This window comes from Winogradskyella sp. UBA3174, from assembly GCF_002364335.1.
Taxonomy (GTDB): domain Bacteria; phylum Bacteroidota; class Bacteroidia; order Flavobacteriales; family Flavobacteriaceae; genus Winogradskyella.
In genome coordinates this window covers 1-57,280 of record NZ_DEXW01000064.1, presented here as the reverse complement: position 1 = coordinate 57,280, position 57,280 = coordinate 1, and the positions used below count along the sequence as shown (strand labels likewise).

General features: G+C 32.9%; 66 protein-coding genes (1 of these 66 cut by a window edge). 43 read left to right on the top strand and 23 right to left on the bottom strand.

The annotated features are described in order from the left end of the window. The 27 genes from rplB to eno form a co-directional block, all read left to right on the top strand. Window positions 1–452: the 3' portion of a 50S ribosomal protein L2 gene (gene rplB / locus B2U95_RS12790; protein WP_296316925.1), read on the top strand. 376 nt of this gene lie to the left of the window's left edge; only the last 452 of its 828 coding nucleotides appear in the window; the start codon falls outside the window, past its left edge; it ends in the stop codon at window positions 450–452. Window positions 453–462: 10 nt separating this feature from the next. Then, a complete protein-coding gene (gene rpsS / locus B2U95_RS12785; protein ID WP_248027961.1) occupies window positions 463–741 on the top strand; it encodes a 30S ribosomal protein S19 in 279 nt (92 codons plus the stop codon). Between the two features lie 5 nt (window positions 742–746). Continuing rightward, window positions 747–1,154 (top strand): 50S ribosomal protein L22, encoded by a 408-nt coding sequence (gene rplV, locus B2U95_RS12780; RefSeq protein WP_296316924.1) that lies wholly within the window; start codon window positions 747–749, stop codon window positions 1,152–1,154. 2 nt (window positions 1,155–1,156) lie between these two features. Next, the gene (gene rpsC / locus B2U95_RS12775) at window positions 1,157–1,873 is read left to right on the top strand and encodes a 30S ribosomal protein S3 (protein ID WP_296316923.1); all 717 of its coding nucleotides are present in this window, start codon (window positions 1,157–1,159) and stop codon (window positions 1,871–1,873) included. A 20-nt stretch (window positions 1,874–1,893) separates the two neighbouring features. Next, the gene (gene rplP / locus B2U95_RS12770; RefSeq protein WP_296316922.1) at window positions 1,894–2,313 is read left to right on the top strand and encodes a 50S ribosomal protein L16; all 420 of its coding nucleotides are present in this window, start codon (window positions 1,894–1,896) and stop codon (window positions 2,311–2,313) included. A gap of 12 nt (window positions 2,314–2,325) precedes the next feature. Next, window positions 2,326–2,517, top strand: coding sequence for a 50S ribosomal protein L29 (gene rpmC, locus B2U95_RS12765; protein WP_296316921.1), 192 nt, complete (start codon window positions 2,326–2,328; stop codon window positions 2,515–2,517). A gap of 17 nt (window positions 2,518–2,534) precedes the next feature. Next, window positions 2,535–2,792, top strand: a complete 258-nt coding sequence (gene rpsQ, locus B2U95_RS12760) for a 30S ribosomal protein S17 (protein WP_296316920.1) — start codon at window positions 2,535–2,537, stop codon at window positions 2,790–2,792. Between the two features lie 2 nt (window positions 2,793–2,794). Next, window positions 2,795–3,163, top strand: a complete 369-nt coding sequence (rplN, locus tag B2U95_RS12755; RefSeq protein WP_296316919.1) for a 50S ribosomal protein L14 — start codon at window positions 2,795–2,797, stop codon at window positions 3,161–3,163. Window positions 3,164–3,175: 12 nt separating this feature from the next. After that, a complete protein-coding gene (gene rplX / locus B2U95_RS12750) occupies window positions 3,176–3,487 on the top strand; it encodes a 50S ribosomal protein L24 (RefSeq protein WP_296316918.1) in 312 nt (103 codons plus the stop codon). A 2-nt stretch (window positions 3,488–3,489) separates the two neighbouring features. After that, on the top strand, window positions 3,490–4,041 hold the full coding sequence (gene rplE, locus B2U95_RS12745) for a 50S ribosomal protein L5 (protein WP_296316917.1): 552 nt from the start codon (window positions 3,490–3,492) through the stop codon (window positions 4,039–4,041). A 2-nt stretch (window positions 4,042–4,043) separates the two neighbouring features. Next, on the top strand, window positions 4,044–4,313 hold the full coding sequence (rpsN, locus tag B2U95_RS12740) for a 30S ribosomal protein S14 (RefSeq protein WP_296316916.1): 270 nt from the start codon (window positions 4,044–4,046) through the stop codon (window positions 4,311–4,313). Between the two features lie 90 nt (window positions 4,314–4,403). After that, window positions 4,404–4,802: a 30S ribosomal protein S8 gene (rpsH, locus tag B2U95_RS12735; RefSeq protein ID WP_296316915.1), complete on the top strand. Its 399-nt coding sequence runs from the start codon at window positions 4,404–4,406 to the stop codon at window positions 4,800–4,802. A 12-nt stretch (window positions 4,803–4,814) separates the two neighbouring features. Beyond that, window positions 4,815–5,357 carry a 50S ribosomal protein L6 gene (gene rplF / locus B2U95_RS12730; protein ID WP_296316914.1) on the top strand — a complete coding sequence of 181 codons (543 nt, stop codon included), beginning with the start codon at window positions 4,815–4,817 and terminating at the stop codon, window positions 5,355–5,357. A 10-nt stretch (window positions 5,358–5,367) separates the two neighbouring features. Continuing rightward, on the top strand, window positions 5,368–5,724 hold the full coding sequence (gene rplR, locus B2U95_RS12725; RefSeq protein WP_296316913.1) for a 50S ribosomal protein L18: 357 nt from the start codon (window positions 5,368–5,370) through the stop codon (window positions 5,722–5,724). A 6-nt stretch (window positions 5,725–5,730) separates the two neighbouring features. Continuing rightward, window positions 5,731–6,255, top strand: coding sequence for a 30S ribosomal protein S5 (rpsE, locus tag B2U95_RS12720; protein WP_296316912.1), 525 nt, complete (start codon window positions 5,731–5,733; stop codon window positions 6,253–6,255). Window positions 6,256–6,268: 13 nt separating this feature from the next. Next, window positions 6,269–6,451 (top strand): 50S ribosomal protein L30, encoded by a 183-nt coding sequence (gene rpmD / locus B2U95_RS12715; protein WP_296316911.1) that lies wholly within the window; start codon window positions 6,269–6,271, stop codon window positions 6,449–6,451. 14 nt (window positions 6,452–6,465) lie between these two features. Next, window positions 6,466–6,918, top strand: coding sequence for a 50S ribosomal protein L15 (gene rplO / locus B2U95_RS12710; protein ID WP_296316910.1), 453 nt, complete (start codon window positions 6,466–6,468; stop codon window positions 6,916–6,918). A 10-nt stretch (window positions 6,919–6,928) separates the two neighbouring features. After that, window positions 6,929–8,290, top strand: a complete 1,362-nt coding sequence (gene secY, locus B2U95_RS12705; RefSeq protein WP_296316909.1) for a preprotein translocase subunit SecY — start codon at window positions 6,929–6,931, stop codon at window positions 8,288–8,290. Between the two features lie 8 nt (window positions 8,291–8,298). After that, window positions 8,299–8,514 (top strand): translation initiation factor IF-1, encoded by a 216-nt coding sequence (gene infA, locus B2U95_RS12700; RefSeq protein WP_007094967.1) that lies wholly within the window; start codon window positions 8,299–8,301, stop codon window positions 8,512–8,514. Window positions 8,515–8,520: 6 nt separating this feature from the next. Beyond that, a complete protein-coding gene (gene ykgO / locus B2U95_RS12695) occupies window positions 8,521–8,637 on the top strand; it encodes a type B 50S ribosomal protein L36 (RefSeq protein ID WP_008269159.1) in 117 nt (38 codons plus the stop codon). Between the two features lie 2 nt (window positions 8,638–8,639). Beyond that, window positions 8,640–9,014 (top strand): 30S ribosomal protein S13, encoded by a 375-nt coding sequence (rpsM, locus tag B2U95_RS12690; RefSeq protein ID WP_296316908.1) that lies wholly within the window; start codon window positions 8,640–8,642, stop codon window positions 9,012–9,014. 106 nt (window positions 9,015–9,120) lie between these two features. Beyond that, on the top strand, window positions 9,121–9,504 hold the full coding sequence (rpsK, locus tag B2U95_RS12685) for a 30S ribosomal protein S11 (protein WP_296316907.1): 384 nt from the start codon (window positions 9,121–9,123) through the stop codon (window positions 9,502–9,504). A 211-nt stretch (window positions 9,505–9,715) separates the two neighbouring features. Then, window positions 9,716–10,321, top strand: coding sequence for a 30S ribosomal protein S4 (gene rpsD, locus B2U95_RS12680; protein WP_296316906.1), 606 nt, complete (start codon window positions 9,716–9,718; stop codon window positions 10,319–10,321). Window positions 10,322–10,416: 95 nt separating this feature from the next. Further along, entirely contained in the window at window positions 10,417–11,409 is a 993-nt protein-coding gene (locus B2U95_RS12675) for a DNA-directed RNA polymerase subunit alpha (protein ID WP_296316905.1), read from the top strand. 61 nt (window positions 11,410–11,470) lie between these two features. Further along, window positions 11,471–11,944, top strand: a complete 474-nt coding sequence (gene rplQ, locus B2U95_RS12670) for a 50S ribosomal protein L17 (protein WP_296316904.1) — start codon at window positions 11,471–11,473, stop codon at window positions 11,942–11,944. 114 nt (window positions 11,945–12,058) lie between these two features. Continuing rightward, entirely contained in the window at window positions 12,059–13,162 is a 1,104-nt protein-coding gene (carA, locus tag B2U95_RS12665) for a glutamine-hydrolyzing carbamoyl-phosphate synthase small subunit (RefSeq protein WP_296316903.1), read from the top strand. A gap of 157 nt (window positions 13,163–13,319) precedes the next feature. After that, the gene (gene eno, locus B2U95_RS12660) at window positions 13,320–14,615 is read left to right on the top strand and encodes a phosphopyruvate hydratase (RefSeq protein ID WP_296316902.1); all 1,296 of its coding nucleotides are present in this window, start codon (window positions 13,320–13,322) and stop codon (window positions 14,613–14,615) included. A 54-nt stretch (window positions 14,616–14,669) separates the two neighbouring features. Here the strand turns inward: eno and B2U95_RS12655 are convergent, their stop codons facing one another. Then, window positions 14,670–15,428 (bottom strand): DUF481 domain-containing protein, encoded by a 759-nt coding sequence (locus tag B2U95_RS12655; RefSeq protein WP_296316901.1) that lies wholly within the window; start codon window positions 15,426–15,428, stop codon window positions 14,670–14,672. Window positions 15,429–15,604: 176 nt separating this feature from the next. On the opposite strand from B2U95_RS12655, the gene B2U95_RS12650 reads away from it, so the two are divergent. Both B2U95_RS12650 and B2U95_RS12645 read left to right on the top strand, forming a co-directional pair. Further along, entirely contained in the window at window positions 15,605–16,891 is a 1,287-nt protein-coding gene (locus B2U95_RS12650; protein ID WP_296316900.1) for a citrate synthase, read from the top strand. Window positions 16,892–16,947: 56 nt separating this feature from the next. Beyond that, window positions 16,948–17,862: a dimethylarginine dimethylaminohydrolase family protein gene (locus B2U95_RS12645; RefSeq protein WP_296316978.1), complete on the top strand. Its 915-nt coding sequence runs from the start codon at window positions 16,948–16,950 to the stop codon at window positions 17,860–17,862. A gap of 5 nt (window positions 17,863–17,867) precedes the next feature. Here the strand turns inward: B2U95_RS12645 and B2U95_RS12640 are convergent, their stop codons facing one another. The 6 genes from B2U95_RS12640 to rsfS all read right to left on the bottom strand — a co-directional run bounded on the left by B2U95_RS12640 (window position 17,868) and on the right by rsfS (window position 22,656). Beyond that, complete coding sequence (locus B2U95_RS12640) at window positions 17,868–18,134, bottom strand: acyl-CoA-binding protein (RefSeq protein ID WP_296316899.1); 267 nt, start codon at window positions 18,132–18,134, stop codon at window positions 17,868–17,870. Next, window positions 18,131–18,784, bottom strand: coding sequence for a phosphatidylserine decarboxylase family protein (locus B2U95_RS12635; protein WP_296316898.1), 654 nt, complete (start codon window positions 18,782–18,784; stop codon window positions 18,131–18,133). The genes B2U95_RS12640 and B2U95_RS12635 overlap by 4 nt, the downstream gene beginning before the upstream one ends. After that, entirely contained in the window at window positions 18,774–19,595 is an 822-nt protein-coding gene (locus B2U95_RS12630; RefSeq protein WP_296316897.1) for a phosphatidate cytidylyltransferase, read from the bottom strand. The genes B2U95_RS12635 and B2U95_RS12630 overlap by 11 nt, the downstream gene beginning before the upstream one ends. Further along, window positions 19,595–20,203: an LUD domain-containing protein gene (locus B2U95_RS12625; RefSeq protein WP_296316896.1), complete on the bottom strand. Its 609-nt coding sequence runs from the start codon at window positions 20,201–20,203 to the stop codon at window positions 19,595–19,597. The genes B2U95_RS12630 and B2U95_RS12625 overlap by 1 nt, the downstream gene beginning before the upstream one ends. A 107-nt stretch (window positions 20,204–20,310) precedes the next feature. Beyond that, window positions 20,311–22,266, bottom strand: a complete 1,956-nt coding sequence (ftsH, locus tag B2U95_RS12620; protein ID WP_296316895.1) for an ATP-dependent zinc metalloprotease FtsH — start codon at window positions 22,264–22,266, stop codon at window positions 20,311–20,313. An 18-nt stretch (window positions 22,267–22,284) separates the two neighbouring features. Continuing rightward, window positions 22,285–22,656 carry a ribosome silencing factor gene (gene rsfS / locus B2U95_RS12615; protein WP_296316894.1) on the bottom strand — a complete coding sequence of 124 codons (372 nt, stop codon included), beginning with the start codon at window positions 22,654–22,656 and terminating at the stop codon, window positions 22,285–22,287. Window positions 22,657–22,749: 93 nt separating this feature from the next. On the opposite strand from rsfS, the gene B2U95_RS12610 reads away from it, so the two are divergent. Next, window positions 22,750–23,478, top strand: coding sequence for a biotin--[acetyl-CoA-carboxylase] ligase (locus B2U95_RS12610; RefSeq protein ID WP_296316893.1), 729 nt, complete (start codon window positions 22,750–22,752; stop codon window positions 23,476–23,478). Here the strand turns inward: B2U95_RS12610 and B2U95_RS12605 are convergent. Both B2U95_RS12605 and pyrE read right to left on the bottom strand, forming a co-directional pair. Next, on the bottom strand, window positions 23,475–23,870 hold the full coding sequence (locus B2U95_RS12605; protein ID WP_296316892.1) for an SRPBCC family protein: 396 nt from the start codon (window positions 23,868–23,870) through the stop codon (window positions 23,475–23,477). The two genes, B2U95_RS12610 and B2U95_RS12605, sit on opposite strands and share 4 nt — an antisense overlap. Before the next feature lie 26 nt (window positions 23,871–23,896). Next, a complete protein-coding gene (gene pyrE / locus B2U95_RS12600; protein WP_296316891.1) occupies window positions 23,897–24,541 on the bottom strand; it encodes an orotate phosphoribosyltransferase in 645 nt (214 codons plus the stop codon). Window positions 24,542–24,663: 122 nt separating this feature from the next. Here pyrE and B2U95_RS12595 point away from each other — a divergent pair, with 122 nt between their 5' ends. Beyond that, entirely contained in the window at window positions 24,664–25,245 is a 582-nt protein-coding gene (locus tag B2U95_RS12595; protein WP_296316890.1) for an NUDIX hydrolase, read from the top strand. Between the two features lie 73 nt (window positions 25,246–25,318). Here the strand turns inward: B2U95_RS12595 and B2U95_RS12590 are convergent, their stop codons facing one another. Together B2U95_RS12590 and B2U95_RS12585 are read right to left on the bottom strand one after the other, a co-directional pair. Further along, window positions 25,319–25,951 carry an intradiol ring-cleavage dioxygenase gene (locus B2U95_RS12590; protein ID WP_296316889.1) on the bottom strand — a complete coding sequence of 211 codons (633 nt, stop codon included), beginning with the start codon at window positions 25,949–25,951 and terminating at the stop codon, window positions 25,319–25,321. A gap of 419 nt (window positions 25,952–26,370) precedes the next feature. Beyond that, window positions 26,371–28,122, bottom strand: coding sequence for a M14 family metallopeptidase (locus B2U95_RS12585; protein WP_296316888.1), 1,752 nt, complete (start codon window positions 28,120–28,122; stop codon window positions 26,371–26,373). A gap of 110 nt (window positions 28,123–28,232) precedes the next feature. On the opposite strand from B2U95_RS12585, the gene ctlX reads away from it, so the two are divergent. Next, complete coding sequence (ctlX, locus tag B2U95_RS12580; RefSeq protein WP_296316887.1) at window positions 28,233–29,165, top strand: citrulline utilization hydrolase CtlX; 933 nt, start codon at window positions 28,233–28,235, stop codon at window positions 29,163–29,165. On the opposite strand, the gene B2U95_RS12575 is transcribed toward ctlX, so the two are convergent. Next, complete coding sequence (locus B2U95_RS12575) at window positions 29,166–31,214, bottom strand: tetratricopeptide repeat-containing sensor histidine kinase (protein WP_296316886.1); 2,049 nt, start codon at window positions 31,212–31,214, stop codon at window positions 29,166–29,168. It lies immediately after the preceding gene. 552 nt (window positions 31,215–31,766) lie between these two features. On the opposite strand from B2U95_RS12575, the gene argS reads away from it, so the two are divergent. Beyond that, window positions 31,767–33,548 (top strand): arginine--tRNA ligase, encoded by a 1,782-nt coding sequence (gene argS, locus B2U95_RS12570; protein ID WP_296316885.1) that lies wholly within the window; start codon window positions 31,767–31,769, stop codon window positions 33,546–33,548. Between the two features lie 113 nt (window positions 33,549–33,661). Then, window positions 33,662–34,966 (top strand): carboxypeptidase-like regulatory domain-containing protein, encoded by a 1,305-nt coding sequence (locus B2U95_RS12565; protein ID WP_296316884.1) that lies wholly within the window; start codon window positions 33,662–33,664, stop codon window positions 34,964–34,966. A gap of 79 nt (window positions 34,967–35,045) precedes the next feature. Here the strand turns inward: B2U95_RS12565 and B2U95_RS12560 are convergent, their stop codons facing one another. From B2U95_RS12560 to B2U95_RS12540, 5 genes are all read right to left on the bottom strand, one after another. After that, window positions 35,046–35,468, bottom strand: a complete 423-nt coding sequence (locus tag B2U95_RS12560) for a hypothetical protein (RefSeq protein WP_296316883.1) — start codon at window positions 35,466–35,468, stop codon at window positions 35,046–35,048. 42 nt (window positions 35,469–35,510) lie between these two features. After that, window positions 35,511–36,143: an acyloxyacyl hydrolase gene (locus B2U95_RS12555; protein ID WP_296316977.1), complete on the bottom strand. Its 633-nt coding sequence runs from the start codon at window positions 36,141–36,143 to the stop codon at window positions 35,511–35,513. A gap of 216 nt (window positions 36,144–36,359) precedes the next feature. Continuing rightward, on the bottom strand, window positions 36,360–38,669 hold the full coding sequence (locus tag B2U95_RS12550) for a TonB-dependent receptor domain-containing protein (protein WP_296316882.1): 2,310 nt from the start codon (window positions 38,667–38,669) through the stop codon (window positions 36,360–36,362). After that, window positions 38,662–39,558: a FecR family protein gene (locus tag B2U95_RS12545; protein WP_296316881.1), complete on the bottom strand. Its 897-nt coding sequence runs from the start codon at window positions 39,556–39,558 to the stop codon at window positions 38,662–38,664. Before B2U95_RS12545 ends, B2U95_RS12550 begins: the two co-directional genes overlap by 8 nt. 66 nt (window positions 39,559–39,624) lie before the next feature. Next, window positions 39,625–40,140 (bottom strand): RNA polymerase sigma factor, encoded by a 516-nt coding sequence (locus B2U95_RS12540; protein WP_296316880.1) that lies wholly within the window; start codon window positions 40,138–40,140, stop codon window positions 39,625–39,627. Between the two features lie 104 nt (window positions 40,141–40,244). Between B2U95_RS12540 and B2U95_RS12535 the strand changes: the two genes are divergently transcribed. From B2U95_RS12535 to B2U95_RS12525, 3 genes are all read left to right on the top strand, one after another. Further along, entirely contained in the window at window positions 40,245–42,518 is a 2,274-nt protein-coding gene (locus B2U95_RS12535; RefSeq protein WP_296316879.1) for a hypothetical protein, read from the top strand. 186 nt (window positions 42,519–42,704) lie between these two features. Further along, window positions 42,705–44,036 carry a signal recognition particle protein gene (gene ffh, locus B2U95_RS12530; RefSeq protein ID WP_296316878.1) on the top strand — a complete coding sequence of 444 codons (1,332 nt, stop codon included), beginning with the start codon at window positions 42,705–42,707 and terminating at the stop codon, window positions 44,034–44,036. 100 nt (window positions 44,037–44,136) lie between these two features. Beyond that, entirely contained in the window at window positions 44,137–45,018 is an 882-nt protein-coding gene (locus B2U95_RS12525) for a bifunctional 5,10-methylenetetrahydrofolate dehydrogenase/5,10-methenyltetrahydrofolate cyclohydrolase (RefSeq protein ID WP_296316877.1), read from the top strand. A 1-nt stretch (window position 45,019) separates the two neighbouring features. Here the strand turns inward: B2U95_RS12525 and B2U95_RS12520 are convergent, their stop codons facing one another. Genes B2U95_RS12520 through B2U95_RS12495 form a run of 6 tightly spaced genes read right to left on the bottom strand, consistent with a single transcriptional unit; the run spans window position 45,020 to window position 49,588 of the window. Then, window positions 45,020–45,439 carry a VOC family protein gene (locus B2U95_RS12520; protein ID WP_414727678.1) on the bottom strand — a complete coding sequence of 140 codons (420 nt, stop codon included), beginning with the start codon at window positions 45,437–45,439 and terminating at the stop codon, window positions 45,020–45,022. A 2-nt stretch (window positions 45,440–45,441) separates the two neighbouring features. Then, window positions 45,442–46,209 (bottom strand): pseudouridine synthase, encoded by a 768-nt coding sequence (locus tag B2U95_RS12515; RefSeq protein ID WP_296316876.1) that lies wholly within the window; start codon window positions 46,207–46,209, stop codon window positions 45,442–45,444. Between the two features lie 21 nt (window positions 46,210–46,230). Next, on the bottom strand, window positions 46,231–47,058 hold the full coding sequence (locus B2U95_RS12510) for an alpha/beta fold hydrolase (protein ID WP_296316875.1): 828 nt from the start codon (window positions 47,056–47,058) through the stop codon (window positions 46,231–46,233). A gap of 5 nt (window positions 47,059–47,063) precedes the next feature. Next, entirely contained in the window at window positions 47,064–47,435 is a 372-nt protein-coding gene (locus B2U95_RS12505) for a cupin domain-containing protein (RefSeq protein ID WP_296316874.1), read from the bottom strand. A 41-nt stretch (window positions 47,436–47,476) separates the two neighbouring features. Next, the gene (locus B2U95_RS12500) at window positions 47,477–48,034 is read right to left on the bottom strand and encodes a hypothetical protein (protein ID WP_296316873.1); all 558 of its coding nucleotides are present in this window, start codon (window positions 48,032–48,034) and stop codon (window positions 47,477–47,479) included. An 18-nt stretch (window positions 48,035–48,052) separates the two neighbouring features. After that, the gene (locus tag B2U95_RS12495; RefSeq protein WP_296316872.1) at window positions 48,053–49,588 is read right to left on the bottom strand and encodes a helicase HerA-like domain-containing protein; all 1,536 of its coding nucleotides are present in this window, start codon (window positions 49,586–49,588) and stop codon (window positions 48,053–48,055) included. 61 nt (window positions 49,589–49,649) lie between these two features. Here B2U95_RS12495 and B2U95_RS12490 point away from each other — a divergent pair, with 61 nt between their 5' ends. The 6 genes from B2U95_RS12490 to B2U95_RS12465 all read left to right on the top strand — a co-directional run. Next, on the top strand, window positions 49,650–50,096 hold the full coding sequence (locus B2U95_RS12490; protein ID WP_296316871.1) for a RidA family protein: 447 nt from the start codon (window positions 49,650–49,652) through the stop codon (window positions 50,094–50,096). A gap of 38 nt (window positions 50,097–50,134) precedes the next feature. After that, on the top strand, window positions 50,135–50,767 hold the full coding sequence (locus B2U95_RS12485; RefSeq protein ID WP_296316870.1) for a 7-carboxy-7-deazaguanine synthase QueE: 633 nt from the start codon (window positions 50,135–50,137) through the stop codon (window positions 50,765–50,767). 102 nt (window positions 50,768–50,869) lie between these two features. After that, the gene (locus B2U95_RS12480; protein WP_296316869.1) at window positions 50,870–52,915 is read left to right on the top strand and encodes a sensor histidine kinase; all 2,046 of its coding nucleotides are present in this window, start codon (window positions 50,870–50,872) and stop codon (window positions 52,913–52,915) included. Window positions 52,916–53,336: 421 nt separating this feature from the next. Continuing rightward, entirely contained in the window at window positions 53,337–53,540 is a 204-nt protein-coding gene (locus B2U95_RS12475; protein ID WP_296316868.1) for a LuxR C-terminal-related transcriptional regulator, read from the top strand. Between the two features lie 302 nt (window positions 53,541–53,842). Continuing rightward, window positions 53,843–55,537, top strand: coding sequence for an ice-binding family protein (locus tag B2U95_RS12470; protein ID WP_296316867.1), 1,695 nt, complete (start codon window positions 53,843–53,845; stop codon window positions 55,535–55,537). 493 nt (window positions 55,538–56,030) lie between these two features. Continuing rightward, the coding region (locus B2U95_RS12465) for a lamin tail domain-containing protein (protein ID WP_296316866.1) at window positions 56,031–57,280 on the top strand (1,250 nt) is incomplete at its 3' end.

Below are 57,280 nucleotides of genomic sequence, written 5' to 3'. Positions count from 1 at the left end.
AAATTGGAAACGCAATGCCTTTGAGTGAAATACCTTTGGGTACGATTGTCTCATGTATTGAGTTACGTCCTGGTCAGGGTGCTGTTATGGCGCGTAGTGCTGGCTCATTTGCTCAATTAATGGCAAGAGGTGATAAGTTTGCTACTGTAAAATTACCTTCTGGTGAAACTAGAATGATTTTAGTAACATGTATGGCAACTATTGGTGTTGTTTCTAACTCGGATCATCAATTGCTTGTATCTGGTAAAGCAGGTAGAAGTAGATGGTTAGGAAGACGTCCAAGAGTAAGACCAGTAGTGATGAACCCAGTCGATCACCCAATGGGTGGTGGTGAAGGTAAATCTTCAGGTGGTCATCCAAGATCTAGAAACGGTATTCCTGCTAAAGGTTATAGAACACGTTCTAAGACGAAAGCGAGTAATAAGTATATTGTAGAACGTAGAAAGAAATAATTAAAATAGTATGGCACGTTCATTAAAAAAAGGACCTTATATCCACTATAAATTAGATAAGAAAGTTGCAGAAAATGTAGCTTCAAACAAAAAGACGGTTATCAAAACTTGGTCAAGAGCATCAATGATTTCTCCAGATTTCGTTGGACAGACTATAGCAGTTCATAATGGTCGTCAATTTGTTCCGGTTTATGTTACTGAAAATATGGTAGGTCACAAATTAGGAGAATTTTCACCAACACGATCTTTTAGAGGTCATGCAGGTGCTAAGAATAAAGGTAAAAAATAAGAATCATGGGAAGTCGTAAAAAACAAATGGCGGAAGCTATTAAGGCTGAGAAAAAGCAAGTTGCTTTTGCAAAGCTGAATAACTGTCCTACATCACCAAGAAAAATGCGTTTAGTTGCGGATTTAGTAAGAGGTGAGAAGGCAGAGAAAGCTCTTCAGATTCTTAGATTTAGTCCAAAAGAGGCATCTCGTCGTTTAGAGAAGCTTGTAATGTCTGCGATAGCAAACTGGCAAGCTAAAAATGAAGATGCTGATGTTGAAGAAGCTAAATTATTTATCAAAGAGATAAGAGTAGACGGTGGATCTATGTTAAAAAGATTACGTCCTGCACCTCAAGGTAGAGCACATAGAATTAGAAAGAGATCTAATCACGTAACAGTGGTTGTAGATGCAACAAATAAAACACAAAGCTAGATATGGGACAAAAGACAAATCCAATCGGAAATCGCTTAGGGATTATCAGAGGATGGGAATCTAACTGGTATGGAGGAAACGACTATGGTGATAAACTTGCCGAAGACCATAAGATTAGAGAATACGTACATGCACGTTTATCTAAAGCTAGTGTAAGTAGGGTAATTATTGAGCGCACACTTAAACTTGTAACCGTTACTATCACTACTGCTAGACCTGGTATAATTATTGGGAAAGGTGGCCAAGAGGTAGACAAGTTAAAAGAAGAGCTTAAGAAAATTACTGGTAAAGAGGTTCAGTTGAACATCTTTGAAATTAAAAGACCTGAACTAGATGCACATTTAGTCGGAGCAAGTGTCGCACGTCAAATAGAAAGTAGAATTTCTTATAGACGAGCTATAAAAATGGCTATTGCTGCTGCTATTCGTATGAATGCAGAAGGGATTAAGATTCAGATTAGTGGTCGTTTGAATGGTGCTGAAATGGCACGTTCTGAACACTATAAAGAAGGACGTATCCCATTATCTACTTTTAGAGCAGATATAGATTATGCTTTAGTTGAAGCACATACTACCTATGGTAGATTGGGCATTAAGGTTTGGATTATGAAAGGCGAAGTATATGGAAAAAGAGAATTATCTCCATTAGTCGGTCTATCCAAGCAAAAAGGTAAAGGTGGACGTGGTCCAAGTAAGAACCAACCTCGTCGTAGAAAGTAATTCTTTAAAGAAAAGAAAAAATGTTACAGCCTAAAAGAACAAAATTTCGTAAGCAGCAAAAAGGTCGTATGAAAGGTAATGCTGGAAGAGGTCATTTGTTATCAAATGGTACCTTCGGTATTAAATCATTAGACTCGTCTTTTATAACTGCACGTCAAATAGAAGCAGCGCGTATTGCCGCTACTCGTTTTATGAAAAGAGAAGGATCGTTATGGATTAAGATATTTCCAGATAAGCCTATCACTAAGAAACCTCTTGAAGTACGTATGGGTAAAGGTAAAGGTGCCGTTGAATATTGGGCAGCTGTTGTAAAACCAGGACGTATGTTATTTGAAATAAGTGGTGTGCCATTGGACGTAGCTCAAGAAGCTTTACGTTTAGCAGCACAAAAGCTTCCTGTGAAAACTAAGTTTATCATAGCTAGAGATTACGAAGCTTAATAAAAAGATATTATGAAGCAATCAGACATTAAACAGCTTTCAATAGCTGAGTTACAAGAGAAACTTAGTGAGACTAAAAAGAGTTATATAGACCTAAAAATGGCTCATACTATTTCTCCTTTAGAAAACCCAATTCAGTTACGCGTTGCACGTCGCACAGTAGCTAGAGTGGCAACAGAACTAACTAAAAGAGACGTACAATAATTGTATTCTGCTGAAAGATGGAAAAAAGAAACTTAAGAAAAGAACGTATAGGGATAGTAACTAGTAACAAAATGGAGAAATCTATAGTTGTTGCAGAAGTTAAAAAAGTAAAACACCCTATGTATGGAAAGTTCGTGTTAAAGACAAAGAAATATGTCGCACACGATGAAACAAACGACTGCAAAGAAGGAGATACTGTAAAGATCATGGAAACACGACCTATGAGTAAATCTAAGTGTTGGAGATTGGTAGAAATAATTGAAAGAGCTAAGTAATTATGGTACAACAAGAATCAAGATTAAAAGTAGCTGATAACACTGGTGCAAAGGAAGTTTTAACTATCCGTGTATTAGGTGGAACAAAAAGAAGATATGCTTCAGTTGGAGATAAGATTGTAGTATCTGTTAAAGATGCTACCCCAAATGGTAGTATTAAAAAAGGTGCAGTATCTACTGCAGTTGTAGTACGTACAGCTAAAGAGGTAAGGCGTCCTGACGGATCTTATATAAGATTTGATGATAATGCATGTGTGCTTTTAAATCCTCAAGGGGAAATGAGAGGAACTCGTGTTTTTGGTCCTGTAGCTAGAGAACTTCGTGATAGACAATTTATGAAAATTGTATCATTAGCACCAGAGGTGCTTTAATTGATAAGTAAGATGAAAAAGTTTAAAATAAAATCGGGAGATACTATAAAAGTTATTGCTGGAGATCATAAAGGATCAGAAGGTAAGGTGCTTAAAGTATTAAAAGATAAGAATAAAGCCATTGTTGAAGGTGTAAATATGGTTAAGAAACATACTAAGCCAAGTGCACAAAATCCTCAAGGTGGAATTGTAGAAAAAGAAGCATCACTTCATATGTCAAATTTATCGTTGCTAACTTCGAATGGAGAAGAGACAAGAATTGGATATAGAATGGATGGCGACAATAAAGTAAGATTTTCAAAAAAATCTAATGAAGTAATTTAATTATGGCTCACGTTGCAAGATTAAAACAAGAGTATAAGGATAAAGTTATACCTGCTCTTACAGAAGAATTTGGATATAAGAATATAATGCAAGTACCAAAACTTGAAAAGATAGTAATATCCAAGGGTGTTGGTGCCGCTGTTGCGGATAAGAAATTAATTGATCACGCAATAGAAGAGCTTACAAAAATATCTGGACAGAAGGCTATTCATACAATGTCTAAGAAAGATGTTGCTTCATTTAAGTTACGTAAAGGCATGCCAATTGGTGCTAAAGTAACTTTAAGAGGTGAACAAATGTATGAGTTTTTAGATCGTTTAGTGACTTCGGCTTTACCACGTGTTAGAGATTTCAACGGAATTAAAGCTACTGGTTTTGATGGTCGCGGAAATTATAACTTAGGTGTTGTAGAACAGATTATCTTTCCAGAAATTGATATTGATAAAATTAATAAAATATCTGGTATGGATATCACATTTGTGACTTCTGCTGATACAGATAAGGAAGCAAAGTCTTTATTAACAGAACTAGGATTACCTTTTAAAAAGAATTAATTATGGCTAAAGAATCAATGAAAGCTCGTGAGGTAAAGCGTGCTAAAGTAGTAGCTAAATATGCTGAGAAAAGAAAGGCTTTAAAAGAAGCTGGTGATTATGATGCATTACAAAAATTACCTAAAAATGCATCACCAGTGCGTATGCACAACCGATGTAAGCTTACTGGAAGACCAAAAGGTTATATGAGACAATTTGGAGTTTCTCGTGTAATGTTTAGGGAAATGGCTAACCAAGGTTTAATTCCTGGTGTTAGAAAAGCATCTTGGTAAGCATTCACATATTATTGTGAATAAAAAAGATTATAAATTGGTTTCAGGTTTGACGATAGTGTCGAAAACCGCTACCACAAATTAATAAGTATGTATACAGATCCAATAGCGGATTATTTAACGCGAGTTAGAAACGCAGTCATGGCAAACCACAGAGTGGTTGAGATTCCTGCATCTAACCTAAAAAAAGAGATAACTAAGATCTTGTTTCAACAAGGATATATCTTAAGTTATAAATTTGATGACTCAACTGTTCAAGGAACTATTAAAATAGCTTTGAAATACAGTAAGGAAACTAAAGAAGGAGTTATCAAACAAATTCAAAGAATTAGTAAACCAGGTTTACGTAAATATGCAAATTCTACCGAAATGCCAAGAATCTTAAATGGTCTTGGAATTGCAATTGTATCTACCTCTCACGGAGTAATGACAGGGAAGCAAGCGCAAAGAGAAAATGTTGGTGGAGAATTATTGTGTTACGTATACTAAAAACAGGAAATTATGTCAAGAATAGGTAAAAACCCAATAACAGTTCCTGAAGGTGTAACAGTTGAGATTAAGGACAACATGATTACTGCAAAAGGTAAGCTTGGTGAATTAACTCAAGAGTATTCAGAAATTACTATTAAATTAGAAGACGGTACTATTACATTAGAGCGTTCATCTGATAAGAAGGATTTAAGAGCAAAACATGGTCTTTATAGAGCATTGATTGCAAATATGATTGAAGGTGTTTCTAAAGGCTGGACCAAAGAACTAGAAATGGTTGGTGTAGGTTATAGAGCAGTAAATCAAGGACAAAAATTAGATTTAGCCGTAGGTTTCTCTCACAACATTGTTTTAAACATTGCTCCAGAAGTAATAGTTGAAACGATATCAGAGAAAGGTAAAAATCCAAGAATAAAATTAACATCTTTTGACAAACAGCTTGTTGGTCAGGTTGCTGCTAAAATACGTGGCTTTAGAAGACCAGAACCTTACAAAGGAAAAGGTATCAAATTTGTTGGTGAAGAAATCAGAAGAAAAGCAGGTAAATCAGCTTAATAATTAAGTTATGGCATTGACAAAAAACGAAAGAAGAATAAGAATTAAAAGCAGAATCCGTAAGGTTGTATCAGGTACTCAAACGAGACCTAGATTAGCTGTTTTTAGAAGTAATAAAGAGATTTATGCTCAAGTCGTAGACGATGTAACTGGTAAAACTTTAGCTGCTGCATCTTCAAGAGACAAGGACATTACAAAGTCTAAAGGAAACAAAACAGAATTAGCTACTTTAGTAGGTAAATCCGTTGGTGAAAAAGCGATTAAAGCTGGTTTTAGCACTATTGCTTTTGATAGAGGTGGTTATTTATATCACGGTAGAGTAAAATCATTAGCAGAAGGTGCTAGAGAAGCAGGACTTAAATTTTAAGACATTATGTATCAAAAATATAAAAACGCAGAATTAGTTAAACCAGGTGGTTTAGATTTAAAAGATCGCTTAGTTGGCGTACAGCGTGTAACTAAAGTAACTAAAGGTGGTAGAGCATTTGGTTTTTCTGCAATTGTTGTTGTAGGAGACGAAGCTGGTGTCGTAGGTCATGGTTTAGGTAAATCTAAAGATGTTGCTACTGCTATTGCTAAAGCTATAGAAGATGCTAAGAAAAACTTAGTAAGAATTCCTATCATAAAAGGAACTTTGCCACACGAACAGAAAGGTAAGTTTGGTGGTGCTAGAGTAAACATTATACCAGCAGCAGCAGGTACAGGTGTTATAGCTGGTGGTGCTGTTAGAACAGTTCTTGAAGCAGTAGGTGTACATGATGTATTATCTAAGTCTCAAGGGTCATCTAATCCTCATAATGTAGTTAAAGCAACCTTTGATGCTTTATTACAATTAAGAGATGCTAAGTCTGTAGCTAAAGAGCGTGGTATTTCACTTGAAAAAGTATTTAACGGATAATCGATAGGACAAGATGGCAAAGATTAAAGTAAAGAAAGTAAAAAGTGCAATTAACCGAACTAAAAGGCAGAAGCTTACATTATTAGCTTTAGGTTTAAAAAAGATTGGACAAGTTGTAGAGCACGATGCCACACCAAATATCCTTGGTATGGTTAGAAAAGTTGAACATTTGGTTTCTGTAGAAGAATCAAAATAATATAACACTTAAAAATGGATTTAAGTAATTTAAAACCTGCAGAAGGTTCAGTAAAAAATCAAGGAAAACGTATAGGACGTGGTCAGGGATCTGGTAAAGGTGGTACTGCGACAAGAGGACATAAAGGTGCTAAGTCGCGTTCTGGATATTCTAAGAAGTTAGGATTTGAAGGTGGGCAAATGCCTTTACAAAGACGTGTACCTAAGTTTGGATTTACAAACATTAACCGCATAGAGCATCAAGGTGTAAACTTAGATACTTTACAAAAGTTAGTTGACGAGAAAAAAATAAAAGGCAGTGTTGATTTTGATATGCTTGTAACAATGGGATTAGCTGGTAAAAATGAGCTAGTAAAAATCTTAGGTAGAGGTGAGTTAAAAACAAAATTAACTGTAACTGCTCATAAATTTACTGCTACGGCAAAAGCTGCTATTGAAGCTGCAGGTGGTGAGGCTGTAACTTTATAAGAAGATAAGGATGAAAATAATAGACACATTAAAAAACGTTTGGAAAATTACTGAGCTTAAGGATAGAATTATTCTAACCTTAGGGCTGTTATTAGTATATCGTTTTGGTGCTCAGGTTGTATTACCTGGTATTAATATTGATTCCCTTGGAGCATTACAAGCTGGTACATCTGAAGGTTTGTTAGGCTTACTAAATGCTTTTACTGGTGGTGCATTTGCAAATGCATCTGTATTTGCTTTAGGTATTATGCCTTACATATCTGCTTCTATTGTAGTTCAGTTAATGGGTATTGCGATACCTTATTTGCAAAAATTACAAAAAGAAGGTGCTAGTGGTCAAAAGAAGATTACACAAATTACACGTTGGTTAACTATTGGTATTTGTTTAGTACAAGCACCTGGTTATTTAGCTAGTATACCTGCTCTGTCTGGAGCATCATCTATGGGTGCAATGTTATTGCCTGGTTTTTCAGTAAATATTTTTTACTTTTCATCAATAGTGATATTGGTAACAGGTTGTGTATTTGCAATGTGGTTGGGTGAAAAGATTACGGATAAAGGTATTGGTAATGGTATATCATTATTAATAATGGTTGGTATTATTGCTAATTTACCGTTATCATTCTCTCAAAACCTTACATCTAGATTAAGTGGTAATGGAGGGTTTATGATGATATTGATAGAATTGGTTATTTGGTTCTTAATAATATTAGCATCTGTATTCCTAGTAATGGCAGTAAGAAAAATAGCTGTTCAATATGCTAGAAGAACTGCATCTGGAGGCTATGAGAAAAATGTATTTGGATCCCGTCAGTTTTTACCTTTAAAATTGAATGCTTCTGGTGTAATGCCAATTATCTTTGCTCAAGCAATTATGTTTGTTCCCGCATTAATAGGCGGTTCTTCATTAATGAAAGAATCTGCAGCTGGTCAATGGATGCAAACTAACTTTTCAGATATATTTGGTTTTTGGTATAATTTTGTTTTTGCTTTATTAATTATAATATTCACGTATTTCTATACTGCAATCACAGTACCTACAAATAAAATGGCTGATGATCTTAAACGTAGTGGTGGATTTATCCCAGGTATACGTCCAGGTTCTGAAACGTCAGAATATTTGGATAAAATAATGTCGCAAATAACTTTACCTGGATCTATATTTTTAGCTTTAATAGCAATTTTTCCTGCTTTTATTGTTAAACTGATGGGTGTTCAACAAGGTTGGGCATTGTTCTTTGGTGGAACATCACTTTTAATTATGGTTGGTGTTGCAATCGATACTATTCAACAGATTAATTCTTATTTGTTAAATAAACATTACGATGGTTTGATGAAGACAGGTAAAAACAGAAAAGCGGTTTCGCAATAATATATACTATGGCAAAACAAGCAGCAATAGAGCAAGACGGTACAATTATAGAAGCATTATCTAATGCTATGTTCCGTGTGGAATTAGAAAATGGTCATATAGTGACTGCACATATCTCAGGTAAGATGCGTATGCATTACATTAAACTATTACCAGGTGATAAAGTGAAATTAGAAATGAGTCCTTACGATTTAACTAAGGCTCGCATAACTTATAGATACTAATACGCGATGAAAGTAAGAGCATCAGTAAAGAAAAGAAGCGCAGACTGTAAATTAGTCCGCAGAAAGGGCAGACTTTACGTCATTAACAAAAAGAATCCTAGATTCAAACAAAGACAAGGGTAATTATGGCAAGAATTGCAGGTGTAGACATACCAAAACAGAAAAGAGGAATAATCTCTTTAACTTATATCTATGGAATAGGTAGAAGTAGATCAAAAGAAATTTTAGCAGAAGCTAAAGTAGACGAAAGTACTAAAGTACAAGATTGGACTGACGACGAGATAGGAGCAATCCGTGAAGCTGTTGGAACTTTTAAAATCGAAGGTGAATTACGTTCTGAAACTCAATTAAACATTAAGCGTTTAATGGATATTGGATGTTACAGAGGTATCCGTCATAGAGTAGGTCTTCCTTTAAGAGGGCAGCGTACTAAGAACAATTCTCGTACAAGAAAAGGTAGAAGAAAAACGGTTGCTAATAAGAAAAAAGTAACTAAATAATAATTAAGACATTAGTCATTAGTAATGAGACGTTAGATGAATCTGTCTGAAATGTAAAAGTCTAGGATTCTAACAACTAAATGCTAACAACTAGAAACTAAAAAACATGGCAAAGTCAAGTACTAAAAAACGTAAAGTAATTGTTGACGCGGTAGGTGAAGTACATATCACTGCATCTTTTAACAACATAATTATTTCGTTAACAAATAAAAAAGGTGACGTTATTTCTTGGTCATCAGCGGGTAAAATGGGATTCAGAGGTTCTAAAAAGAATACTCCCTATGCTGCGCAATTAGCTGCTGAAGATGCTGCAGCTGTTGCTAAGGAAGCTGGACTAAAGAAAGTGAAAGCATACGTAAAGGGTCCAGGTAACGGTAGAGAATCTGCTATCAGATCTATACACAATGCAGGTATTGAAGTATCAGAAATTATTGATGTTACTCCATTACCACACAATGGATGTCGTCCACCAAAAAGACGTAGAGTTTAATCTGTATTTCTTTCAGACTCTAATTTAAATCTAATTAGAAGAGCTTACTTAATTTTTAATAAACTAATATCTTCTTTAAAGTATTGATATTAGTTTATTTTGAATTAAATTTGCAAACTGAAAAATAACAAGTATCAACCGAGAGGTTAACGATTATAGAAGGATAAGATTAAGACCTTAATTCTGTAGTCACTCTCAAAACAAATTTAAAATGGCAAGATATACTGGTCCTAAAACTAAAATAGCTCGTAAATTCGGACAAGCTATCTTCGGAGACGATAAAGCCTTCGAAAAAAGAAATTATCCACCTGGTCAGCACGGCGCTAACAAGAGAAGAGGTAAAAAATCTGAATATGCTATCCAATTAATGGAGAAGCAAAAAGCTAAGTATACTTATGGTGTATTAGAAAAGCAATTTAGAAACATGTTTAAAAAAGCAACTGCTGCACAAGGTATTACTGGTGAAGTATTATTGCAGTTATGTGAATCTCGTTTAGATAACGTTGTTTTTAGAATGGGTGTAGCTCCAACTAGAAGTGGTGCAAGACAACTTGTTTCCCACAGGCATATTACAGTAAATGGTCAAAAGGTAAATGTACCTTCTTACCAATTAAAAGCTGGTGATGTTGTTGGTGTTAGAGAGAAATCTAAATCATTAGAAGCTATTCAAAATTCATTAGCTAATTCTAGCAGTGTATATGAATGGATTACTTGGAATACAGGATCAATGGAAGGTACTTATGTTGCTGTTCCTGCGAGAATTCAAATTCCAGAACAAATCAACGAGCAATTTATCGTTGAACTTTACTCTAAATAATAAATTAATCTTATTGGTATTTAGCCAAAGGATTTATAGGATTTCTTCATACTTATATATCGCGCAACTAAATAACAATTAAAACGAAGAACACTATGGCAATATTAAATTTTCAGAAGCCCGACAAAGTAATCATGATTGATTCAACGGATTTCGAAGGTAAATTTGAATTTAGACCTTTGGAACCAGGATACGGATTAACAGTCGGAAATGCTTTGAGACGTGTTTTGTTATCTTCTTTAGAAGGTTTTGCAATCACTTCAGTTAGAGTAGAAGGTGTAGATCATGAATTTTCTACAATTTCTGGTGTCGTTGAAGATGTTACAGAAATGATTTTAAACTTAAAGCAAGTTAACTTTAAGCGTCAAATTGATGAAATTGACAACGAAACTGTTACAATTTCTATTTCAGGTCAAGAACAAATTACTGCAGGAGATTTTCAGAAATTTATTTCTGGTTTTCAAGTGTTAAATACAGATTTAGTTATTTGTAATCTAGATCCTAAAGTAAATATTAACATGGAACTTACTATCGAAAAAGGTAGAGGATATGTTCCTGCTGAAGAAAATAAAAAAGCATCTGCACCAATCGGTACTATATTCACAGATTCTATTTACACTCCTATAAAGAATGTGAAATATGCAATCGAAAACTTTCGAGTTGAACAAAAAACTGATTATGAAAAATTAGTTTTCGAAATTAGAACAGATGGATCAATCAATCCAAAAGATGCTTTAACTGAAGCTGCTAAAATATTAATTCACCACTTCATGTTATTCTCTGATGAGCGTATCACTTTAGAAGCTGATGAAATTGCACAGACTGAGACTTATGATGAAGAATCACTTCACATGAGACAATTATTGAAAACTAAATTAGTTGATATGGATCTTTCTGTACGTGCACTTAATTGTTTAAAAGCTGCAGAAGTAGATACTTTAGGAGATTTAGTATCATTCAACAAAAATGATTTAATGAAATTCAGAAACTTCGGTAAGAAGTCTTTAACTGAGCTAGAAGAACTTGTAAATGTAAAAGGCTTAAACTTCGGAATGGACTTAAGTAAATATAAATTAGATAAAGATTAATACGTCATATTTTGCTCCTCAATATCGAGTTGCAGCAAGATGATGATTAAAGCAAAATGTCATGAGACACGGTAAAAAATTCAATCATTTAGGAAGACAAACAGCGCATAGAAAGGCAATGTTAGCTAATATGGCTTGTTCTTTAATAGAGCACAAACGTATTAACACAACAGTAGCTAAGGCTAAAGCTTTAAAGCAGTTTGTAGAGCCAATGATTACAAAATCAAAAACAGATACAACACATAACAGACGTATTGTTATGGCTAAGCTAAGACAAAAAGATGTTGTTGCAGAATTGTTTAGAGATGTAGCACCTAAGATTGGTGATCGTCCAGGTGGATATACAAGAATCATCAAGTTAGGAAACAGATTAGGTGATAATGCTGATATGGCAATGATAGAGTTAGTTGATTATAACGAACTTTATAACGCTGGTAAAGCAGAGAAGAAAACAACACGTAGAAGTAGAAGAGGTGGTAGTAAACCAGCTGTAACTCCACCAGTGGAGACTGAAGCTTCAAACGAAGAAGAATAAATGTTAATAAGCATTAATAAATATCAAGGATAAACTGTTTCAGTTTATCCTTTTTTTTTGGAATTTTGTAAAACCAGTTTTTTACACATAAAAGAACCGAATTAAATACTAGACATGAAATACAAACAAAGAAAAAAAGCATTGATTCTATTAGCTGACGGAACAATTTTCCATGGTAAATCTATAGGAAAAGAAGGTTCAGCGTTTGGTGAAGTGTGTTTTAATACAGGGACAACAGGTTATCAAGAAATATTTACAGACCCTTCTTATTACGGTCAGTTAATGGTAACAACCAATGCACATATTGGAAATTATGGAACTAAAGAAGATGAAGTAGAATCTGATAGTGTTAAAATATCGGGTTTAATTTGCAAAAATTTTAGTTTCAACTATTCAAGACCTGCTGCAGATGCATCGTTAGAAGAGTTCTTTGAAAAGTATAATACATTAGCCATCGCAGATGTAGATACAAGAGCATTAGTGAGCTATATTAGAGATAATGGCGCAATGAATGCTGTGATTTCTACAGAGGTAGATAATGTTGAAGGTTTAAAGAAGCAACTAGCAGCAGTACCATCAATGAAAGGTTTAGAACTAGCTTCTCAAGTGTCAACTAAAGAACCTTATTATTATGGTGATGAAAATTCAACCTATAAAATAGCTGCTTTAGATCTAGGTATTAAAAAGAATATACTCAGAAATTTAGCTAAACGAGATACTTACATTAAAGTATTTCCATACAATTCTAAATTCGAAGACTTAGAGGCCTTTAATCCAGATGGTTACTTCATATCTAATGGTCCTGGTGATCCAGAGCCACTAATAGAAGCTCAAGCTGTTGCTAAAGAAATCATTACCAAGAACAAACCACTATTTGGTATTTGTTTAGGTCATCAGGTTATTGCATTATCAAGCGGAATTTCTACCTATAAAATGCATAATGGACATAGAGGTATTAATCATCCTGTGAAAAACCTAGTTACAGGTAAAGGTGAAATAACATCTCAAAATCATGGATTTGCTATAAATAGAGAAGAAACAGAAGCTAATAGTAATGTAGAAATCACACATGTGCATTTAAATGATCACACGGTTGCCGGAATTAAAATAAAAGATAAAAACTGTTTTTCTGTTCAATATCATCCAGAAGCAAGTCCTGGACCAAATGATTCTGTCTATCTATTTGATCAATTTATAGAGAATATAAAAAATAACTAATAGTGAATTGGCAATGATTTTTAAATTTTATTGCCAATTCTATTTTACGAAATCATTATAGTTGACATATAATACAATTCTATTGGTGTCTATATTATTTAGCCTAACTATTTTGTAAATTTGAATAGTAATTCATATATAACTTAAACGAAACATAATGAGTATTATAATTAACGTACACGCAAGACAAATTTTAGATTCAAGAGGAAATCCGACTGTAGAAGTAGATGTTGTAACTGAAAATGGATTTATGGGAAGAGCAGCAGTACCCTCTGGTGCTTCAACTGGTGAGCATGAAGCTGTAGAGTTGAGAGATGGTGGTGATACATATATGGGTAAAGGTGTTTTAAAGGCTGTAGATAATGTAAACTCAATAATAGCTCAAGAACTTTTGGGTGTTTCTGTTTTTGAACAAAACATGATAGATACCCTTATGATAGAATTAGATGGCACAAAAAATAAATCTAAACTAGGAGCTAATGCTATACTAGGTGTTTCTCTTGCTGTTGCAAAGGCTGCAGCTAATGAGTTAGGTATGCCATTATATAGATACGTTGGAGGTGTTTCTGCGAATACACTGCCAGTACCAATGATGAATATCATAAACGGTGGTTCTCATAGTGATGCGCCAATTGCGTTTCAAGAATTTATGGTAATGCCTGTAAAAGCTAAAAACTTTACACATGCAATGCAAATGGGAACTGAAATTTTTCATCATTTAAAGAAAGTATTACACGATAGAGGCTTAAGTACAGCAGTTGGTGATGAAGGTGGTTTTGCACCAACATTAGAAGGCGGAACAGAAGATGCTTTAGATACCATTAAAATAGCAGTTGATAACGCAGGTTATATATTAGGTGATGACGTTATGATAGCCTTAGATTGTGCAGCAGCAGAATTTTATGTAGATGGTAATTATGACTATTCTAAGTTTGAAGGAGATTCTGGTGTGGTAAGAACAAGTAAAGAACAAGCAGACTACTTAGCTGAATTATCTCGTAATTATCCAATTATTTCTATTGAGGATGGTATGGATGAAAACGATTGGGAAGGTTGGAAATACTTAACTGAGCAAATAGGAGACAAAGTACAATTAGTAGGCGATGATTTATTTGTGACCAATGTAGAGCGTTTATCTCGTGGAATTGAAAACGGTATTGCGAATTCTATTTTAATTAAGGTAAACCAAATAGGTACCTTAACAGAAACTATTGCAGCAGTTAATATGGCGCATAATGCAGGTTATACATCTGTAATGTCTCACAGATCTGGTGAAACAGAAGATAATACAATAGCCGATTTAGCTGTAGCATTAAATTGTGGACAGATTAAAACAGGTTCTGCATCGCGAAGTGACCGTATGGCTAAGTACAATCAGCTATTACGTATTGAAGAAGAATTAGGTGAGGTAGCTTACTTTCCTCAGCAGAATGCATTTAAAGTGAAAGCTTAATTGAACCAAAATATATTTAGAGCCTTTCAATTTTTGAAAGGCTTTTTTATGGAATTAATCGAAAGAATAAATAAGTCCATTAGTCAGTTCATATTGGGTCTTCGGAATGTTAACTATTGGGTTTGTATCAAAGTTATAAATGAATGTTGTTTTAAAAGCTAAATTCTCTAGTATCCTAAACGCAATAGAGGTTTCATTAGAAATTCTAAAATCAGAAAATTGTTTCAATAAAGGCTGATAATAGGTTGTACTCACAATCGAAAGGTTTTCCAAGGGATATAAACTACAAGAAAAATAGGTACTTCCTCTAACATCCTTCAATATGTCTATTGCACTTTCTGAAGCTTCTTCATGCTCGTACATTAAAAGAGTTCCTAAATAATATCTAAATTTTTTGTTTTTAGAAAGTTTAAATCGAGGTCCAATACCTAATAAACCTCTAAATTTTATATCAGATATAGCGTCATACTGACTTTGAGCAAAAGCTTCAAGGTTTATCCGTTTTTTTAGTTTTCTATTATATCTAAGATGTTGAATACCTCTATTTACAAAAGAACTGGTTTCAATCTTTTGTAAATTGATATCATTAATAAAAAGGAATAGATTGTTTTCTGTATTGTATTGCACTCTAATTCGATTCGTGATTCTAAATATAGAGTTCGTGTTTTTAATTAGACCTAAATCTAAAGCTGTAGATCCAGTCCATTTTGAGGAATCTGAGGCACGTCTTAAAGATTCTACATTAACAATTTGAGAATTACAAATTTGAAAAGCCGAGTAAAGCAAAACTAGCTTGAGAATTAAGAGTTTCATAAAATATTAAAGTCAAATAATTTCACAAAAATAGGGTCAATTTTTTAATACTAAATTTAAAACAACTAATAATTGTTAGTTAGCTCAAAGAAGTGTTAAAATGGTCGTAAACCTACTACCGAAATCGATTGATATTTCGTAAATTTACATTCCTTAAAACAAATAAAAATAAGAAAATGTCAAATAAAGCTACCCTAGAGATTGATGGTAAAAAGTATGAATTTCCACTAATAGTTGGCACAGAAAATGAAGTTGCTATTGATGTAAAAAGTTTAAGAAGTGCCACTGGTGGTGTTATTACTATAGATCCTGGTTATAAAAATACTGGTAGCTGTGAAAGTGCAATTACTTTTTTAGACGGTGAAAAGGGTATTCTTAGATATAGAGGGTATTCTATAGAGGAGTTAGCAGAGAAAGCTGATTTTTTAGAAGTAGCTTATTTATTAATTTTTGGGGAGTTACCAACACAAGATGAATTAGATAAATTTCATTCAGATATAAAATCTCATTCTGTAGTAGATGATGATATAAAAAAGATATTAGAAGCATTCCCTAAGTCTGCTCATCCAATGGGCGTTTTATCTTCTTTAACAAGCGCACTTACTGCTTTTAATCCTACATCAGTAGACGTAGATTCTGAAGAAGAGATGTACAACGCTATTGTTAGGATATTAGGTAAATTTCCTGTTCTCGTAGCATGGACTATGCGCAAAAAACACGGTATGCCATTAGAATATGGTGATGATAGTTTAGGATATGTGGAAAATGTCTTAAAAATGATGTTTAAGAGTCCAAATGGAGATTATGAACAAAATCCAATATTAGTTAATGCTTTAGATAAGCTATTAATTCTACATGCAGATCATGAGCAGAATTGTTCTACATCTACAGTGCGTATAGCTGGTTCATCACACGCAGGTTTATTTGTATCTTTGGCCTCTGGTATATCTGCACTTTGGGGACCATTGCATGGAGGAGCTAACCAAGCCGTTTTAGAAATGTTAGAAGCCATTAAAGAAGATGATGGTGATACTAAGAAATATATGGCTAAGGCTAAAGATAAAGAAGATCCTTTCCGTTTAATGGGCTTTGGGCACAGAGTATATAAAAACTTTGACCCAAGAGCAAAAATCATTAAAGTAGCTGCTGACGAAGTATTATCTCAGTTAGGTGTAGAAGATCCTATTTTAGATATTGCAAAAGGCTTAGAAAAAGAAGCTTTAGAAGATTCTTATTTTGTAGACAGAAAGTTATATCCTAATGTAGATTTTTATTCAGGTATTATTTACAGAGCTATGGGAATTCCTGTAGAAATGTTTACAGTGATGTTCGCTTTAGGACGTTTACCAGGTTGGATAGCACAATGGAAAGAAATGCGCACAAAAAAAGAACCAATAGGCAGACCACGTCAATTATATATTGGTGAAACTTACAGAGAATTTAAAACGATAAAAAATCGTTAGATATAATTACAAATTAATAAAGCTTCATAAAATTTATGAAGCTTTTTTATGCTTTAATAATGAAGTTAAATATACAAAACGAAACATCGCGTCTTAGATCTGTGATTTTAGGTATTGCTAAAGGTAATGGACCTATTCCTAAGGTTGAAGACGCGTATGACCCTAAATCTATACAGCACATAAAAGCAGGCACCTATCCTTTAGAGGAAGATATGATTAAAGAAATGGATGCTGTTGCAAAAGTTTTTGATAAGTATAACGTTACTGTTTATAGACCTCAAACCATAGACGATTATAATCAGATATTTTCTAGAGATATTGCCTTTGTAATTGAAGATAAACTTATTAAAGCAAATATTCTACCAGATAGAGAACGTGAGTATGAAGCCATCCAACACGTTTTGGGGCAAATTGATAGTAAAGATATTATAGTATTACCAGAAGAATGCCACGTAGAAGGGGGTGATGTAATGCCATGGAATGACTATGTCTTTATTGGTACATATTCAGGTGAGGATTACGCAGATTATATAACAGCCAGAACAAATATGGATGCAGTAATAGCCATCCAAGAACTTTTTCCAGATAAAACGGTTAAAGCCTTTGAGCTTAGAAAATCTAATACAGATCCAAAAGACAATGCGTTACATTTAGATTGTTGTTTTCAACCTATTGGCACCGATAAAGCAATTCTCCACAAAAATGGATTTTTAGTTGAAAGTGAATACGAATGGTTGGTGAACTTTTTTGGAAAAGAAAATATATTTGAAATTAACAAGGAAGAAATGTATAACATGAATAGTAATGTGTTTTCCATATCAGAAGACGTTATCATTTCAGAACAAAACTTTACAAGGTTAAATACTTGGCTTCGCAATAATGACTTCACAGTAGAGGAAGTGCTTTATTCAGAGATTGCTAAGCAAGAAGGTTTGTTGCGTTGTTCTACTATGCCTTTGATTAGAGATTAAGAACTTTACTTACGATATAAAAAGTAATTATTCACAAGATCTATATATTCTTGTTTCGCTTCATCTTCGGTAATATCTTTAATTTGAAATAGTGCGTTGGTCTTAAATGCATTTATAATTTGCTTTTTACTACTAGGTCTTCCGTAGTTATTTGTAGCTTTTTTATAGTAAGCATAAAGACGCAATAAAAAGTCAGCAGGAAAAGGTTCCGTGTGATCATTTACCCTGGCAACAGATGTTCTAAATTCTATATCTAATTCTTCCGAACTCATTTCATTTCTGCGATAATACTTTCACCGCCACGTACTTTTTGATTTAATTCTACTTTAATATCTGCATCTAAAGGTAGAAATAAATCTACTCGTGAACCAAATTTTATAAAGCCAGAATCTGTTCCTTGGTTAGCTTTAGTATTTACAGCTGCGTAATTAACAATACGCCTAGCTAATGCTCCTGCAATTTGTCTGTAAAGTACTTTCCCGAAACCTTCATTTTCTAGAACAACTGTAGTGCGCTCGTTTTCTTCACTTGCCTTTGGGTGCCAAGCTACTAAATATTTCCCTGGATGGTATTTACTGTAACTAATATTACCACTAATAGGGTAGCGGGTTACATGCACGTTAATTGGCGACATAAATACAGAAACCTGAATACGTTTGTCTTTAAAAACTTCGTTTTCTAAAACCTCTTCTATAACAACAACTTTCCCATCAACAGGCGATAAGGCTTGTTTACCATTAGCATGAGTATTACGTTTAGGATTTCTAAAAAATTGCAAGATTAGAATAAAGAATGCAAGAATTGCTATCATTATTCCTTTTCTCAGCCATTCAATGGTTACAAACTCATCAACTAAAAAAAATGAACCAACAACGAATACGAGTGTTATAAATATAATTTTGTGACCTTCTTTATGAAACATAACTTACTATTCTTAAAAATAAATATATAAATGGTGCTGTAAAGATAATACTATCTAAACGATCTAATAGCCCTCCATGACCAGGCATAATAACTCCACTGTCTTTAACACCTGCTTGGCGCTTAAATTTAGACTCAATTAGATCACCTATAGTGCCTAAAACACTTACTATAGTAGCAAGAATTAGCCAGCTAGTAAAATCTAATGTTTCTGTAAACTCTGCAATAAAATAACTAGAAATGCAAGCAAAAAAAAGACCACCAAGAAAACCTTCTATAGTTTTCTTTGGCGAGATGCTCGGAAATAATTTTTGTCTACCTAAATTTTTACCCACAATGTATGCAGCACTATCATTTATCCAAACCAAAATAAAACTACCTAAAAGTAGTAGTGGGCTAAAGGAGTTTTCATAGTTGGTAATAAGTAGTAGAAACACAAAACCACTAGACAAATAAAAAGTAGTTGCTATAAAAGGCTTAGATTCAAATAATGGAATTTTCTTTTCTGTGAATAAATCTTTTATTAAAATAAGATTAACAAAAATTGTAATTACAAGTAATACCTGTATAGTTTCATCTTTACCAGTAAATGGACTTTCTCTTAAACACAAGTACCAAAAGCCACCATATAATAAAACAAAAATAACGTATTGCAAGTGTGATTTTAGCTTTATGAGGTTGCTAAATTCAGCCAAGCTTAATATGCCAAAAACGGCTAGTAATATAGAGACTGTTTCTTGGTAGTATAGAGAGCCTATAAGTAATAAAACATAGATAGTGCCAGAAATAGCTCTTATAGATAGTTCTTTCATTATAAATCTTCTAGTAGAAGTAGGTATAAATTTTTAGCACTACTGCCATAGGTTAGAAAATCTTTATCTTCAGCTGTTTTAAAATGCTTTATTGTGGTGATATTTGTAGGTATTTTTGCTTTACTTTTTTCTTTTATTCCTTTTAAGCCTTCTCCAATACTTTCAACAAACTGACTTGTTGTAGCATAAATAATAAAGTGATCTGGTAACTCTCTTAGTTTTTTTTCTGCTATTTGATTTGAAGATATTAATAAAGAGCCATCGTCTGAAATTAAGTATTCGCAAGTCGATAAAAAATAAGAACTTTCGGAAACTCTTTTAGTACACTTAAGATTAAAGTCTTTAAATAATTCAGAAAGACGATCATCAATTAGAAAAGTTTTATCATTGTGCCATTTGTTTTCATTAAGAATAGAATTAAAACTATCCTTAACTTCTTCCATGTTTTCACAGTATAAAAACTTACCTCCGTTGGCTTTAAAGTTTATGGTGAATCGCTCATCAGCAGGTAGCTTTACTTCTGGCATATATTTGCCTCTATCTTGATTTGGTATACTCTGCTCTGACTGATCAGATTTTTTGCCGAAGAGTTTACGAAATAAGCTCATTTAATAGTTGCTATTTGTACTAATTAAAGTGATTTTCTCAAATATAAAAAAACTTAAATTAACATTTAGTCAATTTAAGTTTTTTTATATGGTGTATAATTGTATAACTATTCTTCTTCGTCAGTGATGATTTTAGAAATTGTTTCAGGCTTGTCATAAGGACGTTTTCCAAAAACCTTCTCAAGATTATCCTTAAAAATAACTTCTTTATCTAGTAATATTTCAGCTAACTCAGTAAGCTTGTCTTTATGACTTTCTAAAAGCTTAATAGCACGGTCATATTGCTTTTCTATAATATCAGAAATCTCTTTGTCAATTAACTCTGCAGTTCGTTCACTATATGGCTTAGTGAAACCATATTCAGATTGACCAGAAGAGTCATAATAAGTTAAGTTACCTACCTTTTCGCTAAGACCATAAATGGTAACCATAGCTCTAGCTTGTTTAGTAACCTTTTCTAAATCACTTAAAGCACCTGTAGAAATTTTATCAAAAATCACCTTCTCTGCAGCTCTACCTCCTAAGGCGGCACACATCTCATCTAACATTTGTTCCGGTCTAACAATTAGACGTTCTTCTGGTAAATACCAAGCCGCTCCTAAAGATTGCCCTCTAGGTACTATTGTTACTTTTACTAATGGTGCAGCATGTTCTAACATCCAACTAACGGTTGCATGACCTGCTTCGTGGAATGCAACAGCTCTCTTTTCATCTGGAGTAATAATCTTGTTCTTCTTCTCTAAACCACCTACAATTCTATCAACAGCATCTAAGAAATCTTGTTTATTTACTGCTTTCTTTCCTTTTCTAGCTGCTATTAATGCAGCTTCATTACAAACATTTGCAATATCTGCACCAGAAAACCCTGGAGTCTGTTTTGCTAAGAAATCTATATCTAGTGTTTCTTCTTTTTTAAGTGGACGCAAGTGTACTTCAAAAATTTCTTTTCGTTCTCTTACATCTGGAAGGTCAACATATATTTGTCTATCAAAACGACCAGCACGCATTAAAGCTTTATCTAAAATATCAGCTCTGTTAGTTGCAGCTAATACAATGACGTTTGAGTTAGTCCCAAACCCATCCATTTCAGTTAATAACTGATTTAGTGTGTTTTCACGTTCATCATTAGAACCTGACATGGCGTTTTTCCCTCTAGCGCGACCAATGGCATCAATTTCATCAATAAAAATGATAGCAGGTGATTTCTCTTTAGCTTGTTTAAATAAGTCTCTAACACGAGATGCACCAACACCAACAAACATTTCAACAAAATCAGAACCCGATAATGAGAAGAAAGGTACTTTGGCCTCACCAGCAACCGCTTTAGCTAATAATGTTTTTCCAGTTCCTGGAGGTCCTACAAGTAAAGCACCTTTAGGTATTTTACCACCAAGGGCTGTGTATTTTTCAGGAAACTTTAGAAAGTCTACAATCTCTTGTACTTCTTCTTTTGCACCTTCTAGACCTGCAACATCTTTAAAAGATGTTTTTACATCTGCTTTTTCATCAAAGAGTTTTGCTTTAGATTTTCCAATATTAAATATTTGTCCTCCAGCACCACCACCACCACCAGATGACATGCGACGCATTATGAATATCCAAACACCAATGATTAGAACGAATGGTAGTAATGTTAGAAGGAAATCTCCCCAAACATTTTGTTCGGTATCAAATGCTAAATTAATATCGATATTCTGTTTTGCTTCAATTTCAGCAATTTCTTCTTGGAAAAGCTTTAAGTCACCAAACTCAAATTTATAATTTGGCACTGGTGCCATAGATGGGATTAAAGATTTGGGCTTAGATTTTTTATGAATTTCTAAAGCCTGTGCTTCTTTAGTTAAATAAACTCTTGCTTCTCTGTTGTTAATAATTACAACTTTATCTACTTCACCTTTACGTACATAGTCAAAAAACTCTGAAGGTGTAGTTTTACTTCCGGTTGAATCACCAAAACCTCCTGAGAATATTTGTATAGATAAAAAAACCACTATTATTATTCCGTAAATCCAATAAGGACTTATTTTAGGTTTTTTACTTGAATTTTTATTATCGTTTGCCATTAGTAGCGTTTTCTCTTTTTAGTAACTAGTTTCTATTATTGTCGTTTTAGCGTCTCCCCATAGACTTTCAATATCGTAATATTCTCTAATATGTTTTTGAAACACATGTACTACGACATTAACATAATCCATTAAGACCCATTCAGCATTATCACTACCTTCAACATGCCAAGGCTTATCTCTTAGGGTTTTGCTAACTGTTTTTTGTACAGAACTGACGATTGCGTTAACCTGCGTATTAGAAGTACCTTCACAAACAATAAAATAATCGCAAACCGTGTTTTCGATTTCTCTTAAATCTAAGATTATAATTTCTTTACCTTTAACCTCTTCTATACCTCCAATAATAGTTGTAATGAGTTGGTCAGCATTGGTTTTATCTTTCGTCATTAATTTATATTAAATTTGTGCAAAGTTATTATTTTTTTAGTTCTTGTAGGGTGTTATTGTCATAAGAAAACTATAAAATAAAACACTCTATTTATGTATATAATCAAACTTGATGCCATTGACTCTACAAATACCTATCTAAAAGATATGGTTTCTGGTATTTTGCCAAAGGATTATACCGTTGTATTGGCAGATAAACAGACAGGTGGGAGAGGGCAAATGGGCACAAAATGGCAAGCTGAAACTTCTAAAAACCTTACTGCTAGTGTGTTTAAGCTATTGCCAAACCTTAAAATTGAAGATCAATTCTTTATAAGTATGGTAGTTTCTGTTGCAATTTATAAGGCATTGCGCGTATTTAAAATTGCTCAATTATCTATAAAATGGCCTAACGACATTTTGTCAGCAGACAAAAAGCTATGCGGTATTTTAATAGAAAATGTCATTAAAAGTAACAAGTTACAGGGTTCTATAATTGGTTTTGGATTAAATATAAATCAAAAATACTTTGAAAATTTGCCTAAAGCGTCATCTATGAGTTTAGTAACAGGTCGTTTATTTAATAAAGGCGAAGTGCTTTCAGAAATCTTGAAGCAGCTAGAGATTTATTTAAGTCTTTTAGAAGTAGAGAAATTTACGGATATAAAACTTCAATATGAAGCATTGCTTTTTAGAAAAGATAAGCCTTCAACATTTAAAACAGATAATGAAACATTTTCTGGCATTATTAAAGGTGTTACAAACACAGGCCAATTAAAGGTTTGGACGGAAGATGCTATTATAAAAACTTTCGATTTAAAAGAAGTAACTCTGTTGTACTAGATTGCAGTCTTCATATTAGTAGCTAAAGTCTCAATAAATTTTGTGATTGGACCTTTAATCATCATTGCCATCATAGCATTAAATTCGCCATCAAAACTTAACTGAACTTCACTTTTAGTTGGTTTAACTTCTGTAATATTTGCTGTTAATGAGAAATCTAATTTTCCACCAGCCGCACCTAAAACGATTTTACTGTTTGGTGTTACTTCTTTTTTCTTCAAGATAATTTCTGGCATCCCTTTTAGTGCAAAAAGAAATTTATCATTTTCTAAAACTTCAAACTTACTTGTGTTTTCAGGCATTAAGTTTTCAAAATTTTTAACGTTAGATAAAAAGTTGAATGTTTCTTCTGCAGATTTATCTAAAGTTACTTTTGGTGATTCTAAATTCATAATTGTAGTTGTTTGAGATATGTATATCAATTAGCGTTCCATTCACTGGGGTTGGCATTCCATTGTGCTAAAATATCTTGTTGTTTTTCTGTTATATAATTAGTATCGAGAGCTTGCTCTAAAAGATTTTCGTAGTTACTAAGTGTTTGCAATTCTACATTAGCAGCATCAAAATTGTTTGCTGCAACCTCAAAACCATAAGAGAAAATAGCAACCATCCCTTTTACGATAACTTCGGCTTCATTTAAAGCGATAACAGCATTAAGACTGCTCTTGCCAGTACTTATTAAGTCTTCTACAACTACTACAGTTTGTCCTTTTTCTATGTAACCTTCAACCTGGTTTTGGCGACCATGCTTCTTTGCTTCAGGCCTTACATAAACAAAAGGTAGGTTTAAATACTCAGCGACAAGTGCTCCAATACCAATGGCACCTGTAGCTACACCAGCAATAACATCTGGTTTACCATAGTGAGCTTCTATGTGTTTAGCCATCGTTTCTCTAATGTAATTTCTTGCAAGAGGGTAGGATAGTACAATTCTATTATCACAGTAAATGGGTGATTTCCAACCAGAGGCCCATGCAAATGGTTCTGTTGGCTGAAGTTTTATAGCATTAATTTGTAACAAAACTTCTGCGGTTTTTTTAGCTGTATCTTTATTAAAAATCATATCGCAAAATTAATCAATTTTAGAAGTTATTTATTTTTAATGATAAATTAATTTTCATTCTAAATTTTGTGTCATAAAAAATAATATTTTTACGTTAGCTTAGTTTTAATCAACCCTAATCTATGTACACAATATATGTAGGCGATAAGCCTATAATTTTAACTAATTTAGTTAGTAAAGAAACGGATTTTAAATCGTTTTTACTCAAGTCTGTTGATATTGATAAAGTGATTAAAACACTTAACTCTACAGAATTAAAAGCAGTACATCTTGTTGGTAAAAAATCCAATAAATTATTAAAACGCTTTTTAAAACTATTACCAAACGTAATTGCTGGTGGCGGGAAGGTTCGTAATGCTAATAATGAAGTGCTATTTATATATAGAAATGATAAATGGGATTTGCCTAAAGGTAAAACAGAAGGAAAAGAATCTATTGAAGAAACAGCAATAAGAGAAGTCGAAGAAGAGACAGGTGTTTCAGGTCTGAAAATTTCGAAACCATTACCAACAACTTATCATATTTTTAAGCGCCAAGGTAAGTATAGAATTAAGATAACTTATTGGTTTGAAATGACCACCAAATTTGATGGAAAGCTTTTTCCACAACAAGACGAGGGTATTACTAAAGTAGAATGGTTAGATGCTAAATCATCTGAGAAAGCTTTAGAAAACAGCTATGCTAATATTAGGATTTTAATATAGGTTTGTTTAACCTTTGGTATATGGTTTGTTGCGTGTTTAGCAATTAATTTCACACGGTTTTGTGCAACATTTTTCATTCATAATCAGGTATGTTCAATCCTAAAATCAAATCTCTGTTTGCTGTCAAGATTCCATCTTTCATTTTGAGTTCGATAATTCCGGAACCACCTCTATTTTTTTTAGATTCTTTAATTTTTTCCGTGAGAGTTGGGTCACTTTCAAAGAGATAGCTATCAATGTAATAGGGTGTTGTATTTGGCTCTTTTACATAAATATGAATGTGTTCAGGTTCTTGAACTTCTGGATAAGGTGCTGGTCGGAATGTATAAAAAGTAAATTTTCCATCATTACCAGTTTTTAGCCACCCTCGATATTGTCCGTGCCTTTTTTCCCATCCAACCGGTTCATTACTTGGCTGATAAATTCCGTTTCTGTCAACGTGATAAACATAAAGTAAAACATTTTTCGCTGGTGTCTTTCCGTTTTTTTGGAATACTGTTCCAGTTATTTTAATTTTAGGTTCGGTATCACTAAAACCAGTCAGAGTATCAGTAGCTTTTGGCGTTATGTTTAGCATTTTATAATCCAAAGTAGCTTCGCAATCCTGACAAGGACCACCAACAGTTTTTAAATTCTTCATATTGGTTTGACCCTTACACGAAAAAGTTAATAGAACAAATAATAATATTCCGAAGTGTTTTTTCATTATCCTGTTTTTTTAATGTTGTACAACGTCTTCTGTTTATGGCGAGTGAGGCGTGACTCATAGGAAGCCATAATAGTGTCTTATTAGCTATACATGCTGTTGTGTTTAGTTTCGTTCGGAGTTCTCGTAGACTTGATTAAATATACAATAAATTGATCTGTTATTTTATATTCCGAATAATTACCATCTTTATGGGATATATACCAAGTACCAAGTACCAAGTACCAAGTACCAAGTACCAAGTACCAATAGCGATATGGTTATCAATAGTTTTTTTTGCAACTAGTAAGAAGAAAAAGAACAATTATGATTTTAAGGTATTTCATTTCTCAAATGTTTGTCAACAATTGAATATAGACTATATCCGCCTTATATGTGTTATTAAATAAAGTTACCTTATTTTTTTACAAAATCAAGTTTCAGTTTATGCGATAAACGGGATACTGCAAATGGGCTTTTTCGTAATTACCACTTTGTTTATGTAACCAATCTAATTGTGCATACCAGTTATTAGCAAAATCTTCTTCGTAGCTTACTTTAATATTATATTCTATTTGAAGTTTAGGGTTAGCTCTTAGAAGTTGCTGTGCTTTATCTTCCCAAACGTAAGGTGAGAAGCCTTCTTTTTGTTGCAAAATAGTATCGAAGAAATTCCAGTTAAAGAATGAATCTGGTGCAGTTGGTTCTAAAGTTTCTAATAAATAACGCATAGCTTTTTGATTGGTCATAATAATGTAATCACCTGTTCTAAACCTTAGTTTTATCTTCGAGACTTTTACTTTAGTATCGTAATGCGAATAATGACCTTCGTAAGCAGAAGTTCTAGTTTTATAATCCTCAATTTTATAAGATTGAACAGTTAATGTGGTGTCATTTTCAACTTGTGTAAATTCTACGTTATTCAACTTTAATAAATCTATAACATTATGCCAGCCTTGAGGAATTATATATGCTTTTGGAATGGTAACTTCTGTAGTTGGTGAAAAATAATTTTGATAATTTACGTCTTTTGTGAAAGGTTTTGATACGTCATATTTAAGGCGTTTTACACCTGTTAATTCACTCGGAATCATTTCTCCTTCGTAGCCTTTAAACTTTAATATAGAAGATTTAGTTGTATCAATAGCCCAAGCTAAAGGATACGTGTTTCCTGCTGACCATGTTTTTGCTTGTTCATTCCTTAATTCTGTAATTCTATCACCTTGTTCTTCGGTAATTTCGAGCATGCTTTTCATTAATTCATAAGTGCCTTCTACACGTTGCTTATAAGGTTTTAGCATGTGTGTTTCCACCATCATGCCTAGCGTATTAAACAAGGTTGTGTAGCCTGTAGAATAACGAGGTGAATCCATAAACTGCGAAAAACCAGATTCTGGAGTACGATTAAACACATTAACATAAGGAGTAATATCCCAAGATTTTGCTTCTAGTTTTTGCTTTAGTTGAGGCATCATTTGCGTATGTAGATAAGCTCCAAGTTTACCACCTAATTTATTGTGTTGTGTAAAGAGATGTGTTAGAGTATATTGGTAATCTGCGCCATTGCTTACATGGTTGTCAATAAAAACATCTGGCTGTACTAAATGAAATATCTGTGCAAAGGCTCTTGCATTCTTAGTGTCAGATTTTATAAAATCTCTATTTAAATCGTAGTTACGTGCATTACCTCTAAAACCATATTCTTTTGGGCCATTTTGATTAGTACGTGTTCCGGAATTTCTATTTAAGCTTCCTCCAATATTATAAATAGGAATAGTGACTAAAACCGTGCGTTTTGGAGCTTCAATTTTGCCTTGTACAATATCTCTGTATAATAGCATTGTTGCATCGATACCGTCAGATTCGCCAGGATGAATACCATTGTTTATTAATAGAATTCTGTTGTATTTTCTAATAGTTTTAAAATCATCATTAGAACCAGTCATGTTTAATGTCACAATATGCAGCGGTTTCCCTGAGTCGGTTTCGCCTATAGCTTCAATTGAAACCTCAGAATAGCTGTCTGCTAAATCCCTGTAATATTTAATAGTTTGCTTATAAGTAGCAGTTTCTAAACCCTTGCTTTTTTCAAAAGCAGTTGTGAAATCAATATCTGTTTTTGCATCATATTTTTGCTCTGTTTTATCTGTACAGGATGTAATAATTAATAAAAGAATTATGAGTTTTTTCATGTTCTATTAGATTATACTTCAAACTTAACAATTTTAAATAAATAAAGATGCTCAGCTTAAATTTGAAATTGTAAAAAGACTAATTTAGCGTCGTTTTAAAAAATATACAAATGCAACAAACAACAGATACTATTTTAATGATTCGACCTGTAAGTTTCAGGATGAATGAACAAACTGCCGTAAATAATTATTTTCAGGAAGATTTAGATATAAAAAATGCTGAAATTAATAAGAAAGCGCAACAAGAGTTTGATGCGTTAGTAGAAAAATTAAGAGCTGTTGGTATTAATGTTATTGTTGAGAATGATGATAAACTTATGGATACACCAGATTCTATATTTCCTAATAATTGGGTTAGTTTTCATAGTAATGGCGATGTAGCTAAATACCCAATGTTTGCTGAAAATAGAAGACGAGAGCGCAGAGATGAAGTATTTGTTAGACTAGAAGCCGAAGGTTTTAAAATTAAAAATATTATAGACTACTCATCTGCAGAACTCGAAGGTTATTTTTTAGAAGGTACAGGAAGCATTTTAATGGATCGTGTAAATAGAAAAGCGTATTGCACACTATCGCCAAGAGCTGATGAAGATTTGTTTATAGAATTCTGCGAAGATTTTGAATATACACCTATTATTTTTACAGCTAACCAAACTGTAGATAATGAACGTTTAGCTATTTACCATACTAATGTTATGATGTGTTTGGCAGAAAACTTTGCTGTGATTTGTTTAGATACAATTGATGATAAAAAAGAGCGTAAAAATGTAGTAAAACATTTAAAGCAAGATGGTAAAGAAGTGATTTCTATAACAGAAGCACAGATGCATCAATTTGCGGGTAATATGCTACAATTACGAGGCAATAATAATCAGCGTTATTTAATAATGAGTGAAGCGGCTCACAAAAGCTTAACTCAAAATCAGATTAAAAGTATTGAAAATCATTGTCCTATAATTTCAAGTTCTTTAGAGTCTATAGAGACATGTGGAGGTGGTAGTGCACGTTGTATGATGGCAGAGGTGTTTTTACCAAGAGTTTAATTAAGCTTGTGACGCTGCTTTTGGTAGTTCAATAAAGAATTTGCTACCAACATTTTGTGTGCTTTCAACCCAAATCTTGCCTTCATTTAGTTCTACTAAATCTTTAGCAATTGTAAGACCAAGACCAGTCCCTTTTTCGTTTTTAGTACCAACAGTAGTAAAGTTTTTGTTAGCATTAAAAAGCTTGTCAATATTTTCTCGAGATATACCAACACCTGTATCTTCTATACAGATTAATGCTTTTCCATCAACATCTTGGTTAGAAACTGTAATAACATCGCCAGTTCTACTAAATTTAACAGCGTTGGTTATTAAATTCTGAATCACAATCTCTACCATACTCTTGTCTGCGTAAACAAAATCGCGTTGCGACTCATCAATAAATACAATACGTTTATCTTCTACTTTCTGCTCTACCAATGCCATTTTAGTATGAAACACATCTTGGATATTAAACAACACTGGTTTTGGCTCTAAATTTTGCATTTGAGATTTAGACCAGTTTAATAAATTGAATAAAAGTGAAGATGCATTATTTGCGTTTTCACTTAACTCAGGTATTAATTCATCAAATTCTTCTTTAGAAATACTGTCTTCTTTTAATAAATCTAAAAAGGCTTTTATTGAGGAAATAGAATCCTTCAAATCGTGAGAAACAATTGAGAATAACTTATCCTTTACTTGGTTAACTTCTTCAAGATAATGTGTCTGTTCTAGTATAGCTTCATTTCTAACTTGTTCTTGCTCTAGTTTTTCTACTTGTTTGGCAATAGTAATTTTTTGCTTTTTACTTTTTAGAAAATTAAGTAACAGTAAGGTGGATAAAAATAGAATTGCAATGATAAGACCGTAAATAAGTATTGGATTATTTAACCAAGATACGTTTGCAGGTTTGTTGTTTTCAATATTTAAAAAAATCGCATTCTCTTCATTATTAGTCAAGTCTAATGACTTAATATCTGTTGGAAATTTTGGTTGATCTGTTTTAGATAGTTCTTCTTTAAGATCGTAATATTTATTCTGCCAAAAGAATGCATTTTGATAATAACCACGTGTTGAGTCTAAAGCAACATGAAGTTTATAGTTTTCTAAAAGTTCAGTTTTATTATCAATTTTTTGAGCAATATCATAAGCTTCATTTAATTGAAGCTCTGCTAATTTTACTTTCTTCTTTTGAAGATTTAAGTTTCCAATAGCATTTAATGCTCTTAAAAGGCCTTCTTTATTATCTTGTTTTCGATTGTATTTTAAACCTTCTACTAAATACATAGAGGCTTTTTCATATTCATTAAATCTTAAATATTCACTTCCAAGTTTTGGTAAAATTTCACCACGTAAATCTTGATCAGTTTCAGGATTTAAAATTTCGAGTACATTTTCGTAGTACTCAATAGCTTTGCGGTGTTCTTTTCTTATCGAATATAAGTCGGCTATATTTTTAGTAGATAATTTAATTCCACTTCTATCACTAGTTTGTTTGCGAATTTCTAAAGCCTTAAAATTAAAATCTATGGCTTTATCTATTTGATTAGTCTTATAATAAGCTTCTGCTAAATTATTATAAGCAGTGCTTAATTCACTCTTTAAATTGCGTTTTTCAAAAATGGCTATAGCTGATAGTGAATTTTTAAGGCCTTTAGCGTAGTTGCCACGTTTAATCTCTAAGAGCCCTATACTGTTGCTTACTTTAGCAACACCAAGTGTGTCCCTAATCTGTAAGTAATAGTTTCTAGATTTATTATAGTTATCTATAGCATTATAATAATCGTTTTGGTTGGCAAAGATTAATGCTCTAAAGTAGTTGCTACCCGCTAGTCCTTTAGTATAGTTTATTTGTTTTGAAAGTTTTGAAGTTTGGTTTACAAATAGCGTCGCTTTTTTATAATCTTCGGCTTTGTAAAGTTCTTTAATGAGCATTAGCGACGTATCAACCTTAGAAGAATCTTGGTTTTGATAAGCTAATTGTATCGTAAGACTATCTATTCTCTCGTTTTGCGAAAAAACGGATAGTGATACAAGAAGTACAACTAATGTCATTAATTGCTTCATCCTCTTATACGAATAAGACGAAGTGCGATGTTTTGGTGTATGTGACTTTTATGGAGGGATATCAAAAGTAAGTCAACACTAAACAATAACAACGTTATTAATGTTTGATAATTAAGCCTCATTAATGTTTTGGGACATTGATTAATAGCAAACCAAAAATCGCACTATACCTTCAAATACACTAATAATCAGGATTTAATACCAATAAATTAGATAAAGCGTCCAATGAAAATTTAAAAAGAAAAGCCATATCGACCAACGGTAGAAATCATAGGAAAACTACCTAATCATCGATGAAATGCACTATTTATCTATTGTGTTGATTATCAGATTTTTATGCTTAAATTGGTTTAAAACACGTTATGCTTTATGAAGAAAATGAATTAGATTTCGGTGCGATTAAAGTCGTGTAATTGTACCTGTTTTTCCTTCATAATAGATATTTAATTAACTTGCTTTAGAGTCAATAAATTAAGAATGTTCAAAATCTCAATAGAATAATAAAACTTCTATCTTTGCAAGCGTTTTATAACGCCAAAATACAAGACGATAATGAATCTTCAACAGACTTTAAAATTACATGTAAAAGCAGCCATAAAAGTGTTGTTTCAATCAGAATTAGAATCGGTAGAGTTTCAGGCAACTCGCAAAGAATTTGCTGGTGATATTACTATTGTTGTGTTTCCGATGTTACGCGTGGTAAAAGGGAATCCTGTCGTTATAGGTGAACAAGTAGGTCAGTATTTACTAGATAATGTAGATTTAGTACTAGGGTTTAATGTCGTTAAAGGTTTTTTAAATATAGAAATTAGTGATAGTTACTATTTAGATTTTTTTCAGTCTATAAAAGGTGAAACTAATTATGGTTTCTCTGAAGTAAATGATGAAAAGGCAGTAATGGTTGAGTATTCTTCACCGAATACCAATAAACCTTTGCATTTAGGACATGTAAGAAATGTATTGTTAGGTTACAGCGTTGCAGAAATTATAAAAGCTTCTGGTAAAAAAGTTTACAAAACACAAATTATAAACGACAGAGGAATTCATATTTGTAAAAGTATGCTGGCTTGGCAACGTTTTGGAAATGGTGAAACTCCTGAATCTACAGGATTGAAAGGCGATAAGTTGGTTGGTAATTATTATGTGAAGTTTGATCAAGTTTATAAAGTTGAAATTTCAGAATTAGTTGCTCAAGGACAGTCTGAAGATGTAGCAAAAAAGAATGCTCCAATTTTACTTGAAGCTCAAGAAATGCTACGAAAATGGGAAGCTGGTGATAACGAAGTTGTTTCACTTTGGAAAAAAATGAACCAATGGGTTTATGATGGTTTTGATGTAACATATAAAAATATTGGTGTAGATTTTGATACTTATTATTATGAAAGCGATACGTATTTATTAGGAAAAGAATTTGTTGCTGAAGGTCTTAAAACAAAAGTTTTTGAAGAAGATACTGACGGTTCGGTTTGGTGTGATTTAACAGAAGATGGTTTAGATAGAAAAATCGTTTTACGTAGCGATGGAACCGCGGTTTATATGACCCAAGATATTGGAACTGCGATTCAGCGTATAAAAGATTATCCAGATGTTGGTGGTATGGTTTATACTGTTGGTAATGAGCAAGATTATCATTTTAAGGTCTTATTCTTAATCTTAAAGAAGCTTGGTTTTGATTGGGCAAAAAACTTATTCCATTTAAGCTATGGTATGGTAGATTTGCCAAGTGGAAAAATGAAGAGTAGAGAAGGAACTGTAGTAGATGCAGATGATTTAATTAAAGAAATGGCAGATACTGCTGAAGAGATATCTAAAGAACTCGGTAAGCTTGAAGATTATTCAGAAGCTGAAAAGAAAGAACTTTATAAAACCATTGGTTTAGGTGCTTTAAAATATTACATCTTAAAAGTAGATCCTAAAAAACGAATTTTGTTTGATCCTAAAGAATCTATTGATTTTCAAGGAAACACAGGACCGTTTATACAATATACGTATGCGAGAATTCAATCTATTTTAAGAAAGGCTGATGTAAAAGAATATATTGCACTAAACGTAGTTGAGATGCAATTTCACGATAAAGAGAAACAATTAATAAAGCAATTAGAAAACTTCCCAGAGGTAATTCAGAGTGCTGCAGACCAACATAGTCCTGCGCTAATCGCAAACTACACTTACGATTTAGTGAAGGATTTTAATTCATTTTACCAAAATGTATCCATTCTTGGTGCAGATTCAGACTTAGAAAAAGGTTTCAGAGTAGCGTTGTCTCAAACTGTTGGGCAAACTATAAAGAATGCATTTAAAATCTTAGGGATTGAGGTTCCTGAGCGTATGTAAAGTCTTTAGAATTAGAGATAATAAAATATAGGTCAACTATTTAACATTTTGGTTAATAAAGTGTATATGGTTTAGTCGTATCTTAGTAAAGCTATGATTTAAATTTTATTGCTATGAGACCTTCTATTTTTAATAAAAAACGCTATTTATTATTTCTATTTGTAACGACTGTATTCAGTTTTTTGACAAACGCACAAACGAGTTTTACCGAATATAAAGGCAATGTGTTAGATGCTAAATCTAATAGAGTTTTAGAGTCGGTTAGTCTTAATATTTTGGAAACTAATATTGCCATAATAACAAACTCTGAAGGAGAATTTTTACTTAAGGTGCCAAACAAGTATTCAAATTCTAAAGTTGTTATTTCCTTATTGGGTTATAGTACAAAAATCTTACCACTATCTGAGTTCTCTAAAGAAACTAATATTAAACTTAGTCAAGCAGTAACAGCGCTTTCCACAGTGAGTATTAATGCATATAAAAACGCAGAGAACTTAGTTTTGAAAGTTTTTGAAGACAAAAATAAAAACTCACAAAATCAGTCGGTTTTTATGACCGCCTTTTACAGAGAAACTATAAAACGTCGTAATAGAAATGTTTCTTTAACAGAGGCTGTTGTTAGTATACTTAAGCAACCACACACATCGTCTCAACGAGACGCTATAAAACTGAATAAAGCAAGGAAAAACACTGATTATAAGCGATTAGATACGGTATCGGTAAAACTACAAGGTGGTCCATTTTCAACTATATATTTAGATGTTATGAAGTACCCTGAATATATTTTTACTGACGAATCTATTGCAACATATAGTTTTTCATTCGATCCTCCTTCTACTATTAATAATAGAAATGTCTATGTTGTAAATTTTAAGCCAAAAAATAAGAGTTTAAATTTAAACTATACTGGTAAGTTGTATATTGATGTGAGATCCTTGGCATTGGTAAGTGCTAAATATTCTTTAGATGTAAGTAATAAAAGGAAATCTAAAAACTTATTGGTTAGAAAAAAACCTAGAGATGTAATTGTTTATCCTTTAGAGGCTAATTATCGTGTAGATTATAAAGCAAAAGGTGATAAATGGTATTACAGTTATTCTAATTTAGATTTGAAATTTAAGGTCAATAAAAAGCGAGAAATTTTTAATAAAGTCTACACATTGTCTAGTGAAATGGCTGTGACAGATTGGGAAACTACAGCAACAAATAAAAAGATTAAAAATAAAGACAGACTGCGGTCAACAGTAATAATTACGGATGCTATTTCGGGTTTTACTGATCCCGATTTTTGGGGTGAGTATAATCTAATAGAACCAGATAAATCTATAGAATCGGCTATTGAAAAAATAAGAGCTAATATTAAAAAGGAGAAAGAAAAACAAGCAGAAAAAGAGAGGATTAAAACCGAAATACCTTAAAGGTTTTCATCTAGTTAAATTTTCCTTTAAATTTTAATGCTTGTTTAATATGTGCCAAATGATGGTCGCTATGCCAAGCTTAGATTCCGGTAGTTTCTTTTATGTTAAGTCGGTAAACGTAACCCAAGCTTAGTTCGGTAAAGTCTGCTTGTCCTAAATTCGTATTAATATGTACTCCAATAAAGATATTATGTTTTGGTGCTTTATTAGTTGTCCAGAGATAATATTTTAATCCCATTCTAGCAGAAACTGTTAGCTTAATCTCGTAGTACCAATCTAACTCACCAAGAACTTCGACGGTATCTCCATTTCCGTTTTCAAAAGAATACCCTTGATTAAGTTGCCAATCTACTTTATAAAATGGTTTATAAATGTTTAGGCCTAGATCTAACTCAAAACCAAAATGATCTAATAAAAGTTCTGATGTTGCAAAAACACCAAAATTAGTAGCATAACCATAAGGATTATCTCTAAACTGAGAAAATTGTTCCTCTATTAGCAATTCGTTATTTTTTATATAATCATAATAATGTTCATAAAACCTCTAGTAGAAACCACCTCCAAACTTAAAGGTGTTGTTTATTATTTTACCGGCAGACATAGAAAATGTATAGACTTCTTTTTTGGTATTAAACGTTTCAGATAAGACATTTTGTCCGAAACCAAATCTTGTAGTAATGTAGGTTTGCGATTTAGATTTAAAGTTATGAGGTTTAGTATCAATTTTAGGTTTTGTTTTAGTATCAATTTTAGCTGACAGACTCGCTGCTAAAGAATTAAGACCTTGATTAGGTAGTTTTGCATGGCCATTAGAATGATGTAAAAAGCCTAATCCAAACCTCCAATCAGTTGTGTTAGATTTAAACATATCATAATATACAAATGATCTAAAAGACCAATTGACTTTAGTTGTAATAGCCTTGTTTAATGCATTAGTTTCAATATTGTACTGTGTGTCCATGTAAGACCCTCCAATACCAATATGTAGATTTAGACCTGATACTGATTTTTTAAATATCGAAAATTCAATAAAAGGCATTAGAATATAAGCACGACCTATTTTTTCTGAATTACCAAAATCTATATAGCCTGCAGATATGCCAGTTTTTGGATAATTTAGACGTGCAGCCCATTCTTTATTTCGACTAAAATTATAGCGACCTAAACTAAAAAATATATTTTTTTGTAACGATGTTTCTGGGAAATCAGTATTTGCTTCAAGGGTTTTTCCTATGATAACTTCTGGAATAATAAATATTGAATTTACTATAGTGCTGTCTTGATTTTGTCCAAAACTGCATAAGCAAATTACAAGGCTTATACTGAGAGTATAAAATTTAAAGTAAGTTCTGATAATAAGTTAACTGATTGGTTACAAGGATACAATTAACAACTAAAAATTAAACCTTAAGCTAAAGTTAGGTGTAAATTTTAATGACCTATTATTAATTTCAATAATAGCATCATCTGAATCTGTTGTGTAAAAACGATTGATAATATTAGTCTGATTAAGAATATTCCATATAGATGCTCCTGCTTCTACATCTATGCCTTTTGAAAGTTTAAAATTATAAGTTGCCGATATGTCTGTTCTAAAATAATCTGTTAGCCTAGAGCTATTTGGTGCATCGTATTCTATGTCAGAATTGGTTGTGTTTTGTACTGCGGATGGTTTGGTAAAAGGTCTGCCAGAATGCCAATTCATACCAATGCCAATTTTAAATTTATCTCGACTGTACATAAATGAAGTATTAACTACGTGTGTAAGGTCTAAAGTGTTAGCAAAAGCGTCTCCGCTATTTAAGTTTTCAAATTGATATTGATTTTTACTGTAAGTATAGCTCAACCAAGAACTAAATTGATTAAAACTTTTATTAATTAGAAAATCGATACCTCTTATGTTATAAGAGCCAATGTCATTTGTAAATTGAAATTGATTTTGAAAGCCTTGACTTCTTGCTGTTATTTCAGATACATTTTTATAATAACCTTCTGCTGATATGAGTAAACCATTATAATTGTAACTAATACCAATTGAAGCTTGTTGACTTTTTATAAGTGGAACATTCTCGTTGTTTGCCAATTGCCATCTGCGCTTTTCTATACCAAAAAAATCTTGTTGTAAATCAATGATTTGAGTTATAGATTGACTTTTCAATTCTCCTAAAATTTCAAGTCTAAAGCGGTCAAGGATTTTTTGATTAAACGTTAATCTTGGTTCCATTAAAATTTCAGAAAGTTTTTCAAAATAGTTTATTCTCGCACCAAAACGCAGATAGGTATTTCTAGAATCAGATTTCCACTCTACTTCACTAAATACAGCATGTGTTCTAATAATTTCCTTTTTGAAACTAGTAAAAATAGGATTGGTGACATCTTCTAAATTAGAGACTCCAACTTCATTAAATTGATAACCACTATTTATTTTTGTTGAGGCATCAATAGTTTTTGTAATGTCTACTCTTAAGCCATAATCAGCGACTTCATTAGTTTGCTCGAGGCGAGTGTTATTAGTAACGTCAAAGTTATTGGCGTCAAGATTATAATTAGAATAGTAAGCTTCTACGGATGTAACTAAATCCGTATTCCAAACTTTAGAGTAATTAATACTAGCACCATAACTTACTTGGTCTAAAGCACTCCGACTTTCTTGAAGATTATTATCTGATGTTGTAAAAATTTGATTGTAATCTAAACTATTGTAAATATTTAAGATATTAACTCGAAGCTTGGAGGTCTCATTAATATCATATAAAAACTTAGCATTAAAGTCATAAAATAAAAACCGCTCATCTAAAGATAGTAGCGTATTTAAATCATTTGTTGCGTTTAATTCAGAATCTCTAAAAATGCGATCAAAATAAGAATCGTAAGTTTTTGATACTAAAATATCTGTAAAAGAACGTCTGGCAGATAATTGTAATTCAGTCTTTTTAGATAATGGAATTTTAGCATAACCATCTGCGCTCAATAGATTGAAACCGACACCACTTTTATGTTTGTTATCAATAACATCAGAATTTTTTATAGAGATAATACTAGAGACTCCATCTCCATATTTAGAACTTGTTCCGTTTTTAGAAACATTTACTTCTTCAGATAAATAAGGATTAAAAGCAGATATTAATCCAAAAAAATGTCCAGATTGATACATGCGAATTCCTTCATATAAGATGAGGTTTTGATCATTTGTACCACCTCTAACATTTATATTAGAAATACGCTCATCTACACTTGTTACTCCGGGTAGTTTTTGAATAATTTGTAAAACATCTGGTTCAATTAAACCTGGTAATATTGTAAAAGAATTTGTGTTTATAGTAACAGCCCCGTTTACAGTTTTAGACAGACCTTTAGTTAAATAGTTGTTTATAACAACTTCATCTAACTGTTGTACATTCTCTGTTAATTCATCCGATTTTGTTATAGCAATAAATCGATTGCTTAGTATCTTAAAATTAAGATTAGTTATTAGTCTTAATTGCTGTAGGGCTTGTTTAAGTGATAACTCTGGATATAGCGTATTTGTGGTTAACCCTTCAATAGTTTTTGGTTCAAACGAAAATTTTACATTATAACGTTTTTCTAAATTCAGTAGAATTTTACCAAGTGGCTGTACTTCCTTTTTGTTTTGGCAATATGCTAAACTGCAAAAGGTAGTCACTAAAAGAAATAAAATTAGGCATCGTAATTTTTTATTCACGCTTTAGTAAAATAGATGTTTTAGATTTACTGTAGCTTAAATTTAAAGGTATTGTAATAGATTTCAATGCTAAATCTATGTTTTTATGTATAAAGCTTCCAGTAAATAGCCGAGATGTATCAATATTTTCTAACGTTATTTTTTGATTATATTGATTCTCAAATTCTGAAATCACATATTTTAAAGGCATACTTTTAAAGCTACTTTCACCACGCAACCAGTTTGGTTGCGTGGTGTTTTCTTTTTCATCTGCAAGTAGTTTCCCATCTATAATTCGGAAAGTATGTCCTGGTTTTAATTTTACAGTTTTGTTGTTTTGTGTTACAGCAACTAAGCCTTTATAACACGTTACCATAAAATATCCAGTACGTTGTTTTACATTAAATTCTGTACCTAAAACACTTACAATACCATTATCTGTAATCACATCAAATTTCTGACCTTTAGCAACCTTAAAAAAGGCTTCGCCATTAAGTCTTACAATTCTGCTTTCTTCCCATTTACTTTTATTAAAAGCCAAAGTAGAATTAGCATTTAGATCTACCGTAGATGCGTCTGGTAAAGTTATATTAGTTTGTTGTGCTATAGTCGTATTAATCTCCGTCTCTAAGGTAGTCGTATAATAATATGTACTGAGGCTAATTGCTAAAATAGCTGCGATTCTTAGTAATGGTTTAAACCAAGACGCCGCATTTTTATTAGTAGCTTGTAATTTTGGTGTTAAAACTTCATAACTCTCATCAATAAAAAAGTTAGGTGCTTTAAAACCATTTAAAGCGCTATTCATTTTAATTAAATCATCATAACCTGTTAGTTGCTCAAAAGCTTTTTGCTCTTCTGCACTAAGATTATGGTTTAACCATTTTTTTATGAGTTCTTCTCTTTCCATTAACTTACATTCATCTATAAAACAGTTTAGATTATAAATCTCCTACTAACATCTTAAAATTCAATATTAAAGACCATCAATATCCTTTCTTAATTTTTTTAAAGCTCCATAAATTCGTTTTTCAACAGCTTTGGTAGATATATCTAAGAGTTCTGCTATTTCTTTAAAGCGTTTGCCTTCAACTCTATTAAGTAAAAAGGCTATACGTTGTGCTTCTGTTAAATTAGATATGGCCTTTTGTAGTTTTTGGTGATACTCCTTTTCTTGCATTAAAAACTCTGGAGTTTCGTTAGTAGAATGTTTAACAGGAATTTTTCTGTGTTTTAAAACTACTTTTTGGTGTGCTACAGCATTGAGCATTAAATTATTTGCTGTAGTAAATAAAAAACTCTTGGCTTTGTTTGGAGTCACTTTAGCACAGTTCTGCCAAAGTTTAATAAAAGCCTCTTGTACTTTATCTTGCGGATTTAAATGTTCACCAAATTTGTAATATAAGAAATCATGCAGATTCTTAGCGTGTTTTTTATAAAAACGCTCATACAACTTATCTTCGCAAATATTATCTTGTAAAGGTTGGCTCACTATTAATTATTAGAGCCACAAATTATAAATAAAATATTTAAAAACTAGGGTAGGATATTTTTGAATTAAAATGTTCTATTAATAAATTGGTAATAGTCTACATTATGAAAACGAGAATCAATCATTTTATGCTCTTGGCTTTTTTTGCTCTTATAGGTTTTTCGGCTTGTCAAGACGAGGTAACTGAAATAAACACTCCAAATGAACAAGAGGTAATCGTTCCTAATTCTACTTTAGCAAATTTAATGAGTAATACAACAGCTCATTTTGGTGCTGCTCAAAATATTTTGGAAGATTCTAATTGTTTTTCTATTGAATTGCCAGTAACATTAATTGTTAGTGATATAACAATAACGATTGAAACGGAAGCAGATTTAGATCAATTAGAAGGTTTGTTAGATGACATAAATGATAACGAAGACCTATTAGATTTTATATTCCCAATCACCATTATATTTAGTGATTTTACAGAATTGATTATAGAAAATGAAGCACAACTTGAAAGTTTAATTACAGAATGTGATGATGAGGAAGAAAACGAAATTATTGAATGTGTAGACTTTGTATATCCTATTTCATTTTCTGTATTTAATTCAGAATTTACAATTACTGATGTTGTAACTATAAATAATGACGAAGAGTTTTATAACTTTTTAGATGACTTAGGGGAAGACGATAACTTGTTAATTGTTAGTTTAAACTTTCCTGTAGCGTTAGTGTATGCCAACGGAGAAACTGAAGAAGTTAACTCTAACGAAGAATTGGCAGAAGCCATTGCCATAGCAGAAGAAGATTGTAATGATGACGATGATAATGAAGATTGTAATGATGAGTTTATTGAGTTAGCCTTAAAAGAATGTCAGTGGGAATTAGTAGCATATTCAAGCTTTCCTGAGTTTCAAGGGTTTTTATTAGAATTTAACTCAGACTATACCTTCAATATTATTTTAGATGAAAATCAAATTCTATCAGAAGGCAATACATGGTCTGTTGTTTCTGATGATAGTGGTTCATTTTTAGTATTGGATACTGCTTTTGAAGATCTTGGTGGAGATTGGCAAATTGTAGAATGTGATGATGATAGATTCGAATTCACAAAGAATAACGAAACTATGGTTATTGAGCAAGAATGCGAAGGTGATTTAGAATGTTCTATAACGGATATCAGTTCAATTTTACAAGAGTGTCCTTGGGATTTTAGTGATGGAACAGACCTATTCGATAATTATCAAATGGTATTTCAAGATAATGGAGGCCTACAAATTACAGAAGGTGCAGCGACATCTGCAATTGGAGGTGCTTGGAGTTTATCTGTTACAGATGACGGTCTTGTACTTACATTATCGCAATTAACAGCATTTCAAGACTATCTTGAAGGTGACTGGTTAATTGTAGAATGTGATGACGATGAGTTACAAATATTACGTTTTGATTATACCATAGTATTAGAGAAAAATTGCTATGATGAAACAGAAGTATTTAATTGCTTCAATGATTTTGAAATTGTAGAATGTGAGGGTTCTAGCAATGTTACAGTTTATAACTTAAGTGCAAATACTATAGGGCTGGTTGACTGTATAGCGCTTTTTATACCTTCATTTCATGCTACATTAATAGATGCGGAGAGTAATATAAATCCAATTGAAAATACTGAAGCTTACGAAACGCTTACAGCACAAGTCTATTTAAGAATTGAAGCTGAAAATGGTAATTTTGAAATATTCAATATTTATCTAACTACAGAAGAATGTAATTTGTTTGAATGTTTTGAAAGCTTTGATGCTGAAATTGTATTATGTGATGACGCTAATGATGGTGCAGAAGTGTTTGACCTCACAATCGCATTTTCAAACTGTACACCAAGTGCAGATGCTGTTACCTATTACCAAACAGTTCAAGATGCTAACGATGGTATTTTTCCAATAGCAAATCCAGAACTTTATACAAATATTACAGCTCCTCAACAAACGATATACACAAGAGTTGAAATTGGTGATCAGTTTGAAGTATTTCCTATTCAATTACTATTAGAGGATTGTTCAGGTATGTCTAATTGTACTGATAACGAAGTTAGAGCTTGGTTGCAAACGTGCGAATGGAATGCCGTAAACTATAACGGAAGTGATAACCTAGCCGAATATAATTTCGATTTTGGAAGCGCAGATCAAATAGTAATTATTTATACAGACACCATTACAATTGACGCATCTTGGTCTGTATCAGAATCTAATAATGCTATTACTGTTGAATTTTCAAATATTGCTGGTCCAAATATACAAGCAATAACAGGTGGATGGCTCGTTGTAGAATGTGAAGAAGACCGATTAGAATTACATAGAGGAGATGATGTTTTAGTATTAGAAAGAACATGTAATTAATAAAAGAGAACCGCTCAAATAAGTTAGTAAGTTAGTAAGTTTAAGTTGATGAAAGAGTTGCCACCGCCTGGCAGCTCTTTTTTTTATTGTAGTATTCTCAATTTTCTTTAAGCAGAATTATAGATATCCGATTCGTTTATATCTCTTAAATTCTTAAATTTGCAACTTCAAAAAGAGATAAAGATTATGTTTAATAATTTAAGCGATAAGTTAGATAAAGCGTTACATGTACTAAAGGGACATGGTAGTATTACAGAAGTTAATGTTGCTGAGACATTAAAAGAAGTAAGACGTGCGCTTTTAGATGCCGATGTTAACTTTAAGATTGCAAAAGATTTTACCAATCGTATTAAAGAAAAAGCTTTAGGCCAGAATGTATTAACAACATTACAACCAGGTCAATTAATGGTTAAAATCGTTAAAGACGAATTAACCGAACTAATGGGTGGTGATGCAGAGGGTATTAATCTTTCTGGTACACCAAGTATTATTTTAATGTCTGGTTTACAAGGATCTGGTAAAACTACCTTTTCTGGTAAGCTAGCGAATTATTTAAAAAACAAAAAAACAAAAAAACCTTTATTAGTAGCATGTGATGTTTATCGTCCTGCAGCGATAGATCAATTACAAGTTGTTGGTGATCAAATAGGTGTTGAGGTTTTTAGCGATAGGGGAAACACAGATCCTGTTGCAATTTCTCAAGCTGGTATAGCGCATGCAAAAGCAAATGGTCATAATGTCGTTATTATTGATACTGCTGGTCGTTTAGCTGTTGATAAAGCTATGATGGATGAAATCTCAAACATTCATAAAGCAATCCAGCCACAAGAAACACTTTTTGTAGTAGATTCTATGACTGGTCAAGATGCAGTCAATACAGCAAAAGCTTTTAATGATATTTTAAATTTTGACGGTGTAATTCTTACCAAATTAGATGGTGATACAAGAGGTGGTGCTGCCATTTCAATTAAATCTGTAGTTAATAAGCCAATTAAGTTTATTGGTACAGGTGAGAAGATGGAAGCGATAGATGTATTCTATCCGTCTCGTATGGCAGATCGTATTTTGGGAATGGGTGATGTTGTATCTCTTGTTGAACGTGCCCAAGAACAGTTTGATGAAGAAGAGGCTCGTAAGCTTCAAAAGAAAATAGCCAAAAATCAATTTGGGTTTGATGATTTCTTAAAGCAGATTCAGCAAATCAAAAAGATGGGTAACATGAAGGATTTAATCGGAATGATTCCTGGAGCCGGCAAAATGATGAAAGATGTAGATATAGACGATGATGCTTTTAAAGGTATTGAAGCTATTATTCATTCTATGACAGCAGATGAACGTTCTAACCCATCAGTAATTAATGCGAGTCGTAAAAAGCGAATTGGTAAAGGTTCTGGTACGTCAGTACAAGAAGTTAATCAGTTACTAAAGCAATTTACACAGATGAGTAAAATGATGAAGATGATGCAAGGTGGAGGCGGAAAACGTATGATGCAGATGATGAAGAATATGCCGAAGTAAAGGTTGATTGTTGGCAGCCTTTAGTTGGTAGTCAATTTAAATATATATGTTCAAAATAAAATACTGCGGACTGAACACTGCGGACTGAATACTGAAAAAGATGACAATACTAGACGGAAAAAAGGTTAGCAACGACATTAAAAACGAAATTGCTGAAGAAGTAAAACAAATGAAAGCTAATGGCGAAAAAGCACCACATTTAGCAGCTGTTATTGTTGGTAATGATGGTGCTAGTTTAACGTATGTTGGTAGTAAAGTTAGAGCTTGTGAGCGTATTGGTTTTGAATCTACTATGGTGCGTTTGTCTAATACCACTAGTGAAATTGAACTCTTAGATAAAATTGAAGATTTAAATAATGATGATAATATCGATGGTTTTATAATTCAATTACCATTACCACCACAAATTAATACGCGTAAAGTATTAATGGCAGTAAATCCAGATAAAGATGTAGACGGTTTTCACCCAATGAACTTTGGGAAAATGGCTTTAGATATGTCAACGTTTATTCCGGCAACACCATTTGGTATTTTAGAATTAATGGATAGGTATGGTGTTGAAACTAAAGGAAAGCACACCGTTGTTATTGGTCGTTCTCATATTGTTGGTCGTCCTATGAGTATTTTAATGGGTCGAAAAGGATTTCCAGGAAATTCTACAGTAACACTTACCCATAGTCACACTAAAAATATTACACAAATCACATCACAAGCAGATATTATAATTTCTGCATTGGGTATTCCTCATTTCTTAAAAGCCGAAATGGTGAAAGACGGTGCTGTTATTATTGATGTCGGAATAACACGTGTGCCAGATGATTCTGAAAAAGGGTATTATATTACTGGTGATGTAGATTTTGAAAACGTAAGTAAAAAAGCAAGCTTTATAACACCTGTTCCAGGTGGAGTAGGGCCTATGACTATTGCAATGCTTTTAAAGAATACATTATTAGCGAGAGAACAACACAGATCGAATAGCTAAACTATTTAGCAAAAAGTTGACTCATATCTTTAAATGCTTTAAACTCTAAAGCATTACCAGATGGGTCTTTAAAAAACATTGTGGCTTGTTCGCCAACTTGTCCCTCAAACCTTATGTAAGGTTCGATTATGAATGTGATGCCTTTTGACTCTAGTAACGCGGCAAAATCTTCAAATGTTTCCCAAGGTAAAACAACACCAAAATGGGGTACAGGTACATCTTTGCCATCTACAGAATTGGTGCGAGATTCTATTTTAATTTTTTCTTTAAAATGAATAACTAACTGATGACCAAAAAAGTTGTAATCTACCCAATGGTCGCTACTCCTTCCTTCTTCAAGATTTAAAACATTCGTATAAAATGTTCTACATTTACTTAAATTATCAACAGGTATTGCTAGATGAAAGGGCGTAAGTGACATGATTAATTGTTTTTATCTGGTGTTCTATGCTGTTTTTCTTCAAATGTTTTTTTAGACTCTTTAATGAGCTCATTCAATATTTTAAACTCTTCAGTTGTCAGTTCACGGTATTGACCTAAAGGCATATCGAGTTTTATATTCATTATTCTAACCCTTTTCAGCGTTTGTACTTCATAATTCAAATATTCACACATACGTCGTATTTGCCTATTAAGACCTTGTGTAAGAATAATACTAAATGTAAAACGATTTATTTTTTTAACTACACATGTTTTGGTGCGCTTACCTAGTTCTTCAATATAAATACCACCAGACATGCGTTCTACAAATGTTTGAGAAATAGGTTGGTCTACCGTAACTAGGTATTCTTTTTCGTGATTGTTACTCGCTCTGAGAATTTTGTTAACGATATCTCCATCATCAGTCAAAAGAATTAAACCTTCGCTAGGTTTATCTAAACGGCCAATAGGAAATATGCGTTTTGGATAATTAATATAATCAATGATATTATCTTTTTCAACACGCGTGTCTGTAGTACAAACAATATCAATAGGCTTATTAAATGCTAAATAGACAAAGTCTTGTTGTCTTGCTCCAATAATCTCACCATCTACTTTTACAATATCTTCAGAAGAGACTTTCGTTCCCATTTCTGGTACAACATCATTAATCGTTACACGACCAGCATCGATTAAGCGATCTGCTTCTCGACGAGAACAATGACCAGCTTCGCTGAGGTATTTATTAAGGCGTTTTAAATCTTCTGACATGGTGTAAAATTACGATAAAGATTAATCATTTATAAACTTAATAATCTGTGGAGTCAAGGATTTATCTTTAAGTCCATGTCCAAAACCAGATGTGCTAATTAATTTAGAATTTTTATAACGGTTTGCAAATAGTTGCGCATCTTCATAAGGAATAATTCGATCCTTCTTATCATGAATAATTAATCCTTTTGCTTCTATAGATGTTACAAAGTTTACTGCAGAAAAATAATCTACAGGTTTTCCAAAACGTTCTAAAACAATGGAGTCTAATCCTTTTGAAATACGCTTATTATAGCCCATCATGCTTTTATATCTGGAGAATACTCCAGTAAAATGTGCTGGCGCTCCTAATAAAATCAATTTTTTAATTGACGGAAGCTCATGATTGTTCATGCAAAACACACTAGCCATGCCACCAACAGAGTGACCTATTAAAACATCTGGTTGAAGTTTTTTTGCTACGACATTAATAAATTCAGAATAGAGAATAGCATTAAATTGTTTTCCTCCAGATTGACCATGAGCAGGTGCGTCTAAAGCAATAATATTATAATTTTGAGCCTTTAAGTCTTCTAAAATATAGTCCCAACGCGATGCATTACTTTCCCAACCATGTGCTAATAGAATAGTTTTTCCTTTGCCAGACCATTGATAGGTTGCTATGTTTAGATCTTTGTAAGTTAATTCTTGAAATTTAGCGGATGCTATAATTTTTTTTTGATTTTCCGAGTAACGTCCTTTTCGAGGAGAAGCAAATAAGTTTATAGCCTTTTTTGATGCATATTTAGATGATATTAAACTTGTTGCATTTAAGGTGTTGCCAATAGATTTTATTACAAAACTACTCATACATATTAATCTTCTCTGTTAACACTATCTATTGAAAATGCAGGTAAGCAAATCGCTAAATATTCGCAAGGTTCTGTAAATGGGTTAGAATACTGTAATCTCGTGTTTTTTTCAACTTTAATAGATTGACCAGCTTCTAAAACTATAGTTTCACCATCAATTATAAACTGTTTTTTACCCTTTATGATAAATGTATATTCATCAAATTTTGGAGTTTGAAAAGGCTCGCTCCAACCTGCTGGTGCAACCATATGTGCAATACTCATTTCTGAATTGCCATCTGTAGCATTACCAAAATGTTCTTTTATAATTTTTCCATCATCTGTAGGAACTACAAATGGGGAATTTTGAATTTTATAAGTTTGTTTTTTCTGCATATTTTCGACTTATTTACTACAACTGTTTACTTAAAACTTATTTACCAATGAACCATAAAGAATTTAATCCTAGCTTTCTCAGGAATTTGAAGCGGGTCAATTGTCATCTCCATATTAAACCTTAAACTCGCAGGTAATTCTTTTTTATCAATGGTAAAAGTCGCATTTAATTCATTAACAGAAACTAATATAGAGTTGATAAGATTATCAATTTTAGAAATAGTGTAAGCTTCATTAATATCTTTGAAGGTACTCAATGTCGAAATCTTTTTTTTGGTCATATATCGTCCATCAATAAAGCGAACGGTTGAAATTACAGCAGTAGAATCTAATGCTTCTCTAGGAGAAAGATCTAGTAATTTTTTTCCGCCTTTTTCAAAAATTTCAATACTATTTATGGCTCCGGCAAACTCGTCACCAGAAATATATCTTACAATAGAATCATTTTTAAAAATGGAATCTAATTCTTTTACTGTTGTGGAGTCAGTTAGTAAACCAATATTAAACTTTTCAATTAAGAAAGGGTTTGGTGCTTGGTCTTTTGCGCAGCTCACAATTAATAGTGTGCAAATGAGAATCGTAAATAGGGTTTTTTTCATAATAGATTTTGTTGTAGATTATTTAAGCAGTTTGGTTAATATACCCAATACACTTCTTATTACAGTAGCACTTGTTAGTACTTTTACAATAGGGTTCTGTCTTGTTCTTCGTCTTCTCGTTGTCGATGTTTTTCTTTTACTTTCAGCTCGTTTTAAAGCTTCTTTTTCTTCTTTCGCTTTCTCTTTAGCTTCGTCTGCTTCGGCTTGTTTAATTTTTTCATTAAGCATTTCGTAAGCACTTTCCCTATCAATATCTTTATTATATTTTTTCGCAAGTTGAGATTGAGCTAATAAACTTCCTAATTCTGATTCGGTTAAAATATTCATACGACTCATAGGTGCTCGGATCATGGTTGCAGCTAATGGAGTTGGTTTACCTTTTTCATCTAGAGCAGAAACCAAAGCCTCTCCAATACCTAAAGATGTTAGCATCTCGGCAGTATCATAATAATCGCTATCTGGATAATTTTGAGCCGTCAGTTTTATGGCCTTTCGGTCTTTGGCTGTAAAAGCACGCAATGCATGCTGAACTTTAAGCCCTAATTGACCCAAAACTGCTTCAGGGACATCGGTTGGGTTCTGTGTAACAAAATAGAGGCCAACTCCTTTACTACGAATAAGTTTAACAATGCTTTCAATTTGGTTTAAAAGTGCATCAGAAGCTTCGTTAAAAATGAGGTGTGCTTCATCAATAAACATAATAAGTTCTGGTCGACCACTATCACCTTGTTCAGGGAAGGTGGAGTAAATTTCAGCAAGTAAGCTCAACATAAATGTTGAAAATAATTTTGGCTTATCTTGGATGTCAGTTAATCTTATAATGTTGATATAGCCAAGGCCATTTTCGTCTATTCTTAATAAATCTTGAGTATCAAAAGAGGTTTCTCCAAAAAACACATCTCCACCTTGTTGCTCAAGTTCAACTAGTTTTCTAAGTATTGCTCCTGTCGATGCTGTTGATATGCGACCATATTCGTCTTCAAATTCTTTTTTGCCTTCATTGGTTGCGAATTGAAGAATTTTTTTGAAATCTTTTATATCTAGCAAAGGCAATTTATTGTCATCACAATATTTAAAAATCACAGAAATAATACCTGCTTGGGTTTCCGTAACATTTAATATTCTCGAAATTAAAACCGGTCCAAACTCGCTAATTGTCGCTCTAAGACGTACTCCACCTTGTTCAGATAAAGTCATTACTTCTACAGGAAATCCTCTAGCTTTAAAAGGGAGTCCTATTTTTTCATGGCGTTCATCAATTTTTGGGTGTCCTGGACTTGGTTTAGCCAAGCCACTTAAATCGCCTTTTATATCCATTAATAAAACGGGTATGCCTTTTTCTGAAAGATTTTCTGCTAAGACCTGAAGTGTTTTAGTTTTACCAGTTCCTGTAGCTCCTGCAATTAAACCGTGTCGGTTCATTGTTTTTAGAGGTACATTTACATAAGCATTGGTCATGGTTTCTCCATCTAGCATTGCAGATCCTAATGTGATATAATCACCTTTAAATGTGTTCCCTTCAGCAATATCCTTTAGGAATGTGTCAGTATTCATAGTCAGTCAGAAAATTTGGATAAAAATAATGTAATTTTAATCAAGTTTAAAACCTAATGGAATGAAGTCAAAACTTTTATTTTTATGCGTGTTAGTTATGGTTAGTTTTCAATCTTGTGAAAATTCAGAATCAGTGATAATATTTCATGAATCTCACGAATCTAGTCGTGTAAATGTACCTTTTAGTGACGTTGTAGAAATAGATAATTTGCTGTTCTTAACAGGTCAAATAGGTAAAGATCACAAATCAGGTAAATTAGTGCCTGGAGGTATAACTAACGAAACCAAACAAGTTATAGAAAATATAAAAGCTGTTTTAGAGCACCACAATTTATCTTTAGATAACGTGATAAAATGTACAGTAATATTAAAAGACATAAATGATTTTAAAGCTTTTAATTCAGTTTACAGTACTTATTTTATAAAGAAACCAGCACGTACTACGTTTGCTGCATCTGGTTTGGCTGGTGGTGCCAATATTGAGATCGATGTTATCGCAGCAAAATAACTTCAAATTTCAAACATTAAAAACTATCTTTGCCGACTATGACTAGAAGAGAACGACAAGAGCTAATAGATAAAGGGTTATTACTACCTTTAATGGAAGAGTTTTATACGATACAAGGTGAAGGCTTTCATAAAGGAACAGCAGCATATTTTGTTCGTATTGGTGGCTGTGATGTAGGTTGCCATTGGTGTGACGTTAAAGAAAGTTGGTTAGCAGAATTACATCCGCCTACAGAAACCGAAAAGATTGTTGATAATGCTGTAAAGTATAGTAATACTATAGTCGTTACAGGTGGCGAGCCCTTAATGTGGGATATGGGACCATTAACTACGCAATTAAAATCTAAAGGATTACAAACTCATATAGAAACTTCTGGTGCTTATAAATTATCTGGAACTTGGGATTGGATTTGTCTCTCACCAAAGAAGATGAAATTACCAACCGAAAAAGTCTATGAAAAAGCACACGAGTTGAAATGCATTATCTACAATAAAGACGACTTCAAGTTTGCTGAAGAGCAAGCTAAAAAAGTAAATAAAGATTGTATTTTATACCTACAGCCCGAGTGGAGTAAGCGTGATAAAATGGTACCTCAAATTGTAGATTATGTGATGGCAAACCCAAAATGGAAAGTGTCTCTGCAGACGCATAAATATTTAAACATCCCCTAAGTCTCTTGTAGTCAAATAGTTGTTTCATCTAGGCTTTCGAGCATTCTATATTAGCGATAATTCATACAAAAAAATGTTATATTTAAAAATTGTATGGTTGTTATGAAACGTATCATTTTCCTTATTACTCTGTGCTTCGGAGTTCAATTATCTGCTCAAGATCAAGACATAGCGCTGCAATCTAAAATCGATTTTTTTAACTCAAAAATTCAACAAACTGATAAAGGTGAACGCCTTACTTGGTTAGATAGTTTAACAAAAATTACCTATCGCAACCCAAAATTAGAGTACGATGCTGCACTTCGTCAAACTATTGATTTAGCTATTGATTTAGATTCTTTAAACTTTGCGGCTAAAAAAGTCGCGGATTTAATAGGTTTTCAAAATAACTTTTTAGGCAAGCCCAAGGAAGGTCTAAAGTTATTTAAAACATACGGTGAAAAATTAAATAAAGGAACAGATTTTGGTGCCATAGGTCGTATGTATTTAAATGCTGCTGATAGCTATTACTATACAGGAGACATTGATACTTCTTTTGAGTATTATGCACTTACTAAAACGTATGCCGCAAAAGTAAAAGATGAGCAATTGCTTGGCTGGGCAACGATGTATACGGGTTATAATGAATCTGAGATCGGCAAGTTTGCAGAAGCATCTCAAAGTTTAAAAGAGGCGGCAACCATATTTACAAAACTAAAGGATACCACTAATATGCTTGGGGCTAAAAATGCATTGGCTGTACTATATAGTAGAAATGCGTTTTATATTGAGGCCGAAAAAGAGCGCAAAGAATCTATTTTATTGATAGGAAAGACCAATAGATATAGAGCGCTAACAAATCTATACTATAATGCGGCTGAAGACCATAAAAGAACAGGGGATTTTAAAGAGCAACTCGTTAATGTTAAAGCAGCCTTTTTGGCGAATAGTAAAACAAGTAATGCGTTTTTAATTAAGCCTAAAATTTTAGCACAACTAATTAGTGCCTATTGTAAAAACGACAGTATAACTGAAGCTGAAAAGTATTTTGAAGACCTTAATGCCCTATATGTAAAGGATGAAAGTGAAGATCTGAAACAACAAATCGTAAAAGCAAAACGGATATTGTACTTTACGAAAGGCGACTATAAAAATGCCATAAAATATAGTGCTGAGTTTTTATCATTGCAACAGAATAAAAAAACGCATCTTGGTGATATTGTTGCATCGGAAGAATTTTTAGCAGAAGCATACAAAGCAAGTGGAGATGATATCAATTATAAAAAACATCTTCTGAATCATTATACCCTCAAAGATTCCCTTTCAAATATTCAAAATGTAAAATCTTTGGCTTATTACCAAACCCTCTATGAAACAGAAAAACGAGATTTTGAGATAGAAAACCAAAAGGCTAATATTAGCGTATTGAATCTTGAGAATAATGTATTGAACCTTAAGAATAGAAATCAAAATCAGTTACTAACTTTTGGGTCTTTAGGTCTGTTACTTTTATTTGGAGGGATCATTGTTTACCGTTCTTTTTTAAACGCTAAGAAAAGAGAACAGACGCAGCAAGAATTTTCACAAGAACTTATTATCACACAAGAGTATGAGCGCACCAGAATAGCAAGAGATCTTCATGACGGTATTGGTCAGCAAATCATACTTATTAAAATGAAAGCTTTTAAAGCTGGAAACAACGAGATCTCAGATATTGCATATCGAGCCCTGGAAGAAGTGCGGAGTATTTCTAGAGACTTATATCCTGTAACATTAGAGAAATTAGGATTAACAAAGAGTATAGAACAACTTTTGTTAGATTTGGGCAAAAACACAGATCTTTTTGTAGCTTTAGATATTGATGACGTTAACACTAGTTTCAATGAAATTGAATCTCTTAACTTTTATAGATTTATACAAGAGTCGTTGAATAATGTATTGAAACATGCACAAGCAAATACGCTGGTTGTAAATATTTTAAAGCAAAGCGATGGTATTAAAATCTTAATAAAAGATAATGGACTTGGTTTTGAAACTAATGAAAAGAGCATACAAAATAGTCTTGGTTTAAAAACTATGGCAGAACGTGTTAGCATGTTAAAAGGTAGTTTTGCTATTAAAAGTAAAACAGAAGAGGGTACCTCTATTTTGGTGCAAATCCCAATTTAAAATGATTAACACAATCATACTTGTTGTCGCAGACGAATATCCTTTTATTATTAAGTGGCTTAGTAGACCAGTTAAAAGACTATAATTACATGTTTTAGCAACTGCAGAGAATGGTGTAAAAGCTTTAGATTAAAACCGGAAATCGGTATTTTGGATGAAGAAATGCCAATGCTTATGGTTTTGAAGTGATACAAAAATGTAAAGAGCAGCAGGTAGAGACTAAATTTATAATCCTCACCTCAGTCAAAGAAAAAGCCTATATTTATAAAGCAAAGAAATTAAATATTTCGGGTTATATTATAAAAGATGAGCCCTTTTCAGAAATCCATAATTGCATACAAAGCGTAAGTAAAGGAACGCCTATTTTAGTTCTAATTTTAATAGTGTGCTAGAGAATGAGGTTACGCCGCAACTACAAAAAATGAAATTATTGTCACCATCAGAGCTTACTATTGTCCGCTTGGTAGGCCAAGATAAATCTTCAAAAGATATTGGTGAATTCTTATCGTTATCTCCTAGAACCATTGAGAAGCAACGCCCTGATATTATAGCCAAGCTCAACCTTACCGCTGAGAAGGGTATACTTACGATTTGGGCAAAGGAAAACTTAGAGTTCATTCTGTAGATTCTAATTTTAATACTAAAAAAAAACCCATTTTAAATATGATGCGATCTCATTTCGAGTGATTTTTGATAAAAAATTGTATTACGAACTTTTTAATAAAGCACCTGTTCTCGATACAAATTCTAAGCTCAAAAAAGCTTAAAATTCACTCGAACAGACGACATATATAATTATTCATTATCTGCAAGTGAAGGATATGTATTCTATCATTCGACTATACCAAACTGTCTTATATCGAAAAATATTTATTTTTTCGGTTTATTACACCAACTTTGACTAATTAATTTTAAAAGCACACAACTATGAGAAGCGTCATAAAAACAATATCAACGAGAATGACTATTACTAGTGTACTAATGTTGTTTACAGTAGCCGTCTTTGCTCAACAAGGTATCAATTACAAGGCTTTAATAAAGGACGCTAATAATGCGGTTGTTGCCAATAGGCAAGTTACAGTTCAGTTTACTATTTTAAGTAGTGTAACTAATGTCTATCAAGAAACGCAAACACCAACGACCGATGCCAATGGTATCATTATTATTAATATTGGAGAAGGTATACCAGATAGTGGTGTATTTGCTAATATCGATTGGGGAAGTGATGATCATTTTCTTAATACTCAAATGAATACAGGATTAGGTCTTATAGATATGGGTACAACAGGTTTTAAGACGGTGCCTTATGCCTTACACTCTAAGAAGACAGAGAGCGTTGGTGGTACAGCTAACTATATTGCTAAATTCGATAGTACGAGTAGTGTTGGGGATTCACAAATATTTGATGACGGTACTAACATAGGTATTGGTACCACAGTACCCGAGCCTTCTTCAATTGTAGATATTTTTTCCGAAAGTAAAGGGTTTTTGATGCCACGATTATCGACATCACAAAGAGATGATATTACAGAACCAGCGACAGGTTTGATGATTTACAATACGACATTGAATGACGGTCAATTAAATACTGGGACTTCGTCGATGCCAATTTGGATAGGTATTAAAGGCCCAGAAGAGCCCATGACTTATTCTGTTAGTGGAGGGGGCAGTATTGTTACGTCATCTACTAGTGATTTGTTGATTCCAGACATGACGATATCACCTTCTTCTGGCAGTTACATCGTTTTCTTTAATGCCATGTTGACCAGCAGCCAAGGGTTCAGTTCGGAGCAAGGTACTACTGAGGCGGCACGTTTATATGACGAATTAATGTTATATCCAGGTGGAGTAAACCATGGACTGACTTTTGGTAGTGGTGAGACATTGACTTCTGGTGTCTATGACGTAGTTGGAGCCCCATCAATTGCAGGAATACTTACACTGGATGGGGAAGGAGACCCAAATTCTGTATTTATTATTAGAGGTAGCGGTGCATTTACTACAGGAGTAGGAGCAGTTGTGGTATTGACAGGAAATGCAAAAGCTGAAAATATATTTTGGCTTTCTAATGCGGCAATGTCTACAGGCGCTGGTACAACAATGAAAGGGACCATGCTTGGTGGTGGCACTTCTGCTGGGGCAGTATCATTGGGTGCCGGGACAGACTTGGTAGGAAGATTATTTACAAAGTTAGGAGCGATAACCTTAGGAGCGGGAGTAGTTCTTGACGTTCCAACGGGCCTTTCTCCTGTTGATTTAGGAGAGCTTTCCACATTTGCAATGTGGAGCTCTAATGGAGCGGTTTCAGATGTAGCAACTGCTACAATCACCGGAGATGTGGGTACTTCATTTGGAGCTTTGACAATTTTTGGTACACATATCGGAGTTCAATATCCTGCGAATACAACAAGTGGTCCAAGCACTAGTACTTACAGTATATATCAAAATGGGGTGGAGATAGAGAACTCTAGACGAACAATTAATTTACAGAGCGGAATAGTATCTCTTCAGACTACCGTTACTTTGACCCTAGGGGAGTCTATTGAAGCACGATGGAGCGTTAACACAGGAGAGGCTACACTTGAGCATAGAACCTTATCGTTGATTCGTTCGGATTATTAATGTCCCCTGAATAAAACTAAAGAACACAGTGTCTCTTAGAAACCTCATTAATAATCTTTAAAAAATAGCTCATGGGATTTGGGTTCAACATTAATATTGTTGGACGTTATACTGGCAGCTTAAATTGATAGAAGAAATATCAATAATTATTAGACTTTTAATCTCATTTTGAATGTGTTGTCCCTTCATACTATTAAAAGTTAAACTTTGGTTTTTACTTATAAATCATGTCTATCGCACGAGCTTTTGTTTGAAAAAATAAGATCTAAAAAATTGATTTACTTGACTAGGGTCTAGTAACTGTCTTAATATCATAAGTGATTTAACTAAAAGCGTATCGCAAGTTATCTAATATTGACACCATTCGTCAGTGACGCCTGTCATTTATCGTTTTAAAACAACAATCATCTAATTGTTTAACTATGAGCCAGTTTGAGGTCTTATCATTGCGCTAGAATTTTAAAATAAATACAAATTTTATATAACCTAAAGCATGAAACACAAGATAACAAGGATAGCGATATTGAGTATATTGGCTATCAGTTTTTGCCAAGCCCAAATGCTTTATAAAAGCAGTATTGATAGCGGCGGAGACAACGTAAAAGTTGATGATATAAAACTATTATTTACAATTGGCGAAGTTAATGTGCAAGAGTTAAGCGTTAGCGATAACAACGTGTCTGAGGGGTTTATAAGTCGGTTAGATAAAATAGATATTATTATCACCGAGATTATGCAAAACCCAGAGGCTGTAACTGATGCTAATGGTGAGTATTTTGAAGTGTATAACCCAACAAAATTTCCTATTAACCTAAAAGGTTGGACCATAAAAGATGATTTAGCAGATGCAACACCACATGTTATTGCAAGTAATGTGATTGTGCTAGCAGATCATTTTGTGGTTTTAGCATCTAATAACGTTTTAGCAAGTAATGGTAATGTGGTGGTCGATTATCAGTACACAAATACAGATCTTAATAATGCTGCAGATGTCCTAGTTTTAGAAGATGGTGAAAATACCCAAAAAGATATAACGTCTTATGATGGTGGAACAGTTTGGCCAAATCCAGTAGGAGCTTCTATGGAGTATATTGGGAGTAATATTCAAGACAATAATGATGGCAACTTATGGACAATAGCTAAAGAATCAGAAGGCATAGATTCACCAGATTTAGGTTCACCAGGAACTGCTGGAGCCAATCAAATCGTCAATCATTTGGTGTATGAAAATGATGCTTGGAACGAAATGCCAACACCAAGTACAGGAATTAGAAATGCTATAGTAATGAAAGGCGAATCTGTAACCATAGCTTCTAATGTTTCAATGCTAAGCTTAAAAGTGCGTGAGGGTGCAGATGTCACTGTAAATGCTGCGGCAACTTTGATGACATCTTCAGTTGTTTTAGAATCGACATCAACACAATATTCTAGTTTAATTCTAGATGGAACCATTACGGATGGTACAAGTACAGATGTGGTTCTCTATAACCGACATGTCAATGCAACGGCTTCAACCTCAGGTAACGACTTGATAACACCACCTGTGACAGGTCAGACTTTTGATACTTTTATAAACGCAAATCCTAATGTGGTGAGTAATGGTACCAACACTTTGTTTCTATTCGGTCCTTTTAATAAAACAACAGGTGCTTATGTGACGTATTCTAATACTGAAACGGCAGTATTAACCCCTGGTGTTGGTTATAGAGCTGGGACTACAGACAATGAAAGTTTAAGTTTTAA

Bases quoted from the DNA above. Each gene is read 5' to 3' on its own strand.
- rpsS (WP_248027961.1), top strand. From the start codon at position 463: ATGGCACGTTCATTAAAAAAAGGACCTTATATCCACTATAAATTAGAT.
- rplV (WP_296316924.1), top strand. From the start codon at position 747: ATGGGAAGTCGTAAAAAACAAATGGCGGAAGCTATTAAGGCTGAGAAA.
- rpsC (WP_296316923.1), top strand. From the start codon at position 1,157: ATGGGACAAAAGACAAATCCAATCGGAAATCGCTTAGGGATTATCAGA.
- rplP (WP_296316922.1), top strand. From the start codon at position 1,894: ATGTTACAGCCTAAAAGAACAAAATTTCGTAAGCAGCAAAAAGGTCGT.
- rpmC (WP_296316921.1), top strand. From the start codon at position 2,326: ATGAAGCAATCAGACATTAAACAGCTTTCAATAGCTGAGTTACAAGAG.
- rpsQ (WP_296316920.1), top strand. From the start codon at position 2,535: ATGGAAAAAAGAAACTTAAGAAAAGAACGTATAGGGATAGTAACTAGT.
- rplN (WP_296316919.1), top strand. From the start codon at position 2,795: ATGGTACAACAAGAATCAAGATTAAAAGTAGCTGATAACACTGGTGCA.
- rplX (WP_296316918.1), top strand. From the start codon at position 3,176: ATGAAAAAGTTTAAAATAAAATCGGGAGATACTATAAAAGTTATTGCT.
- rplE (WP_296316917.1), top strand. From the start codon at position 3,490: ATGGCTCACGTTGCAAGATTAAAACAAGAGTATAAGGATAAAGTTATA.
- rpsN (WP_296316916.1), top strand. From the start codon at position 4,044: ATGGCTAAAGAATCAATGAAAGCTCGTGAGGTAAAGCGTGCTAAAGTA.
- rpsH (WP_296316915.1), top strand. From the start codon at position 4,404: ATGTATACAGATCCAATAGCGGATTATTTAACGCGAGTTAGAAACGCA.
- rplF (WP_296316914.1), top strand. From the start codon at position 4,815: ATGTCAAGAATAGGTAAAAACCCAATAACAGTTCCTGAAGGTGTAACA.
- rplR (WP_296316913.1), top strand. From the start codon at position 5,368: ATGGCATTGACAAAAAACGAAAGAAGAATAAGAATTAAAAGCAGAATC.
- rpsE (WP_296316912.1), top strand. From the start codon at position 5,731: ATGTATCAAAAATATAAAAACGCAGAATTAGTTAAACCAGGTGGTTTA.
- rpmD (WP_296316911.1), top strand. From the start codon at position 6,269: ATGGCAAAGATTAAAGTAAAGAAAGTAAAAAGTGCAATTAACCGAACT.
- rplO (WP_296316910.1), top strand. From the start codon at position 6,466: ATGGATTTAAGTAATTTAAAACCTGCAGAAGGTTCAGTAAAAAATCAA.
- secY (WP_296316909.1), top strand. From the start codon at position 6,929: ATGAAAATAATAGACACATTAAAAAACGTTTGGAAAATTACTGAGCTT.
- infA (WP_007094967.1), top strand. From the start codon at position 8,299: ATGGCAAAACAAGCAGCAATAGAGCAAGACGGTACAATTATAGAAGCA.
- ykgO (WP_008269159.1), top strand. From the start codon at position 8,521: ATGAAAGTAAGAGCATCAGTAAAGAAAAGAAGCGCAGACTGTAAATTA.
- rpsM (WP_296316908.1), top strand. From the start codon at position 8,640: ATGGCAAGAATTGCAGGTGTAGACATACCAAAACAGAAAAGAGGAATA.
- rpsK (WP_296316907.1), top strand. From the start codon at position 9,121: ATGGCAAAGTCAAGTACTAAAAAACGTAAAGTAATTGTTGACGCGGTA.
- rpsD (WP_296316906.1), top strand. From the start codon at position 9,716: ATGGCAAGATATACTGGTCCTAAAACTAAAATAGCTCGTAAATTCGGA.
- B2U95_RS12675 (WP_296316905.1), top strand. From the start codon at position 10,417: ATGGCAATATTAAATTTTCAGAAGCCCGACAAAGTAATCATGATTGAT.
- rplQ (WP_296316904.1), top strand. From the start codon at position 11,471: ATGAGACACGGTAAAAAATTCAATCATTTAGGAAGACAAACAGCGCAT.
- carA (WP_296316903.1), top strand. From the start codon at position 12,059: ATGAAATACAAACAAAGAAAAAAAGCATTGATTCTATTAGCTGACGGA.
- eno (WP_296316902.1), top strand. From the start codon at position 13,320: ATGAGTATTATAATTAACGTACACGCAAGACAAATTTTAGATTCAAGA.
- B2U95_RS12655 (WP_296316901.1), bottom strand. From the start codon at position 15,428: ATGAAACTCTTAATTCTCAAGCTAGTTTTGCTTTACTCGGCTTTTCAA.
- B2U95_RS12650 (WP_296316900.1), top strand. From the start codon at position 15,605: ATGTCAAATAAAGCTACCCTAGAGATTGATGGTAAAAAGTATGAATTT.
- B2U95_RS12640 (WP_296316899.1), bottom strand. From the start codon at position 18,134: ATGAGTTCGGAAGAATTAGATATAGAATTTAGAACATCTGTTGCCAGG.
- B2U95_RS12635 (WP_296316898.1), bottom strand. From the start codon at position 18,784: ATGTTTCATAAAGAAGGTCACAAAATTATATTTATAACACTCGTATTC.
- B2U95_RS12630 (WP_296316897.1), bottom strand. From the start codon at position 19,595: ATGAAAGAACTATCTATAAGAGCTATTTCTGGCACTATCTATGTTTTA.
- B2U95_RS12625 (WP_296316896.1), bottom strand. From the start codon at position 20,203: ATGAGCTTATTTCGTAAACTCTTCGGCAAAAAATCTGATCAGTCAGAG.
- ftsH (WP_296316895.1), bottom strand. From the start codon at position 22,266: ATGGCAAACGATAATAAAAATTCAAGTAAAAAACCTAAAATAAGTCCT.
- rsfS (WP_296316894.1), bottom strand. From the start codon at position 22,656: ATGACGAAAGATAAAACCAATGCTGACCAACTCATTACAACTATTATT.
- B2U95_RS12610 (WP_296316893.1), top strand. From the start codon at position 22,750: ATGTATATAATCAAACTTGATGCCATTGACTCTACAAATACCTATCTA.
- B2U95_RS12605 (WP_296316892.1), bottom strand. From the start codon at position 23,870: ATGAATTTAGAATCACCAAAAGTAACTTTAGATAAATCTGCAGAAGAA.
- pyrE (WP_296316891.1), bottom strand. From the start codon at position 24,541: ATGATTTTTAATAAAGATACAGCTAAAAAAACCGCAGAAGTTTTGTTA.
- B2U95_RS12595 (WP_296316890.1), top strand. From the start codon at position 24,664: ATGTACACAATATATGTAGGCGATAAGCCTATAATTTTAACTAATTTA.
- B2U95_RS12590 (WP_296316889.1), bottom strand. From the start codon at position 25,951: ATGAAAAAACACTTCGGAATATTATTATTTGTTCTATTAACTTTTTCG.
- B2U95_RS12585 (WP_296316888.1), bottom strand. From the start codon at position 28,122: ATGAAAAAACTCATAATTCTTTTATTAATTATTACATCCTGTACAGAT.
- ctlX (WP_296316887.1), top strand. From the start codon at position 28,233: ATGCAACAAACAACAGATACTATTTTAATGATTCGACCTGTAAGTTTC.
- B2U95_RS12575 (WP_296316886.1), bottom strand. From the start codon at position 31,214: ATGAAGCAATTAATGACATTAGTTGTACTTCTTGTATCACTATCCGTT.
- argS (WP_296316885.1), top strand. From the start codon at position 31,767: ATGAATCTTCAACAGACTTTAAAATTACATGTAAAAGCAGCCATAAAA.
- B2U95_RS12565 (WP_296316884.1), top strand. From the start codon at position 33,662: ATGAGACCTTCTATTTTTAATAAAAAACGCTATTTATTATTTCTATTT.
- B2U95_RS12545 (WP_296316881.1), bottom strand. From the start codon at position 39,558: ATGGAAAGAGAAGAACTCATAAAAAAATGGTTAAACCATAATCTTAGT.
- B2U95_RS12535 (WP_296316879.1), top strand. From the start codon at position 40,245: ATGAAAACGAGAATCAATCATTTTATGCTCTTGGCTTTTTTTGCTCTT.
- ffh (WP_296316878.1), top strand. From the start codon at position 42,705: ATGTTTAATAATTTAAGCGATAAGTTAGATAAAGCGTTACATGTACTA.
- B2U95_RS12525 (WP_296316877.1), top strand. From the start codon at position 44,137: ATGACAATACTAGACGGAAAAAAGGTTAGCAACGACATTAAAAACGAA.
- B2U95_RS12520 (WP_414727678.1), bottom strand. From the start codon at position 45,439: ATGTCACTTACGCCCTTTCATCTAGCAATACCTGTTGATAATTTAAGT.
- B2U95_RS12515 (WP_296316876.1), bottom strand. From the start codon at position 46,209: ATGTCAGAAGATTTAAAACGCCTTAATAAATACCTCAGCGAAGCTGGT.
- B2U95_RS12510 (WP_296316875.1), bottom strand. From the start codon at position 47,058: ATGAGTAGTTTTGTAATAAAATCTATTGGCAACACCTTAAATGCAACA.
- B2U95_RS12505 (WP_296316874.1), bottom strand. From the start codon at position 47,435: ATGCAGAAAAAACAAACTTATAAAATTCAAAATTCCCCATTTGTAGTT.
- B2U95_RS12500 (WP_296316873.1), bottom strand. From the start codon at position 48,034: ATGAAAAAAACCCTATTTACGATTCTCATTTGCACACTATTAATTGTG.
- B2U95_RS12495 (WP_296316872.1), bottom strand. From the start codon at position 49,588: ATGAATACTGACACATTCCTAAAGGATATTGCTGAAGGGAACACATTT.
- B2U95_RS12490 (WP_296316871.1), top strand. From the start codon at position 49,650: ATGAAGTCAAAACTTTTATTTTTATGCGTGTTAGTTATGGTTAGTTTT.
- B2U95_RS12485 (WP_296316870.1), top strand. From the start codon at position 50,135: ATGACTAGAAGAGAACGACAAGAGCTAATAGATAAAGGGTTATTACTA.
- B2U95_RS12480 (WP_296316869.1), top strand. From the start codon at position 50,870: ATGAAACGTATCATTTTCCTTATTACTCTGTGCTTCGGAGTTCAATTA.
- B2U95_RS12475 (WP_296316868.1), top strand. From the start codon at position 53,337: ATGAAATTATTGTCACCATCAGAGCTTACTATTGTCCGCTTGGTAGGC.
- B2U95_RS12470 (WP_296316867.1), top strand. From the start codon at position 53,843: ATGAGAAGCGTCATAAAAACAATATCAACGAGAATGACTATTACTAGT.